This window comes from Niveispirillum sp., assembly GCF_052437035.1.
Taxonomy (GTDB): domain Bacteria; phylum Pseudomonadota; class Alphaproteobacteria; order Azospirillales; family Azospirillaceae; genus Niveispirillum.
Genome location: NZ_JBQVOH010000004.1, coordinates 166229 through 222167, shown reverse-complemented (window position 1 = coordinate 222167; position 55939 = coordinate 166229). Strand labels below are relative to the sequence as shown.

The following is a 55939-nucleotide window of genomic DNA, read 5'->3' as shown; positions in this document are numbered from 1 at the left end:
GAATCGCAGTACGCATTTCCTGTTCGAGCACAAGGTGTTCACGGTTGATGGCTGCCGCTTCGTCTGGTCCAAATCCGCCGAAGAGCCGGTGATGCGCTTTATGCTAGGGAAGGTCCAGGCAGAGGTGGCGCTGGACAAGATCTGCAACGAATTCAAGATCGACCCGAAAAGCTTCGACGGGCAACTGATCGACATGGTCGCCAAGGGGCTGAAATATGTCCGTGAAATCCGTCCCGGCGACACGATCCCCAATGAACTGATCGATGGTTCCGCCTCCTGGCGTGTCGATGACCGTCATTTCCTGATCGCCAAGGGCCGCCTGACGGTGCAGATGGTCACCTGGCTGACGGGCGGCGAGACGGTGGTGTCCAGCCCTGAACAGCTTGAACAGGTGGTGGAGGACCCCAGCACCAAGGCCCGCGTACGCGAGGCGTTCAAGATGATCGCCAACAAGCTCTCGCTGACCGGCAATGCCGAGGAACAGGTGGAGAACCGTATCGACGCCCTGGCCAAGGAACTGTCCTATATCGAGGCGCTGCGGGAGCGGGCGGCCAAGCTGGGTAAGGTGCGTGTCGGGCTGGAGGATGCGCACCGCATCTATAAGAACGAGCGCAATCTGAAGGAAGAGATTGTGCGGATGCAGACCCTGTCGCTGCCGCCGATCACCGATCTGGAGCAGCGATTCGCCCAGGTGGATGCCCAGACCGGCGAAATCCTGTCGATGCTGGCCAAGTTCGACAAGAACATCACCTATATCCGTGAAATGCGCGACGACCTGCACCAGACGCTGCTGCCCTGGGATGAGGTGCTGGAGGATTGGGAAGGCACCACCACCGAGAAAAGCCAGGCATTCGAGGCCGTGCTGAAGAAGACGTACCAGTTCCTGGCCCGCAATTATTCCCAGGCCAAGCACTGGCGTCTGGCGGCCCGCCGCGCCCCCTGATCCTGGCTGCGAGCCCGGCTTTTCCCTCCTTGGGCACGGCTGCCATGCCCTGCCCAGCCTTGCCCTGGCGCCACGCCGCCGCCACCTTGCCCACCGCAACTATCGACACGGCAAGGCAAGGTCCCATGTCCATTCCGATGATCAATGGCCTGGAGGCCGTCGCCGACCGTTATGACGGTTTTATCCTGGACCTGTGGGGCGTGGTGCATGACGGGGTCCGGCCCTATCCGGGTGTCGTGGAGTGTCTGTCCACCTTGAAACGGCTGGGCAAGCGCGTCTGCCTTCTGTCCAATGCCCCCCGCCGCATTGCCGCCGCGGAGGCCAAGCTGACGGCCATGGGGGTGACTCCCGACCTGTATGACGCGCTCTACACGTCTGGTGAGGCCAGTTTCGAGGCGTTGCGCGACCGCAGCGATGATTGGCATGCCGCCCTGGGGCCGAAGCTGTTCCATATCGGTCCGCCGCGCGACAATGACGTCTATGACAGCCTGACGGATCGTGTGCGGGTCGACAGCCCCGAACAGGCGGATTTCGTCATCAATACCGGCATCGACGCCTATGAGGAGACGCTGGCCGATTACGATCCGATCCTGCGCCGCTGTCTGGACCGGGGGCTGCCCATGCTGTGCGCCAATCCCGATCTGGTGGTGGTGATCGATCAGGAACTGGTGATCTGTGCCGGCGAGCTGGCCCGTCATTATGCGGAAATCGGCGGCGATGTCCGTTATCACGGCAAGCCGCATGCCCCCGTCTACCGCCGCTGCTTCGACCTTCTGGGCGGCATCGCGCCGGGCCGCATCCTTGCCGTAGGCGACAGTCTGCGCACCGATGTGGCGGGCGCCAATGCCGCTGGCATCGACAGCCTGTTCATCACGGGCGGTATCCATCGCGAGGAACTGGGCGCACCGCTGGGCACGCTGCCCGGCCCGGACATGCTGTCAAAGCTGATCGAGGCCAGCCCCCACCGCCCCACCTGGGCCGCCGCCGGTCTGCGCTGGGCCTGACCGATTAGCTGAAATCATCGTCATCATCATCGGGGGCCGGCATGGTGGTCCCCGTGGTGATGGTGTCGGCCAGATTGGCGCCCCGGATATTGGCTTCCAGCAGGTTGGCCCCCGACAGGTCGGACCCGCGCAGGTCGGCCCCCGACAGGTTGACCCCGCGCATGGAGGCGCGGGTCAGGCTGGCCTGGACGATCGTGGTGTTGGACAGGTTGGCGGGCCATTTGCGGCCTGTGCCACGGCCGTTCGGCCCCTTGATTTCCACCGACCCGATCTTGGCATTGTCCAGCTTGGCGCCCGAAAGGTTGCCGCCGCGCAGATTGGCGCCGTCCAGCGTCGCCCCCGTCAGGTCGGCGAAATTCAGCGCCGCCCCCGCCAGATCGGCCATCACGAACAGACAGTCGCGCAGCTTGGCGCCCGAAAAATTGACGCCCTTCAGGTTGGCCCCTCCCAGATTGGCGCCATTCAGATCGATATGCGACAGGTCCTGGCCTTCCAGGTCGGCGCGTTCCCCCTTGTCGCCATTGCTGGTGATCCAGGCCTGATGCTGGGTCAGGATGCGCTGGATGGTGCCGGAGAAGGTTTCGGCAGACCGGCTGAAATTGGCGCCCAGCATGTCGACATTGGACAGGTCGACACCTTCCAGGTTCGCCCCCTGCAAATCGGCATTGCGCAGATTGGCCCCGGACAGGACAGCGCCCGACAGGTTGACGTCACGCAGCTTGGCGCCCATCAGGTTGGCGCTGTTCAGGTTGACACCACGCATGTCGCAGCCGGCGAAGTTCGCACTTTTCATCACCGACCGGGCCATATTGCACCCGGCCATCTGCGCGCCCGAACAATCGGCCCCGACCAGCGAACATTCCGACAGGTCGGCGCCGGCCAGATTGGCGTTGGACAGCGTGGCGTCATCCATGTCGGCACCGCGCAGGTCCGACGGTTCCATCTTCACGCTGCCCGGCGCGCGCCGGTCCAGCAGTGCCCCGCCGCGCAGGTCGGCCCCGCGCAGGATGGCGCATTTCAAGCGCGCGCCGCGCAGATGGGCACCGCGCATGTCGGCATTGGTCAGGTTGGTGTTCACCAGGATGGCCCGCGTCAGGCGTGCGGCGAACAGGTCGGCTGCCGTCAGGTTGGCTGCCGTGAAGTCGCAATCCGACAGGTTGGCGCCCGACAGCTTGGAATTCTGCAAATTCGCGCCGGAGAAATTGTGACCCTGCAGGTCGGCCAGGGCCAGCATGGCGCGGGCGCCACCTGTCAGCCGCTTCAGCCAGCGTTCATGCTTATCGACAACGGCGAGCAGTTCATGGGGTGTCATGATGGGCGGTGACCATTGAGCGAAAGATGAACTTTTCTTGAACGTGCCACAGGAGCGGCCATTTGTGTTAGATGGTTTCTTGACAATTCATGCAATCGCCATTGCCGGAGCCAGTCCCGTGGACGGAAAAACCAGCATCATCCCCACCCGGCACATCGTGTCCGCCTTCGACGAACAACTCGACATCCTGCACGATCTGGTGCGGCAGATGGGTGTGCTGGCGGAGCGGCAGATAACGGATGCCGTGGCCGCCATGACCGACCGCGATACCGATCTGGCCAGCCAGGTCATGGCCAAGGATGCTGAACTGGACGAGATGGAGCGCAAGGTCGAGGCGCAGACCGTCCGTCTGCTGGCCCTGCGCCATCCCAAGGCCAATGACCTGCGTGATGTCATCGGTGCCCTGCGTGTCGCCAATAATCTGGAGCGAATCGGCGATTTCGCGGCCAATGTCGCCAAGCGCTCCTTCGTGCTGCAAGCCCAGCCGGAAGTGTCGCTGGCCCGCTCCATGCTGCCCATCGGTCGCGCCGTGGCCGACATGCTGGCCGCCGTCATGAAGGCGTATGACGAGGATGACGCCGAAACCGCGCTGGCCGTGCGCCGGCGGGATGAAGAGGTGGACCGCGCCTATACATCGCTGTTCCGCGAACTGCTGACCTACATGATGGAAAGCCCGGCCCGCATCACGGCCTGCACCCATCTGCTGTTCGCGGCCAAGAACCTGGAGCGGATCGGCGACCATGCCACCAATATCGCGGAGACCCTGTGCTTCCGCGTGCAGGGCCAGCCCCTGGATCAGGACCGGCCCAAGGGCGACGGCACCGCCGAAATGACGGTGATGCCGGGCTGATACCAGACTTCACGCCTAGACCACTTGCAGACTTGGCAAAGTGGGGGTCGCGCACCAATCTCATTCCAGGCGCTGGGGCCGCGATCGGGAAGTCGGTGGCCGAATGAGTGATGCTTTCATCCTGGAGCCGGTGGCGGATCGCGCGGCACTGCGCCATCCCTGCCTGCGCTTGCTGTTCGATGCCTGGCTGGCGGCGACGCTGCCGGGTCAGAACCTGCCCTGCATTGATGATCTGCTGCCCCCGGCACAGGCCGTGGCCGCAGATCACCTCTGGTGGCTGGAACGGGTGCCGGGTGGCGGCCCGTCGGACTTCATAGGTCGTGGTTTCGGTCGACAGACCGTTGCCAATTACGGCATTGACCCGACAGGCCGTCACATCAACGAGTATACGCGTCAGCCGGTGTTCGGTCGCATCCTGCGCGTCCTGACCACCGTGACGTCGGCACAGCAGCCTCACCGTTTCACAGCCGATCAATCGGTGATGTCCAATGGGGCCCTGCATGATGTGGAGGCGCTGGCCCTGCCAGTGGCCGGGCCAGACGGTGCCTTCTGGGGCGTGCTGGGCGCCACGCGGGCACGGGAGATTTAGCCCCTGGCACGGCGGTTGCTTCTGTTTCTGGCAACGCCACCGACGCAGCCGGACGCAACCGCTATGAACCGCACCGCCATCCCCCACCGCCGCCTTGCCGCCAAAAGCCTTGCTTCCGTGATGGCCATGGCGCTTTGCCTGGGTTTGGCAGGGTGCTCCGCACGGCCCATGGCGGTTTCCATCCCCATGAAGCCGCAGCCCGTGTTGCAATCGGCGGGGCAGTGGCAGGTGGTGGCGGATGATGTGGCCTCGGCAATTTCCGCCCATCTGGAGTTTCAGATGGGCAGGAAGGTGCCGGTACAGGTCTATATGATGCGCCGCGACGATACCTTATTTGCCGATGCCTTCCTGTCGGCGGTGACGACCCGGCTGGTCCAGCAGGGGCATCTGGTCTCTGTCGATGCCCGGCCCGATGTGGTGGCGGTGGGGATCGATGTGCTGACCGTGAAAAGCAGCGGCCCGCGCATGGCCGCCGATCCGTTCCCCGGTCCCCTGACGCTGCTGGCGGCGGGGGTGGGGCTGGCGTCGCACCTGACGGGTGGCGATCTGGCCAAGTTCCCGTGGGGCATCTCGGCGGGTGTTGCCGCCGTGGGGCTGGAGGCGCTGAAATCCAAGCCCATGGAAACCGATACCGAAATGATCCTGACCGTGTCGGTGGCGCGCGAAGGCTATTACACCTTCCGCACCAGCGCCGTTTACTATGTGAACAGCGAGGATCTCTGGCATTACAATGGCGAGCCGGGCTTGGGCGGACGGCGCAGCGTGAACCTGAATTCGGTGCCGCAGGGTGCCGTGATGTATGACATCGCCGGCAAACCCTATGTGGTGAAGTAAGCGGCGGTTACCGCCGCTCCTTCACCGTCAGCAGCAGGCCCAGGCCCAGCAGGAACAGGATGATCACCGTCGCCATGCCCGCGCGCTGCGTGCCCATGGTCGTGACGGCCACGCCATAGGCCAGCGGACCCAGCACGCCCACGGCACGCCCCGTCAGGGCATAGATGCCGAAGAACTCCGTTTCCAGCCCCGGTGGGGAGATGCGGGCCATCATAGAACGGGCGGCGGCCTGGGCCGGGCCGAAGAACACGCCCAGCCCCATGCCCAGCAGCAGCAGCCATTGCTGATCCGGGGTGAAATTCAACGGCAGGGACAAGGGTGGCGCCCAGGCCCAGGCACCCGTGCCGATCAGCACCATGGAGGTGCCGGTGATTATCAGGCCGATCAGGCTGATGATCAGGGTCGGCTTGGCCCCGATCCGGTCATCGGCCCAGGCGAAACCGATGGCACCCAGGCCGGCAGCCACATTCAGGGCGATGGCGAACAGGATCAGCTGCGCCTCCACCATGCCGAAGACGATACCAGCATAGATGCCGCCAAAGGCCGTGATGGTATTGATCCCGTCGCGCCACAGGGCGCTGGCGATCAGGAAGCGCAGCGTGTTGGCATGCTGCGGCATGGCGCGGATGGTGGTCAGCAGGCTGGCCCAGCCTTCGCGAACCGCCCGCAGCGCCGTCATGCCGGCTTCCGGCACCCGGTCTGGCACCAGCAGGAACAGGGGCAGGGCGAACAGCCCGTACCAGATGGCCACCAGGACGGAGGTGGCGCGCACCGGTTCCGCCCCTTCCTTGCTGATCAGGCCGAACAGGGGCTGGTCGGCTTGCAGCAGCAGGACCAGGCACAGCACCAGGCAGACCAGTCCGCCCAGATAGCCCACGCCCCAGCCCCAGCCGGACACGCGGCCCAGATGGCTGCGCGGCGTGATGACGGGCAGCAAGGCGTTGTAGAAGACGTTCGACAGCTCAAAGGCCGTACTGGCAATGCCCACCAGCAGCAGGGCCGGCAGCGCATAGGAAGGGTCGGGCCGGATCAGCCAGAGCAGGGCGGATCCCCCCACGGCGATGGCGGTACAGACGGCCAGCCAGGGCTTGATCCGCCCGCCCCGGTCGGCAATAGCCCCCAGAACGGGAGAGAGCAGGGCGATGACCAGCCCCGACAGGCCCAGCATGAAGGCCCAGTCGGCAGAGCCCTCATCGGGGTTGGCGGACACTCCCTTGGTGAAATAGACCGAAAAGACGAAGGTGCCGATGACGGTGTTGAAGGCCGACATGGCCCAGTCATACAGGCACCAGCCCGCGATGGCAGGGGGGCGCAGGCTTCTGTCTTCCATGGTCTCAGGCGACCGTGTAGCGGGCGCGGGCCCCGCGTTCCAGGGCGGCAGCCGTCAGCCGGTCCACATCCAGCCCGTGGCGCAGCATCTCCAGCAGGCGCAGTTCCTCCTGGCTGGCGGTGCGGTCGGCGGCCACGATTTCACAGGCCAGCATGTAGGCGGTTTCCCGCAGCGATTTGGGCAGCGACCGTTTGATCATGGCGATGGCCGCGTCCAGCCCGTCCGGATCGCCCAGGATGTCGGTGCATTCCTGTGCCACCTGCGGCAGCTTGTGCGGGTCGAAATCGGCAAAGACCGGCAGGAACCGGATATTCTCCCCCATGGCATGCAGTTCCGCGTCGGTCATGTCGCCATCCGATGCCGATGTCAGCACCATGGCAAAGATCAGGGCGCGGTGATGGTCGATCATCCTGTTCTCCTGTCGGATAAAGCACGCGTGCCGTCAGTAGGGTCAAAGCGGATCAGCGCGTCAAGCGGCACGGGGTGGTACGCCATCGGTCAGTACGGACCCGGCCTTAAGCATGGATTGCCGGCAGCCAATCGCCCTTCACCGCATCGGCAGGGGGAAGGGCAGGCCGGCACTTTCGGTCCAGACGATACGCGACGGCGGCAGAGTGAGGGTCACCACCGTCCCCTCCCCGAACACGCTTTCGATGGACAGCCGCCCGCCATGCAGTTCGGCCAGCCCCTTGGAAAGGGTCAGGCCCAGGCCCGTGCCGGGGTTGGAGCGGGCATAGACATTGTCGACCTGATGGAAGGGTACGAAGACCTTGGACAGGTCTTCCGGTTTGATGCCGATGCCGGTATCGCTGACCGCCACGGCCACCCCGCGTGACGGATCGACGCTGGCTGTCAGCTTCACCGTGCCGCCGGGGGAGGTGAATTTCACGGCGTTCGACATCAGGTTCAGGATGATCTGCTTGAACTTCACATCGTCGACCAGGATGGGCGGCATGCCGTCCGCCACCTCCACCACCAGGTTCAGGCGGCGTTCCATGGCGCGGGCCCGCACGATGCGTTCGCACCCGCGCACCAGTTCCTCCATGCCGCAGATCCGTTCGCGCAGTTCCACCCGGCCTGCCTCCATCTTGGACACGTCCAGGATGTCGTTGATCAGGTTCAGCAGGTGGCGGCCCGACGCAATGATGTCGCCGGCATAGGCGACGGAACTGGCATTCTGGCCCTGCTTATCATTGGTCTTCATCTCGCTTTCCAACACCTCGGCAAAGCCGATGATGGCGTTCAGCGGGGTGCGAAGTTCATGGCTCATGTTGGCCAGGAATTCGGACTTGGTGCGGCTGCCCAGTTCGGCCTGCGCCTTGGCATGTTCAAGCTGTTCGGCGGCCCGCCGGCTGGTGATGGCCAATGCCGCCAGCTGCACCGCACGCCGGGCCCGCTCCATCTCCCAGTCATGGGGCTCGCGCGCGGCCTCGCCATAAATGGCGAAGGCGCCCAGCGGCTCGCCATCGCCCGACAGGATGGGCAGCGACCAGCAGGATTGCAGCCCCTCTGCCAGGACCACATCCTTGTACATGTGCCAGCGCGGATCATGGGCGACATCGGTGACGATGACTGGCGCCCGGCGATAGAGGGCGGAACCGCAGGACCCCACCTCCGGCCCGATGGCGACCCCTTCATAGACTTCTCGCATGCGCGCTGGGAAGCTGGGGGCGGCGGCCACCGTAATATGCATCCCATCTTCACGCAGCAGCAGGATGGTGCAGCGGGCCCCGTCCAGCTGTTCTTCGATCCCCCGGCAGAGCGCGTCCAGCACGTCCGCCAGCGTCGCGCCGGCGGCGGCCATTTCCAGGATGGAGCGCTCAACGGTGAGCAGCCGCTCCATGCGCCCTCGCTCCCGGTTTTCCTTGCGCAGCTGGCGGGCATTTTCCTTGAAGACGCGGACGGCGGCCATCATGGCCCCGACCTCTACGCCCACACCCTTGATCTCTGGCAGGGCCACGGCATGGTCGCCGCCGGCCAGGGCGCGCATGGCCTCCGTCATCTGCTGGATAGGCCGCAGCACGCGGTTGCGCACCATCCAGGCGGCAAAGATCAGTGCCACCATGGAAATCAGCAACTCGAACGCATCCACCCATAGTTTCTGGCGGGCCAGAAGCCGGTTTTGTTCCGTCGCCATGGCGGCCACGCCGACAGCGGCCCCCACCAGATCGCTGGCGGCGTTCAGCAGGCTGGTGCCGTTGCGCAGCAGTTCCGGCATGCGGCCCCGCGCTTCCCCCCGGCTGGCGGCGTCCAGGATGGCAGCGCGCAGCGGAAGGTAGCGCTGGAAGAACGCCGCCTCCATCTGCCGCAGGGCTGCCTGCGTCGCCTCCGGGAACAAGGCGGGGTCGCCAACATCCCGTACCAGCTGCCAGACCTGCTCCACCTGTGCCAGGGAAATGCTGGCCGCTTGCAGATCAGGCGGGTTGTTGCCGCCGGCGATGCGGTACATCTGCCCCATATCATTGCCGAGCTGGGAGCGCAGGCGGATCGTTTCCCGCGTCAGCATTTCTGCCGCTGCTGCTTCCCCACCCAACGACAGGGCGGGCTTATTGATCTCCCGCAGCAGGGTCAGCAGGGCCGTCAGATAGGATCGCGAGGCATCGCGCCATTCCGCGATCATCAGGGTATTGTCAGTGGGGCTGGGGCCTGCCGCCTCCAGCGAGCGGCCATCCTGAAGGCGCGTCAGCAACGCCTCCATCCCCTCCCGCAACTCCCGGACCCGGGACAGGGCCACGCGCAGCGACCCCACATCCTCCGACAGCGAGCTTTCCGTGCCCATCCGGTCCAGCCGATCAAGGGCGGCCAGGGCGGCGCGGTCGGTTTCGTTGCGGTGGCGGTCGATCTGTGGGCGCAGGGCGGCTTCGGGCGCGTTCTGCGTCCGGGCTGCCTCCAGCACCAGATTGATCATCCCGGCTTCGATGCCATGGTCGCGGGCCGCCACCAGCAGGTCGCGGCTGACCTGTTTCATATTGGCGATGTCAGCCGCCTGCCGGTATGCCCGCCAGCCCGCCTGCATGTCGATGGCCGTTCCGGCAAGCTGGACGCCGGCCACAAGGGCCAGGCCGCCCATCAATACTCTGCGCATGGAGCCCCCCGCCACCCCGGCGCGCAGGCGCCGGCTGGGCTTCGAGATGATGGGGGCAGTCTACGTTCGCGCGGGCGGCGTCGCAATATTCGCGATGACCTGCCTAGAAGATTGAAAATGACAGTGAATTCAATCCGCGTCGCGCAGGCGGATAATCACGTCCACGCGCGCCACCTGTGTGCCGTCGGGCAGGCAGGGAAGGTCGGGCAGCACCAGCTTGGTGCAGCAGATATCCTGCAAGCGGCGGCTATTCTCATGAAAGAAATGGTGATGGTCGTCGATATTGGTATCGAACCAGGTGCTGCCCGCCTCCACCACCACCTCGCGCAGCAGGCCCGCATCGCGGAACTGGTTCAAGGTGTTGTAGACGGTGGCCAGCGACACCTTCACCCCCGTCGCCACGGCTTCGGCATGCAATTGCTCGGCGGTGACATGGCGATTGCCGCACCGGAACAGCAGGCTGGCCAGATCCACCCGCTGCCGCGTTGGGCGCAGGCCGGCACCGCACAGGCGGCTCATGATCCGGCAGGGTTCATCCGGGATGGCGTTGTGGTTGGACAGGCTGTCAGGCATTGCGGGGGGCGGCGCAGTCGGTTGGGGGAAACGACAGCCGACATGTGGGGTAGGATCACCCGGTTTGACAAGGGGCTATGACGAAGATCACAGCTGCGCGGATTTTCTACGCCCGACCGATGGGCCCGCCTTCGTCCCCGCCATCCTCGTCCTCATCATCCTCGTCGATGTCGTCGTCGTCATCATCGAGACTGTCGAGAAGATCGTCATCATCCAGCAGGTCGGCCAGGCTGAACCCGTCCGACAGCTCGTCCTCCTCGTCATGGATTTCCGTGCTGTCGGTGATGCCGACCACGGCACGGCGGATTTCCTGCTCCAGCATGGCCAGGGTTGTGCGTTCCAGGTCACCCCCGCGGGAGGATTGCGGGAAGGCGAAGCTGAACAGGGCGACGGTGGTCTTGCCCTCCAGCGCGGCCCCGCGCATCCACAGGAAGAAGCGCAGTTCCTCGCCATCCTCCTCCCCGTCGGTGACGAACCTTGCCATCACCTCGCCGTCAGGCAGCCATTCCACCGACCCTTCGCCCACGCGCCCGTCGGGGCCATCGGCGAATTGTTCGGCGGTCTGGCGCAGGACGGCGCGGGCCAGGATTTCCCCGTCATCGCCCGTATGGTCGAACTGATGCATGGCGACGCGCAGCGTGCCACCCCCGTCCATCTCGCGGTGGAACAGGGTCAGGTCGCCCTCCTGCAAGGTCTGCCAATCCCAGGGCAGGCGGAAGCGCACACTGTCCCCGTGCCAGACATTGCGCATGGTGACGCGCTGTACCGGACCCTGGACGGGACCGGGATGGAACTTGATGCGCGCCGCCTCTTCCCCCAGGCGATCGATCAGGTCGGACAGTTCGGGGTCGGCGGCGCTGTCGCCGGGCACCAGCAATTGCAGGGTGACGACGCGGACATGGTCGGGCGGCTGGAAATCCGCCACCTTCCAGACGAAAATCTGCCGGTCGGGCGGCTGCGCCACGGCATAGGCGATCCAATGCCGTTCATCGGCATCGTCAGGGCCGTCGCCCGCCTCCATCGAGGGCAGGATGCCGCGCGGCAGAACATTTTCCCGGTCCAGATACTGGATCGCCTCTTCCGCCCGCACACCATAGGGGTTGCGGTAGGTGACGATGGAGATCAGGAGATCGACAGGGTGAAGGCCCGGTGACTGAAACGCCAGCCCGCCATCGTCACGCGACAGACGCTGCCAGCTTGACGGAACCCGCAAGCTGACCAGACCGCCGCGCAGGGCGACGGGATTCCAGTCGGCACTATGCTCGCTATCGAAGGTTTCGTCTCTCATAAGGGGGAATCTAGGCGCGTTGGGCCGCTGAGTCTATGATTGGCGCGTGACACTGTCATGTCCGTACGCATTTTTGAAGCCGCGCGACCCGCGCGACACGCAGGGCAAGGGGGATAATGGGCATGGCGACCATGGCGGAAGGTTTCCGGATCCTGCCTGGATATTTGGATCGCGATGGGCAGAAGTCCATTCTGTCCCTGGTCGATACCATCGCGCAGCAGGCCCCCTTCACCCGCTATGTCATGCCGCGCACGGGCCGGCCCTTCTCCATCGACATGACCAATGCCGGCAGCCAGGGTTGGATCGCGGACCGGCAGAGCTACCGCTATTCCCCTGTCCATCCGGTCACGGGCCGGCCCTGGCCCGCCATCCCCGACGCGCTGCTGGCCCTGTGGCGTAATCTGACTTTCTATGGTCATGACCCGGAATGCTGCCTGATCAACCATTACCTGGGGGAAGGCGCGAAGCTGTCGCTGCATCGGGACGAGGATGAGGAGGCGATGGACGCCCCGATCCTGAACATCTCCCTGGGCGATACCGGGATTTTCCGTCTGGGTGGCCCGGCACGCAGCGACCCGACCCGGTCATTTCCGGTGGAAAGCGGGACGGTGATGATCTTCGCCGGCCCGTCGCGCCTCTATTACCACGGGGTGGACGGGCTGCGCGTCGGGTCCTCCCGCCTGCTGCCGCAGGGCGGGCGCCTGAACCTGACCCTGCGGCGGGTGACGCGGCCCTGACTGCCGATCTCCATTAACGCGACAGTTCCACCTTGCCGGGGCCGACATGATAGATTTTCGGCGTGCCGCTGTGCCCGGCCAGGCTGACGCGGCCGGGGCCGGTCATCAGGACGCGGGGGTCCTTGGCCTTGCCATTGAAATCAACGGTGCCGGGACCGGTGACGCCGATGGCCATGCTGTCCACCTGTCCACCACCGATGGTCAGGGTGCCGGGGCCGGGTATGGCGGCCCCCAGACTGCCGGCCAGCATGCCGACCTTGATGTCGCCGGGGCCGGGCATGGAGACGGACAGCCCCTCCGATACGGTGCCCAGCTTCACGGCGCCATTGCCGTTCACTTCCAGGGCGGCGGTGCCGACATTGCCCATCCGCACTTCGCCATCGCCGGACAGTTGCACACCGACCAGCCCCTTCACGTCGCCCACCGACACGGTTCCTGACTGAGTAATGCGGACCCGCGCCGACTCCAGCGCCCCCAGCTTCATCTCGCCATTGGCCAGTTCCAGCCGGGCCGGTGCCCCCAGGTCCCCATCCACCGTCAGGTCACCAGTGAAATTATTGACGAGCAGCGGCGTGCCGCGGGGGACCGACAGTTCCAGGGTAACGTCAGGCTGGCTCTGGGGTCCCGGCCCGGTGATCCACAGCACCCCGTCATCGATGGAAAGGTTGTAACGCTTGCGGCTGTTCTCCAGCGTGAACAGCACGCCATCGGCAGCGTCACCCACCACCTTGATCCGCACCGACCCCATCACGCCTGCCAGCCGCACGCCGGACGGCGCCTCGGCCATGGCCGTGATGCGGTTGGTGCCGTCATCGGCGGTGGTGCGGTCCAGATAGCGGATATCACCATCGCGGCGCCCCTTGTTGCGGTCGGCCTTGGCGGTCGCAGCCTTGGCGGCGGCGTCGATCTGTTCGGAAACAGACCGGGTGATGGCGCCCATATCGACGGCCCGCCCATCGCCCATCTCCATCCGGCGGGCCTTTTCGGCCATCCGTTCGGCCACCCGGTCCTGCGTCCGCTCTATCAGGCGGTCATCGACATGCACGCGGACGCCGTTATCGCCAAACGACATCTCGATCTTATGGCCCAGCTTGGCCAACTTGTCGCCCGACCCTACCGGATCGCCCGCCACCAGCGCCCAGCCCACCGTACCTGCCAGCACCACGATGGCGGCAACACCGCCCAGCGGTACGCCGGGCTTCAGGCGGGGGCGGGAGGAAAGGGGCTGGTAGGCGGGCATGGGCGGACCTCAAGAACACAGAAGGGCGGCGATCTGATGTGCCCATCATAGCGTCTGTGCCGTCCCTGTCTTCCGCCGTTTCCCACCTGCAACAAATTTGGTGCCGCCTGTTACAAACAGCGTGGGTGCAGAAAAGTGCGTGGGTGCAGGACTGCGTTGTCATAATACCTTCTACAACCCATTGTGTCCTACAAGTGGGTTCAATATGTTCCTTGCAACTGATGACCTAATTGAACAATAGGACAGACGGTTCCCATGGCCGCCAAGCGTCGTCCCCCCATCAATCCCGAAGATACAGCGCCCGAATCCATGCGGGCGGTATGCCGCAATGTCGTTGTGGCGGGGAAACGCACGAGTATCCGAATGGAACCGCTGCTGTGGGACAGTCTGGCCGATATCAGCCGGCGCGAGGGGCAGTCGCTGAACGACATCGTGACGATGATCGACGGGCGCCGGGGCGACAGCGCCCTGACGGCGGCGCTGCGCATTTTCATCCTGTCCTATTTCCGTACCGCGTCCGACGCGCCGTCAAACACGCCCGGCCTGGCGGAGGAACAGACCCCGTTCGGCACCACCGCCGACTATTCCCGCGTCTTCCGCAAGGCGCTGGAAATCTTTGACGAGGCTTAACGACAGACGCGGTCGCGGATCAGCAGGGCCAGCATCTCTGTCCCGGCCATCGGGCTGGCATGCAGCAGCCGGTCGGGCGCCACGTAAAGCCGACACAGCCCCTCCACCACCGTCTGGAAATGCAGCTGCATCCAGGGGTTGGTGGACCGCACGCCGTCCGCCGCAACGGGCCGCCCGCCCCAGGGCAGCAGCACCACCAGATCATAATCGGCCATGGCGCAGACGGCGCGGGCCAGCAACGCCTCTGTTGCCGCCGGATCATCCACGGCAAAGCCATTGACCAGCCAGAAGGACGCCATGTCCAGCGGCGTGCGGTCGGTGACCAGACCGTCCTGTGCCCGCGCCAGATCAAGGGCCAGATCGTCGGCATCACCCGCGATCATGCGGCGATGGCCGTCACGCGACAGGGCATGGGGATCAAACCCGGCCATAAGCCGGTCGCGCATCGTCTCCCGCCGCACTGGCAGATGCATCAGGTCGGATACAGCGTCGGCCAGGCTGGTTTTGCCTGTGCCTGCACTTCCGGTGATCCCGATGCGTGGCCGCCGTTCCATCATCGACGCCTCCCCCCGCCTTGCCCGTTCCGTCGCAACTGCACTATGCACTATAAAGTCGCGCCCGCCGGTTCATCGGCGGTCCGGGTCCAAGGATAGCATCGTGCCAACCATGCCCGCCGCCAATCCCCGCGAAAGGCGGGGGTCCACCGGCCTTATCCTCTTCGGTCTGCTATATGTCGCCATAATGGCGGCCTTGTCGCCGATTGCGGCGAAAGCGGGGCCGGCGCGGGTGGTGTCGCTGAACCTCTGCACCGATCAGCTTGTGCTGGCGCTTTTGCCACCCGAACGGATCGCTGCCCTATCCTTCCTGGCCGCTGATCCCGGCCTGTCGGCCATGGCGGATCAGGTGGGCTCCATCCCGCTGGTCCAGGGCATGGCAGAGGAGGTGCTGCCCCTGAAACCCGATCTGGTGCTGGTCGGCACCTATACGACGCGCCCCACCGTGGCCCTGCTGCGCGCGCGCGGCGTGGCGGTGATGGAGGTCGGGCTGGTCAATGATTTCGACGGTATCCGGGCGCAGATCCGTACCATCGCCGCCGCCCTGGACGTGGCCGCGAGGGGGGAGGAACTGATCGCCCGCATGGATGCCACCCTGGCGGCGGCGGCGCCTTCGGCTGATGATGCGCGCCGTCTTCGCGTGCTGTCGCTGGCGCCTGGCGCCTTCACGGCGGGGGCGGGCACCCTGTCCGATGCGGTCATGCGCGCTGCCGGACTGACAAACTACGCCGCCGATAAGGGCCTGGATGGCTATGGCTATCTGCCGGTCGAAACGGTGGCCGCTGATCCGCCCGACCTTCTGATCGCCAATAGTGATGAAAAGGGCCATCCCTCCCTGAATGGGCAGATGCTAACCCATCCCGCCCTATCGCGTGCCGTCCCTGCCACGGCCCGCCCGACGGTTCCGGGCAAGCTCTGGACCTGCGGCGGGCCCTTTACCGCCGATGCCGTGGCCCTGCTGGCCGCCGCCCGTAACCGGCTGCTTTCAACCCGGGTGTCACCATGATCCGCGTCGTGCCCTTTCTGCTGTTTGTCGCTCTCCTCCTATTCTTTGCGGCCTCGCTTGCTGTGGGGCCGACGGCGGTATCGCTACCGCTGGCTATCCGTGACTGGTGGGCAGGCGGGGACGGGACCGCGGTGGTGATCTTCGCCGATATCCGGCTTCCGCGCGCCCTGCTGGGGGCCGGGATCGGTGCTGTCCTGGGCCTGTCGGGGGCGGCGCTGCAGGGCCTGCTGCGCAACCCGCTGGCCGAACCCGGTGTCATCGGCGTGTCGGCAAGTGCGGGGCTGGGTGCTGTCATCGCCTTCTATTCAGGCGCCAGTCTGGTCTACCCGCTGGCCCTGCCCATGGGTGGCATGGCGGGCGCTTTGATCGCCGTCACCCTGCTCTATCTGCTGGCCGGTCGGCAGGCCTCGGTCCTGACCCTGATCCTGGCCGGGGTGGCCATATCCAGCTTGGCCGGCGCGCTCACCTCTCTCGCCCTGTCGCTGTCGCCCAACCCGTTTGCCCTGACGGAGATCGTGTTCTGGATGCTGGGGTCGCTGGCCGACCGTTCCATGAACCATGTGGCCGTGGCGGCACCCTTCATGGGGCTGGGTGCCATCCTGCTGCTGCTGTCGGGCCGGGGGCTGGATGCCCTGTCGCTGGGGGAGGGGACGGCGCAATCCATGGGCTTCAGTCCGCGCCGTACCGGCATCCTGGTCATTCTGGGCACGGCCCTGGCGGTTGGTGCGGCGGTCGCCGTTGCCGGCGCCATCGGCTTCATCGGCCTGATCGTACCCCACCTGTTGCGCCCGCTGGCGGGGGCGCAGCCGTCGCGCCTGTTGCCCTTGTCGGCGCTGGGCGGGGCGGCACTGCTGCTGGCGGCGGATACGGCCCTGCGTCTGGGCGGGCCGGGGCCGGAACTGAAACTGGGGGTCGTCACGGCCCTGCTGGGGGCGCCCTTCTTCCTGGCGCTGGTGCTGAAGACGCGTACAAGGGTCATGTGACCGGCGGGTGAAACTTGGCTATGCTGGGACCAACCGCACCGGAAGGATGGACAAGATGCGCAAAGTAAGTGTCGCCGCCACGCAGTTTGCATGCAGCTGGGACCGCGACGCCAACATCGTCAAGGCAGAAGACCTGATCCGCAAGGCCCATGGACAGGGAGCACAGATCATCCTGATCCAGGAGCTGTTCGAGGCCCCCTATTTTTGCCAGGACCAGAAGCCGGAATATTTCGAACTGGCGGCCCCGGCGGACAATAACCGCCTGATCCAGCATTTCCAGGCCCTGGCGAAGGAATTGTCGGTGGTCCTGCCCCTGTCCTTCTTTGAGAAGGCCAACACCGCCCACTATAATTCCCTGGTCACCATCGATGCCGATGGCTCCATCCTGGGGCTTTATCGGAAAAGCCATATCCCCGATGGTCCGGGCTATCAGGAAAAGTTCTATTTCAGCCCCGGTGACACGGGCTTCCAGACCTATCAGACGCGTTATGCCCGCATCGGCACGGCCATCTGCTGGGACCAATGGTTCCCCGAAGCGGCCCGCGTCATGGCCCTCCAGGGGGCGGAGTTGCTGTTCTATCCCACGGCCATCGGGTCGGAACCGCAGGATGACAGTCTGGACAGCCGCGACCATTGGCAGCGTGTGATGCAGGGGCATTCGGGTGCCAACCTTATGCCCGTCATCGCCAGCAACCGCATCGGGAAAGAGACGTTCGAGACGGGCAGCATCACCTTCTACGGCTCCTCCTTCATCACCGATTGCAAGGGTGCGAAGCTGGTGGAGGCGGACCGGACATCGGAAACGGTGCTGGTGCAGGATTTCGACCTGGACGCCATTGCCCGCATCCGCGCCGGCTGGGGCGTGTTCCGCGACCGCCGCCCGGCGCTTTACTCCCCCATCCTGTCTCTGGATGGCAGCCTGCGCCACGGTTGAGCTATTTCCAAGGCCTGAATATATGTGTAAACAGTGAGTCCTGCAGCCTTTAGGACTCATGATCGCCATCCGCTTTATCATTGCGCTGTTTCTGACCCTGGTTTTCACCATCAGGGCGGTATATGCGGCCCCGGTCGAAACGCCGCCGGGGCGCATAGAGGCGCTTTACTCCCAACGCGCCGGTCAGGAACTCCGCCTGTTCGGGCGGGACCTGTTCGCCGGTCCCATGCCCGATGACGGCCCCGCCCTGGGGTCGGTGGGCGATGATTACCGGCTGGGCCCCGGCGATGAACTCTCCGTCCTGCTGCGTGGGCAGGTATCGCGCAGCAGCCGTCACCGCATCGGCGCCGACGGAATGCTGCTGATCCAGGATCTGCGCCCCATCGCGGCGGCGGGGCAGACGCTTGGTGCCGTGAAGGCTGAGCTGGACGCGGCGGTGGCGGCCACCCATGTGCAGACCCAGGCCTTCCTGTCGGTCCTGTCGCTGCGCCGTGTCGGGGTGCTGGTCCTGGGACAGGTCGCGCGACCGGGTCGGCAGTCGCTTCCCGCCTATGCCACGGCACTTGATGCGCTGATGGCGGCGGGCGGGGTGCTGCCCGATGGGTCACTGCGCGCCATCCGCCTGCTGCGGCCAGGGGCTGAGCCTGTGATCGTCGATCTTTATGATCTGCTGGTCAGCGGGGAAGGGGCGGCGGCGGACCTGCTGGTCGATGGGGCCCGGCTGGTGGTGCCGCCCCTGGGGCCGACGGTGGCCATTGCCGGATCGGTGAAACGCCCCGGTATCTATGAGCTGCCGCCCGGTAGCGGTGCCGTCACGGGGCCGGATGACACGTCCGACCTTCTGACGCTGGCTGGCGGCGCGCTCCGTCCGGGCCGTGACCGTTCCACCCTGTTGCGCCAGGGTCCGGACGGGGCAGAACGCCCGCAACTGGTTAGCAGCGCTGACCCGCTGCGCCTGCGTGATGGCGACCTGTTGCTGCACATGCCCGACGGTGGGGCACGGGCCGGCAGCGTCACCCTGTCGGGGGCTGTGGCGGAACCGGGGGAACGGACGCTGACCGATGGCATGCGTCTGGCCGATCTGGTGGACCGCGCCATGCTGCCGCCCGACGCCTATCTGCCGCTGACGGTTCTGCTGCGCCGGACCCAGGCCGGCGGTTCCTCGCAGATGCGGGCGCTGGACCTGTCCGCCCTGCTGTCGGGGCGGGAGGGCGAGATGGCGCGTGACGGCGACCGATTGGTGGTGCTGTCGGCTGCGGATGTCGCTTTCCTGCGCGGGCGATCCGTCCTGTCGCTGCTGTCGGGGCAGGTGCCGGACCCGGCCGATCTGTCGGTCTGTGCCGGTCTGGCCGCTCTTGCCGCCGCCCTGTCGGCTGATCCGGAAGGGGCGCTGGCGGCCGGCCCCTTGGCCCATGCCGCCAGGGGGGTGGAAGGTCCACCTCTGCCGTGCCCGCCTTTGTTTCAGGCCGATGGCGACCTTTTACCCTTCCTGCTGCGCCAATCGGTCTTCATGCGGCGCGGCAGCCTGCGCCCCGGCCCATATCCGGTTGCCGGCCCTACGTCGCTGGCCAGCCTTGCCCCATTGTCCGGCGGCAGCCATGACGGCAAGACCACAGCCAGTCCGGGACAGGTGGCCGATCCTGATGGCGACGGCGTGCTGCTATCTGGTCCGGTGCGCCAGCCTGGCTTGCGCTCCGTCGGTGGGGAGGGGTTGAGCCTGCGCGCCCTGCTGTCCGGCCCCGGTGCGCCGCTGCCCGATGCCTATGGCCTGGTCGCGCTGCTTGAGCGCACCGACCCCGCCGGTGCCGGGCGCCGACCCAGCCTTTTCGCCCCGGCGGAGGTGGTGGAGGGACGGTTTGACCTGCGTCTGCGCGATGGCGACCGCGTCACCCTGTTCCTGCGGGAGGAGGTGATGCGTCCGGCATCTGCCCTTAGTGAACCGGATGTGCCCGACCCGTTGCCTCCAGACATCCGTGCCCTGTTGTCGGAGCGGGCGGTGGCCCTGCGCGGCGGGGTGATGATGCCGGGGGAATATCCCGTGCCGGGACCGGTGCCCCTGTCGCTGCTGCTGCGGACCGGCGGCGGTCTGAAGCCGGAAGGCGATGCGGAGCGGCTGGAACTGCTGCCGCCACCCGTCCCGCCGCGCGGACGCGATGATGGGGACACGCTGGGCGCCATGCCCCGCACCCTGACCGGCGGGGCCACGGCAAGCACCCTGATCCCGCCAGGGGCCGCCATCCGTGTCGGCCTGAAACAGCGGCCACAGGAAAGGCGCGGCATCCTGCTGGCGGGGGAGGTGGCGGAACCCGGCACCTATGATCTGGCGCCGGGAGAGACGCTGTCCATGCTGCTGGACCGGGCCGGTGGCCTGACGGAGGACGCGTACCCCGCCGGCATCATCTTCACCCGTGAAAGTGCGCGACTGGCCGAAGAGGAAGGATTGCGTCGCACCGCGCGGGAATTGGACCGACAGTTGGGTCAGATGCTGGGCGGCAAGAACCCGCCCGACCCGGCCCGTGTCGAACTGGCCCGCCAACTGGCCGCCGACCTGCGCAATACCAATGCTCTTGGCCGCATCACGGTGGAGGCTAATCCCGCCGTGCTGGGCGACCGCCCCGAACTGGACATGCCGTTGCAGCCGGGCGACCGCATTCACATCCCGCGCCGCCCCCTGACGGTGACGGTGTCGGGAGAGGTGCTGGCCCCCGCCTCCCTGCTGTTCGATCCGGACAAAAAGCCGGAAGATTATCTGCGCGAAGCCGGCGGCCTGACCCGGTTTGCCGATGATGACCGCATCTTCATCATCCATCCCAACGGGGCTGCCGAACCGTTGGAAAGTGGCTGGTTGACCCATCAGGTGCCGACACTAACACCCGGTTCCATGATCGTGGTCCCGCGCGATGCCGAACCGTTCGAATGGCTGCCGCTGACCCAGAGCATCACGACGATCCTGAGCCAGATTGCCTTCAGCGCCGCCGCCATCGCGGCCATCAGCAACTGATGGGCGCCCCGCTGCTGTCCATCATCACGGTGGTCCGCGACGATCCGGCGGGCCTTGCGGCTACCCGTGACAGTCTTGCCACCCAGGTCTGGCAGGGGTTTGAATGGCTGGTCGCCGATGGCGGCTCCGCCCCTGCCACGCTGGCGGTTTTGAACACGCCCGGGCCCGTGCCGCAATGGCTGGACAGCCGGCCTGATGGCGGGCCGTTTGCCGGCATGGATCGGGCCATGGCGGTGGCGCGGGGGGATTATCTGCTGTTCTTGAATGCGGGTGACAGTTTGGTGGACGGCCATATCCTTGCCGATCTTCTTTCCCACCTGACCGCCTGTCCCGACTTGCTTTACGGCGACAGTCTGGAGGATCCGGGCGATGGGGTGATGCGGGTGAAGCCGTCGCGGCACTGGCGCTGGGCCTTCTACGGCATGCCCGCCCACCATTGCGCCATCCTTTACCGCCGGACCCTGGTGGCGGATCTGCGGATGGACCAGGGCTATCGCATCGCGGGCGATTATGCATTTACCCTGGCCGCCCTGCGGCGCGCCGGTTCCGTCATCCGCTTGCCCCGTGTCGTCGCCCACTTCGCCCCCGGCGGCCTGTCGCGTCGCCATGCGGCGCTGGGCCGGGCGGAGCAATTCCGCATTCGCCACAGCGTTCTTGGTGTTTGCGCTACCGTCGCCGGCGCCATATGGCTGCTACAAATTGTCGCATCCGTCATCCGTGGTATATCCCCAAGTGGGTATGCCTTCTGGCGATTCCGGGGGCCTGCCGGCTGAGAGTTAATGGGATTGAATTCATTAACATCGCATTTACATAGCAAAATCAATAGTTAAGCGTTTCCTGATTGAATACCGCCATTAACCATTCAGCCCTCCAATGGTCACAACCCACTACAACCGTCCGTATTGGAGCGGGGGCTCTAGACCTCTATATGTAGCGAAAGACCACTATCCGGTGCGAAGGAGTCCCGAAATGCTTGAAAAGAGAAACCCGTCAAAGTTGGGCCTGGCACAGGCCTATTCCCTGTCCAAGCGCGGTGAAGGCCCCAATCCCATTGATATCCATGTCGGTCAGCGGCTGCGTCTGCGCCGCACCTTGCTGGGTCTCAGCCAGGAAACGCTGGGCGAGGCCGTGGGCATCACCTTCCAGCAGCTTCAGAAGTATGAGCGCGGGGCCAACCGCATCAGCGCCAGCCGGCTGTTCAACCTGTCTCAGGTTCTGGGCGTGCCCGTGACCTTCTTCTTCGACGATCTGCCGGCCTCGGAATCCGCCCTGGTTCCTGATGAGCCCAGCGAGACGCAGGAGTTCGAAAGCATGGCCCGGCGTGAGACGCTGGAACTGGTCCGTGCCTATTACCGTATTCCGGAAGATGCCGTCCGCCGCCGCACGTTCGAACTGGTGAAGACGCTGGCCGGTGACGGCGAGGACAGCGCCAAGGCCGGCTGATCCACCGGTTCCGATCTTAATGCCCCGGATAGTTCGGGCTGGCTGGCTGCATCCCGTGCGGCCAGCCAGTCGCGTTTCAGGTCAATGGACCAGTAATAGCACAGGCGCGACATGGCATGGTGCAGACCGGCCTTGCCGTCCAGAAACCCCAGATGCCAGACATAGGCATGCAGGAAGGCCAGCCAGGGCCGCCCCGGCACCCGCGCCAGCAGGCGTTTGGCCAGACGCCGCCATCCCCGTTCGCCAGCCAGAAGGGCGGGTACCGCCCCGCCGCCATGCGCCAGTTCCGCCTCCCAGTCCGAATAGCGGTTATGCCGATCGAACCAGTCTGCGGGCGGCTTCTGATCGGCATGGATCATGAAGTTATACAGGCGGCCAACCGGTCCATCCACCATGGGCTGGTAATGTCCCTCCACCTCCCACATGCGGGTCACATGCAGGTCGGGACAGACCGGAAAACGCGCACGCCGCCGGTCCATCAAGGCGATCTTGCGATAGGGTGTCCCATGTCGCAGAACCCGACCCAGCCATAGGGGCCGGCTGTCGACGAAATAGGCCGCCGCCTGCGGCCCCCGCCGCATCAGGTCCCCGATCTCTGCAACCAGTTGGGGAGTAACCCGTTCATCCGCATCGATGAACAGAACCCAGTCATGGCGTATGCCTGCATGACTCAGTGACCATTGTTTCTTTTTCGGATACACGCCGTTCCAGCGAAACTGGACCAGATCCGCCCCGTTGGCGGCGGCGATCACGGCGGTCGAATCGGTGCTGTGGCTATCCACGACAAGCACCTGCGCGAATCGAGACAGAGGCGAGAGGCACAAGCCGATATTGGCCGCCTCGTTTCGGGTCATGATGATGACGGTCACGGGGATCGCGGGCATATCCACTGTTTCCATCAAAGCCCCCGCCGGTAACCATGCCGTGCCGCCACCGCGAACAGCCCCAGCCCCAGCCCGGCCAGCGCACCCGCTGGGATCAACGGTACCGGGTTGGGCCAGTCGGCCAGGGCGGCGGCGGCGGGTGGTTCCAGAAGGTCCGCGGCATAGGGCAGGCCGACATCCAGCATCATCAGCATCTCTTCCTGTTCCGTCACCATCCCCGACAGAAGGCGGGAGCGGTCCAGATTGGCGATACCGGACAGGCGTCCGTTCACATGCGTCATCTCGGCCCGCAGCCGTCGTTCCGCCTCCGCCCGCAGATGCGCTTCCGTGGCGGCGTGCAGGCGGGTCAGCAGCAGCAAGGCGAAATCCCGCTCCTCATGCCGGTAGACCAGCCGCCGCAACGGCCCGCCGCTGACCGATTCGATAGCGAGATACTTTTTCAGATGGCGCGAGAGGTCCACCGCATCGGGCGGGGACCAGACCGCATGCCCGGCCAGCCAGCGCAACCCGCGCACCAGCATGGAACCCGGCCCCGTTGGCGGACGCCAGCGCCCTGCCTCCGCGTCCCAGGCATCCTCGAACAGGCGGTGCATCAGTTCCTGATCCCGGACCAGACGTTCGGCGACAGGCACGGAGGTCAGCAGCGCCAGATAGCGGGAGAAGTCACTGACCAGTTCCTCCGCCGATCCCTGCTCGGCGATGCCGCGCCCGGCGGCGGGCGACAGGGCTGGCGCGCGGGGCCCCATGGCCGCCGGACCGCTGCGTCCCGTGGGTCCCACGATCAGGCTGGCCGTATAGCGGGGGGTGACCAGATGCAGGGCCAGGATGGTCAGCGTCAGCCCCGCACAGGCGCACAGAAGCAGGTTCCGCCACTGTCCCGCCAGTGCGCGCAGCATGTCCCCCATGGCGGAGGATGGCATGTTCAGCCGGCTGGCGACGCTGTCGGGCATCGGTCAACGCCTGCACTTGTGTTCATCTATCGCGAGAATGTCAGATGTCGCTTCTCCCGTAAAGGCTGGCATGCGATCGACCGGCAACCAGAGAGAGGAGAATGGAGAAGCAAAGATACTTGAAACTGGTGTGCAGGAATGCGCCCAGCAGCAGCGATGGCGCCACGGCCAGAAGCAGCATGGGCATGTCGCGCGCCGCGCGCACGGCCCTCCCCGCCAACAGTCCCGCCAGTACCACGACCAGCGCCAGCCCCGTCGCCCCCAGCTTCAAGAGGAAGTAGCTGGCGGCGCTGTGAGTATAGGATACGCGCCACCAGCCCACCGCCGGGTTGGCGACCAGGGCGCCCCAGCCATCACCGATCAGGAAGGCCAGCGGATCGCGCCCCACCTGATCCAGCACGGCCACGAATTCGTCGACGCGGTTGTTCAGACCCACGCTTTCTGTCTTGTCGGCCAGAAGTTCCGCCACGCCGGCCACCCGCGTGCCGACAAAGGCCAGCAGCAGCAAGGCCAGCAGGGAAGTGGCAACGAACCAGAACGGATGCCGCCACAGGCGGATACCCATCCCGGCGCCCAGCGCCAGCAAGGACAGGCCAAGCCCCGCCCGGTGCAGGGTCGCCGCTAGGGCCAGCAGGCAACACAGGCTGCCCGATGCGGCGAGTGCCGCCTGCACCTGCTCCACCCACCGCCGGGGCCGGGCCAGGAACCAGCCCGTGGCGCGCAAGCCCAGCCAGACGGCAGCGAACGGCACCAGTGCGCTGTTCAGCAGGTAATAGCGCCCCTCCCCCAATGGGGAGGTACCCAGGGAGGACAGGGCCATGCCCGCATCCCACCACCAGCGCAGAGTGAAGATCACCCCGGCCAGGGCGACGATATCGGCCAGCCTGTCGGCCCGATCCACCGGAAGTTGCCCCAGGCGTGGGGCTAGCAGCAGCGGCAGGGCCAGGAACAGCATGGGCACGATGTCGCGCATCATGTCCGTCAGGCCCCAGCCGTTCCACAGGCCGCGAATCAGCCCCTGCCATAACAGCCAGACCAGAATGGCCGATCCCGCGGCCATCACCGCTGGTCCGCGTGCCAGCATCTGTCCTGAGAAAAACCGCCAAGGGGTACCGATCCCCACCATGCAGGCGATGCCTGCGAAGACCAGCAGTTCCTGTGGACGGATGCCCGGTGGGGCCGGGGCGGAGGCAGCACCATAGGCCAGGATGGACAGGGCGAAGGCCCATAGCCGCCAATCCACCTCGCCTTCTACCCGCATCACGCGACCCTGCATCCGGTTTTGCACCAAACCTATCATGACATGGCAATGGCGCTGGACAAGGGGGGGCTGGCGGGATCAAAAATCACGCCCATGACACACCAGACCGACATCATCACCCTGCCCCATGGCCGCCCCGGCACCGCGCGGCGCCTGACCATCCACCGGTTCGGGTCCGGCAGCGGCCCCAAGGCCTATATCCAGGCCGGTCTGCATGCCGGCGAATTGCCGGGAATGGTCGTGGCCCGCCATCTGCTGGATCATCTGATCCGTCTGGATGGGGAAGGCAGGATCAAGGGGCGGGTGGTGCTGGTGCCCATGGCCAATCCCATTGGATTGGATCAGGTGCTGCTGGGCGGCCATGTCGGTCGCTTTGATCTGGCCAGCGGGGTGAATTTCAACCGCGCCTTCGCCGATCTGGGCGATACGGTCGCCGACGCGGTGCTGCCCGGCGATCTGGGCCCCGATGCCGATACAAACCGCCATGTGCTTCAGCGGGCACTGGCCAGGGCCGCCGCCGCGTTGCAGCCCCGGACGGAGGCGGACGCCCTGCGCAAGCTGCTGCTGTCCCACGCCGTCGATGCCGATTACGTGCTCGACCTGCATTGCGACAGCGAGGCGGTGATGCATCTCTACACCACGCCCGCCTGCTGGCCCTTGGGTGTGGCCGATCTGGCGGCGCGGCTGCATGCCAGGGCGGTGTTTCTGGCCGACCGGTCGGGTGGGGAGCCGTTTGACGAGGTCTGTTCCACCCCCTGGGACCGGCTGCGTGCCCGCCATGGCGGGCCGGACACGCCCATCCCCGTGGGCTGTTCCGCCGTGACCGTGGAATTGCGGGGCGAGGCGGATGTGGATGACGGGCTGGCCGCCGCCGATGCCGCCGCCCTGATCGACCATCTCTGCTGGCGCGGGATCATTGATGCCCCGGCCCCCGCCATGCCCGACCGCTCTGACCTTGCCACGCCACTGGCCGGTGTGGACCGGGTCCGTGCGCCGGTGGGCGGCGTCGCCCTTTACCATGTCAGCCTGGGTGACCGGGTGCGGGCCGGCGATCATGTCGCCACCATCCTGGACCCGGCCAGCGGCGAACGCCATCCCTGCCACGCCACCTCCGACGGGCTGGTCTGGTCGCGAACCCAGTGCCGCTATGCCGGACCCAATGACATCCTGCTCTGCATTGCGGGACAGCAGGTGCTGGTCACCTCTGGTCCGCTGCTGACGGCGTAACTTTATTGCCTGCGAATTCGCGGCCACGCCATGACGTGGCGTGCCGCCTCGCGGGCTTGGAAAAGGCCGCGGGGCGGTCTAGTTTCCCCCGACACCTTTTCGTCATCCAGGCAGCGTCATGAACAAGCCCCTGAACAGCTATCGTAACGGTCCCGACGAACATGGCCATTTCGGCATTTTCGGGGGACGTTTCGTCGCCGAAACGCTGATGCCGCTGATCCTGGAAGTGGAAAAGGCCTATGAGGAGGCCAAGGCCGACCCGGAATTCCACGCCGAACTGGCCCATCAGTTGAAGCATTATGTGGGCCGTCCCAGCCCGCTTTACTTCGCCAAGCGCCTGACCGAGGAGCTGGGCGGGGCCAAGATTTATTTCAAGCGCGACGAGCTGAACCATACCGGCGCGCACAAGATCAACAATTGCATGGGCCAGATCCTGCTGGCCAAGCGCATGGGCAAGAAGCGCATCATCGCCGAAACCGGTGCGGGCCAGCATGGCGTGGCCACGGCCACCGTCTGTGCCCTCATGGGCCTGCCCTGTGTCGTCTATATGGGCGCCACCGACATTGCGCGCCAGGCGCCCAACGTGTTCCGTATGAAGCTGCTGGGGGCCGAAGTACGCCCCGTGACCAGCGGGGCCGGCACCCTGAAAGACGCGATGAATGACGCGCTGCGCGACTGGGTGACGAATGTGGAAGACACCTTCTACATCATCGGCACCGCCGCCGGCCCGCACCCCTATCCGGCTATGGTCCGCGATTTCCAGTCCATCATCGGGCGCGAAACCCGCGAACAGATGCTGGAGGCCGAAGGCCGCCTCCCCGACATGCTGGTTGCCTGCATCGGCGGCGGGTCCAACGCCATCGGCCTGTTCCATGATTTCCTGGACGAACCGACGGTGCGTATGGTGGCTGTGGAAGCTGGCGGCCACGGCTTGGACGTGCCCAACGGCCATGCCGCCAGCCTGAAGGGCGGTCGCCCCGGCGTGCTGCACGGTAACCGCACTTATCTTTTGCAGGATGATGACGGCCAGATCCTGGAAGGCCATTCCATCTCTGCCGGTCTGGATTATCCCGGCATCGGCCCGGAACATTCCTGGCTGCATGAGGTGGGGCGCGTCGATTATGTCAGCGCCACCGACCGCGAGGCGCTGGACGCGTTCCAGCTGCTGGCCCGAACGGAGGGCATCCTGCCCGCCCTGGAACCCAGCCACGCCCTGGCCGCCGTACAGCGCATCGCGCCGACCCTGTCCAAGGACACGCTGCTGGTCATGAATCTCTGCGGCCGTGGTGACAAGGATATCTTTACGGTCGGCAAGGAGTTGGGCGTCGCGCTGTAAGGGGTGATTGTTCCCGACTTGTTCTCATTCCGCGCGTGCGGTATGCTCCGTCCCCCACTTTGTGACGGAGGCCGCTGCCCGTGCCGCTTGACCTGATTTCGCTGCTGGCCGGTGCCCTGGCGGGTGCGGTGATCGCGTTTCTCTGGCTGCGTCAGGGGACAGCGACCTTGCGCGCCGAACGCGCGGCCCTGCTGGCTGACCGGGAGCGGGACCGTCACCATATTGGGGAATTGCGGGTCGAGCTGGCGCAGCGCGATGGGCTGCTGGCCGATCTGCGTCGGCAATTGAATGCCGAATCGGCGCGGCGGGCAGGGGCGGAGGCAGAAGCGGCGCGCCTGCCCCGGCTGGAAGAAGCCCTGGCCGTGGCCCGCGATGAGCAGGCGGACTTGCAGACCGCCCTGGCGGAAGCGCGCACCGCCCTGGACCATGAACGCCGCACCCATGCCGACAAGCTGGCCCTGCTGGATCAGGCGCAGGTGCGGTTGGCCGATGCGTTCAAGGCCCTGTCGGCGGACGCGCTGTCGGCCAATAACCGCGAATTCCTGACCCTGGCCCAGGCGCAGTTTGACCGGTTCGGGGAGGTGGCGAAGGGCGACCTGGAAAAGCGCAGTGCCGCCATCGATGCCCTGGTCACCCCCATCCGCGAGCATCTGTCGAAGTTCGGGGAAGCGGTTCATGGCATCGAACAGGCCCGCATCGGGGCCTATACGGAACTGAAGACCCAGGTGGCGCATCTGATGGAAAGTCAGGGGCAGTTGCGGGCCGAAACCGGCAATCTGGTGAAGGCGCTGCGCAGCCCGGCCACGCGGGGCCGCTGGGGCGAGATCCAGTTGAAGCGCGTGGTCGAAATGGCCGGCATGCTGGATCATTGCGATTTCCATGAGCAGGCCAGCGTCAACAATGCCGACGGCAACCGCCTGCGCCCCGACCTGATCGTGCGGCTGCCGGGGGGCAAAAGCATCGTGGTGGATGCCAAGGCGCCGCTGGAGGCATTTCTGGACGCGACCCATGCGGGGGACGATGAGGCGCGGTCAGCGCATCTGTCCCGCCATGCCCGCCATATCCGCGACCATATGAAGGCGCTGGGCGAGAAACGCTATTGGGCGCAGTTCGATCCGGCCCCGGAATTTGTGGTGCTGTTCCTGCCGGGGGAGAATTTCTTCTCCGCCGCGCTGGAGCAGGACCCCGCCCTGATCGAGGCCGGGATCGACCAATCGGTGATCCCCGCCACGCCCACCACCCTGATCGCGCTGTTGCGGGCCGTGTCCTATGGCTGGCGGCAGGAGGCACTGGCCCGCAACGCCCAGGCCATCAGCCAGTTAGGCCGCGAACTGCATGAGCGACTGTCCACCATGGCGGACCATATAGCCAAGGTGGGCAAGGGGCTGGGCGGGGCCGTCAACAGCTACAACGCCGCCGTGGCATCGATGGAAACCCGCGTCATGGTGACGGCGCGGCGGTTCAAGGAATTGAAAGCGACTGCGGGCGGCGATCTGCCCGAACTGGTGCAACTGGATCAGGTGCCGCGCCTGCCGTTGCCAGAGGGGGAAGGGTGAGGGCACTCCCTCCACCCTCTCCCCCCGCCGTGACAGTTACTTTGCGAAGGCGGTCTTCAGCGCTTCGGCACCCTGGGCGATGGCGGCCTTGGCGGCTGGCGTCCCGGCCAGACCGTTCAGCATCACGAAATCATGGATGGTGCCGTTGTAGCGCGTGGAGGTGACCGTCACCCCCGCCTGGGTCAGCTTCTTCGCATAGGCCTCGCCCTCATCCCGCAGCAGGTCATTTTCCGCCACGATGATGGTAGCCGTGGGCAGGTCCTTCAACTGTTCCAGGCTGGCCTTCAGGGGGAAGGCCGTCACCTCGCCGCGCTTATCGGCGGGGAAGGTGGCATCCAGGAAGTAATGCATGGCCTTTTCCGTCAGCCAGGGCCCATTGCCGAACGCGTGGTAGGAGCTGTTGGCCGACACATCATCGGTGACGGGGTAGAACAGCAACTGGTGGCGGATGGCCGCACCCTGCCGGGCCTTGGTCATCAAGGTGATGGCGGCAGCCATGTTGCCGCCCGCACTGTCACCGGCGACCGCGATGCGGCTGCCATCCAGCCCGTACTGTGCGCCGTTTTTGGCCACGAACTGCAGGGCGGCATAGCCCTGTTCATTCTGGGCCGGATAGACGGCTTCGGGCGCCCGGTCATAATCGACGAAGACCACGGCGGCACCGGATGCGGCGGACAGTTCGCGGATCAGATGGTCATGGGTGTTGCGGTCGCCCATCACCCAGCCGCCGCCATGATAATACATGATCACGGGCAGCAGGCCCTTGGCACCTTCCGGCTTCACGATGCGCACCGACACCTTGCCCGTGGGGCCGACGGGGAAGCTGGTATCCTGCACGCTGGTCGGGGATGATTTCAGCGTCTGGGCCTGGGCGCCGGCCAGCACGGCGCGGGCGTCGCTGTAGGACAATGTGTAGATTGGCTTGCCCCCCGATGCCACCACGGCATCGACAAAGGCCTTCGTCCCGGCCTCCAGCACGGGGGCATCGGCCAGGGCCGGGCCGGCCAGGGCGGCAACGGAAAGGGCCAGGGCGGCGACGGTGTTACGCAGGCTGTTCATGGTGATCTCCTGTCTGTCCGGTTAAGGGGGCGCCGGTTCGGTGCCCGTCATTCGATGGACGAAGAGATAGCGCGCGATTTGATCGTGCGCGATATAATTAAATGGATAGCGGCCATGCGGTAAAAGCGCCTGCGATCATATCGTGTACGATGCAATATGGTGGGTCATCAGCGCTTACCCCCCCAACCGAATGCCCCCACAGGTGCAGCCATGTCCGACGCTCCCGCCCTGAAACTGGGCGATTTCATCTGCTTCTCGCTCTATTCCGCCAGCCACGCCTTCACGCGCGTTTATAAGCCGCTGCTGGACCGGCTGGGCCTGACCTACCCGCAATATCTGGTCATGGTGCTGTTGTGGGAGACGGATGGGCAGACGGTGGGCCAGATCGGCGAACAGCTTTTCCTGGAAAGCAGCACCCTGACCCCGCTGCTGAAGCGGTTGGAGGCGGCGGGCCATGTACGGCGCGAACGCAACCCCGCCGATGAACGCCAGGTCCTGATCCGCCTTACCGATACGGGCCGGGACCTGAAGGACCAGACCATCGATTTCTTCGATCACCTGATGGAAGCCGTGGGGATGAGCGTGGAAGAACTGACGGAACTGCGCGCCAATATCCAGGCGTTGCGGGCGAACCTGAACCGGTTTGCGGGGTAACTACCCGGTTCCTCAATCGCCGGCGCCGCATCCGCGGCTTGGCTTGCGCGGCAGTCGCCGCCGGATCGGCCTCCGGTTAACCGGAGGCCGATCTACCGCCCCGCCCGCTGTGCCTCCCCCGACCGGCGCACAAGGTCGGCGATGTCGAGGAGCTGCTTCGACAGGGGGCTGGACTTGCGCCAGACCATGCCGATGGTGCGCGATGGTTCCGGGTCCTTGAAGCGGGCGATGGAAACGGCGGCGGATTTGGTCTCCACGGCCACCGCCATTTCCGGGATCAGGGTGACGCCGATGCCGGCCCCCACCATCTGTACCAGGGTCGACAAGGACGATCCGTCCAGCAGTTCGCGCGGCAATGCTGTATTCATGTTGCAGAAGGACAGGGCCTGATCACGGAAACAGTGCCCTTCCTCCAGCAGCAGCAGGCGCATTTCGCGCAGGGCCTCCGGGCTGGGCACGGGCATGGCGTCGTCTGCCGCCGGGCGAACCAGCACGAAGTTTTCCTCAAACAAGGCCACCTCGGTCAGGGATGGTTCCGATACGGGCAGGGCCACGACGGCGGTATCCAGCCGCCCTTCCAGCAACTCATGCAGCAGCTTGGGCGTCACCGTTTCGCGCACATGAATGTCCAGGTCGGCATTCATGCGGGTCAGGTCACCGATGATGGATGGCAGCAGATAGGGGGCCACTGTGGGGATCACCCCGATGCGCAGCCGCCCCGCCAGTTGATTCCGCGCGGCGCGGGCCAGATCGCCCAGCTCATCCACCGAGCGCAGGATCTCGCGCACGCGGGCGGCAAATTCCTCCCCGAACCCGGTCAGCCAGATCTGGCGCGGCCCGCGTTCGAACAGTGGTGCGCCCAGCCCTTCCTCCAGCTCCTTGATCTGCATCGACAAGGCCGGTTGCGAGATGGCGCAATCATCCGCCGCGCGCCCGAAATGGCCCAGCCGGGCCAGTGCATCGAAATAGCGAAGCTGCTTCAATGTCAGGTTGGTCATAAGCACACCTTATTAGCGCAATCAGAAAATCCGACTTAATCTTATCACATAAGTTTGCTAAGTCTTATTCCGCGAGGATGAGAAGCCCCCATGTCCCAACCGCGTCGCGTCACATCACCCCGATGGATCGCGGGTTCCGGTTTACCGGAACGGCAGGGGGCCATGTGTGCCGGGCCGGCGGGAAATGCCGGGGCCGGTCGATATGTTCACCGATACCGAAGTCTGACGTCCTGATGGGCGCGACGCTGCTTGACCGCGGCGAACCCTTTCGTGCCCGCACCGCCACAATCGATCCATGACAGGAGATAAGAATGGACGGGAATAATTCGGGGAGCGCTGCCAAGTGCCCTGTGCTGCATGGGATTCGTCCCAATGCCACCTTTGGCGGCCGTTCCAACCGTGACTGGTGGCCCAACCAGCTGAACCTGAAAATCCTGCACCAGAACACGGCCCTGTCCGACCCGTTCGGCGGCCGCTTCAACTATGCCGAGGCGTTCAAGGGCCTGGATTATGCTGCGCTCAAGGCCGATCTGACGGCGCTGATGACCGACAGCCAGGATTGGTGGCCCGCCGATTACGGCCATTATGGTGGCCTGTTCATCCGCATGGCCTGGCACAGCGCCGGCACCTATCGTACCTCCGACGGGCGCGGTGGCGCAGGCTCGGGTACGCAGCGTTTCGCGCCGCTGAATTCCTGGCCCGACAATGGCAACCTGGACAAGGCGCGCCGCCTGCTCTGGCCCATCAAGCAGAAATACGGCAAGTCCATTTCCTGGGCCGACCTGATGATCCTGGCCGGCAATGTCGCGCTGGAGTCGATGGGCTTCAAGACCTTCGGTTTTGGCGGCGGCCGCCCCGATGTCTGGGAGCCGGAAGAGGATATTTATTGGGGCAAGGAAGACACCTGGCTGGGCGACAAGCGCTATAGCGGGGATCGCGACCTGGAAAACCCCCTGGCGGCGGTCCAGATGGGCCTGATCTATGTGAACCCGGAGGGGCCGAACGGCAACCCGGACCCGATGGCGTCGGGCCGCGACATCCGCGAGACCTTTGCCCGCATGGCCATGAATGACGAGGAAACCGTGGCCCTGGTGGCCGGCGGCCACACGTTCGGCAAGGCGCATGGTGCCGGCGACCCCGCCCATGTTGGGCCGGAGCCGGAAGGCGCGCCGTTGGAGGCCATGGGCCTGGGCTGGCTGAACAGCCTGGGCACCGGCAAGGGCGTTCACACCATCACCAGCGGCATTGAGGGGGCCTGGACCCCCACGCCGACGCAGTGGGACAATTCCTATTTCGACACGCTGCTGGGCTATGACGAATGGGAACTGACCAAGAGCCCGGCTGGCGCCCACCAGTGGAAGCCCAAGGACCCGGCGGCGGCCACGACCGTGCCCGACGCGCATGACCCGACAAAGCGTCACGCCCCCATGATGACGACGGCGGACATGGCGCTGCGCACCGATCCGGCCTATCTGGAAATCTCCAAGCGCTTCCGCGCCAATCCGGAAGAGTTTGCGGATGCCTTCGCACGGGCTTGGTTCAAGCTGACCCACCGCGACTCGGGTCCCAAGAGCCTGTATCTGGGGCCGGAAGTGCCGGCGGAAGACCTGATCTGGCAGGACCCGATCCCCGCCGTGGATCACCCGCTGATCGATGCCGCCGACATCGCGGCGCTGAAGGGTAGCATCCTGGCATCGGGCCTGTCGGTGCCGGAACTGGTGGGGGCCGCCTGGGCCTCTGCCTCCACCTTCCGGGGATCGGACAAGCGCGGCGGGGCCAATGGTGCCCGCGTGCGTCTGGCTCCGCAAAAGGACTGGGTCGTGAACCAGCCGGCACAGCTGGCCAAGGTTCTGGGCGTGCTGGAAGGCATCCAGGCCGGGTTCAACGGCAGTGCGTCGGGCGCTAAGAAAGTGTCGCTGGCCGACCTGATCGTTCTGGCCGGCGTTGCGGCGGTGGAAAAGGCGGCGGCGGATGCCGGCCACGCTGTGACGGTGCCCTTCACGCCGGGCCGCATGGATGCCAGCCAGGATCAGACGGATGTGGACAGCTTCGCGGTGCTGGAGCCGGTCGCCGATGGTTTCCGCAACTATCTGAAAACCGAGTATTCGGTGCCGGCGGAAGAAATGCTGGTCGACAAGGCCCAGCTTCTGACCCTGACGGCCCCGGAAATGACGGTGCTGGTGGGTGGCATGCGGGCGCTAAACGCCAATACCGGCGGGGCGCAGCATGGGGTGTTCACCAAGCGTCCGGGCGTTCTGTCCAACGATTTCTTCGTCAACCTGCTGGATGCCAGCACGGTCTGGAACGCTACGGACGGCACTCAAGGCGTATTCGAAGGCCGTGACCGGACCAACGGTGCGATCAAATGGACCGCCACCCGCGTCGATCTGGTCTTCGGCTCCAACTCCCAACTGCGCGCGCTGGCCGAAGTTTATGGCAGCAGCGATGGCGAGGCCAAGTTCGTGAACGACTTCGTCGCCGCCTGGACCAAGGTGATGAATGCCGACCGGTTTGATGTGAAGTAAGCGCGGTCGGGTTAGGTTAGAAGGATGGCGGCTCCGGGATGACTGGGGCCGCCATTTGTTTTTAAAGATGTCACTCCCTCACGCCGCCAGCAGCCGTTCCACCGTGTCGCTGGTCTGGTCGTTCAGGCGGAATTGCAGGCGCAGGCGGTTACCTTCCTGCTGAATCACGCGGCCGGGCAGGGCCTGGCCGGACAGGCGCAGTTCAACCTCTGTCCCCGCCGGCACCGAGGCGCCGGTCAGCGCGCAGCCGCCCAGGCCGATATCGGCCAGGGTCACCTCGAACCGTTCGACCTTGCCGCGCGGGCCGTGGGCCGTCAGCTCGCCGCGCAGGGTGCAGGGGCGGCGTTCGAACTGGCGGCGTTCGCCGGCCTTCTGCATGGCGCAGAGGAATTCCTCTACATCGGCCCGCAGCCGCTCGGACTGTTGCGACAGGTCGCCGGCGGCGGCCAGAAGCTGGGTGGAGGCGACCTTGGTGAATTCCGCACTTTCGCGGACGGTGCCCAGGCTTTCCGTCACCTCGCGGGTGCGGTCGGCGGCCTCTGTCACGTTGCGGGCAATCTCATCGGTGGCGGCACCCTGTTCGGTGACGGCGGACGCGATGGCGCCGGAATTGCCATCGACCTCCCCGATGATGCGGGCGATGGTGGAGATGATGCCCACCGCGTGGCCGGCGGCGCCCTTCACGGCATTGACCTTTTGCTGGATCTCGTCGGTGGCCTTGGCCGTCTGGCTGGCCAGGTTCTTCACCTCTGACGCGACCACGGCGAAGCCCTTGCCGGCCTCTCCGGCGCGTGCCGCCTCGATAGTGGCATTCAGCGCCAGAAGGTTAGTCTGGGCCGCGATGGCATGGATGAAATCGACAACGGCACCGACACCATCCACAACGTTGGCCAGTTCATCCACCACGCCGCGCGCCTTGTCGGCCTCGGCCACGGCTTCCTTGGTGGTCAGGGAGGTGCGTTCGATCTGCGAGCCGATTTCGGCACTGGACGCGGCCAGTTCCTCCGTCGCGGCGGCCACGGTCTGGGCATTCTGGGTAGCGCGGTCGGCGCTCTGCCCCGCGATGCCTGTGCGGTTGGTGGTCTCGTCCGCCTGATGCGACAGGTTGCGGGCCGTCGCCTCCAACTCGGTCGAGGCGCTGGCGAAGGTGCGCAGCTGGCCGCTGACCGCCATCTGGAAGTCGCGCACCAGTTCCTCCAGCGAGGCCTGACGCCGGGCGCGGGCCTCCTGCTCGCGCTGCTGCGCCTCCTCCAGTTCGCGGTTGCGGAGCGCATTGGCCTTGAACACGCCCATGGCGCGGGCCAGTGCCCCCACCTCATCCTTCTGCTCGGCGAAGGCCACCTGCACTGTCAGGTCGCCATCGGCCAGTTGCCCCATGGACCGCGTCAGGTGGCCCAAGGGGGCGATGACATAGCGCAGGACCACGAACAGCACCGCCCCCGCCGCAATGGCGAACAGCAGGGCCGTGATGGCCAGCGTCATGATCTGTTCCTGATGGAACCTGCCGATGCGGGCCTCCAGCAAGCGCGACAGGTCGGCAGAGCCGGCGGCATAGAGCGCATCAATACGGGCCAGGGCGGCGTTAGTTGCGGCGGGGTCCAGGGCCTGTGCCTCCGCCTGGGTCACCAGGGTCTTGAACGCGGCCTGCAGGTCAGCATCCGGCTTGCTCAGGGCCTTGGCCACGCTGCCGTCGGCGCTGGCATCGATGGCAGCCTTCACCGAATTGCCCGACCCATCGGCCACGGCCTTCAGCCCGCCCAGCGAGACATAGAGATCAACCTTCTCCTCCGCACTGACGCTGCCGTCGGCGTAGAGCCTGTGCGTCAGGCTGTACATAGCGCTGGTTTGGTCCAGCAGGTCCGGCAGCTTGATCAGCGCCAGATCCATGACGTAGTAGCTGTCCAGATCGGGGTCCAGGATCAGGTTCGACTTGTCACCCACCCGCGTGATCAGGGCGCGCAGGGCCGTGCGGCCCGGACCCGTTGCCTGTCCGGCCCCAAGCGCCGTTATGGTGTCCTTCACCTGGGTAGCGGCTTCCATCCCGTCACCATACTGGCCGTCCAGCTTCTTCACCTGATCGGCCAGCGCCTTGCCATCCACGGTGCCGCCAGAGATCTCTGCCTTGGCAAGCGTCATCTGCACCTGTGCCAGCCCACGCAGGTAAAGCGTGCCTTGCTGTTCCTTCTCGGCAAAGCCGATGGCCTCACCTTGTTTTGCGACCAACGCCCAGAGCAGGAATGCCACAGGCACCAGGAACAGCAAGGACGCAAGACCCAGCTTCGGGGTTATGGGCAGATCACGCAGCATCGTCAGAACTCTCCGGATTGGCACTACTGAGGAAAGTGAACGTGGCGGTGGCGTGCCCGTTAGGTTCGGGCGGTATTTTCACAGAGTCTAACTGGGATTTGCGTGGCCCGGAATACGCGAAATGGCGAAGGGCTCTGGTGGCGCGGTGTGTTGATGCCACAGGGGAATGACATACGCCACCGTCGGCGACTCAATACATACCGTGTCTGACGCGCGCAGACGGTCGACGGTAGAAGTGAATGCTTATAAACTTGACAGTTCTTGTTCTGACGCTTCCCATACAAGCCGTGAAGACTGCTGGAATAGGAAGGATTGCAATCCACAATCTGGCCTGCCCGAGTCAGCATGATCTACAAACTCCGTCATTGTGAAAAATGGACCAGTCATAATATGTCTAGCGACCTCCTTCAGAATATCCGCATCGCCACAATACCTTTAAAGCTTAAAATTTCTGGGTTTCTGGCTGCTATAATTATTTTAGCGTTAAATATGTATGTCATTCAGAAGGGGTTGGGTGACAATAAGGAATTCTGGGTTGTTGCAGGATCGCAGTTGCTTGCCGTCCTGCTGCCCATCATTCTTATTTTGGTATTTTTGCAATTTGCCCATTCAGGTGGCGACGCGCTCATCGACCGGACACAGTCGGTGCTCGTCGACAAAATTCCGCGGGAATTCTCGAAGATCGTTGAGCACAAAGACAAAATATTTAAGCCCTATCGGTTTGAAACGGGATTTCCGCAGTCACTACTGCGGTCGTTTTCTTTCTTAGGTCGTGGCGCTTCGATAGATATGCCTCCAAGGGACCGGCCGGAGACCTGTATCGAGATATCCCACGTTAAGGGAGATTGCTTTGCGGATTATCGGCTATTGTCCGAAGGGAAAGAAATTTATTTGCGTGTGGAGTTGATCGTGAAGCGCGCAAATGTGAATATCTGCATTCCGGAGGAGCATTTTTGTAAGGTCAAGAAGCTGGTATCCTCGCTGGCTGAAGTCGGTAAGATAAATACCGACGATGAAACTGTATCTGATTTTGCCGTTCCGCTGAAAAACACGCTGGTCGGCGCAAAATCTGCCGGATACAGCATAAATCCAGCGCCAATTGAAAGGGTTTTTAACGGCAAAAGGTACTGCGCGATTGTGCTTGCCAGACAGCTTGCGCCCGACTTTCTCTGGGATCCTGCGGAGCAACTTTATTTCTGCCAGGACTTGATGTTCATGCTGCGGGCCATATTGTCAGAATGGAACTTTGAGGCCGAAACCGGCGCTGCCGTCCCTTTTGCCTGAAGCAGGCCCGGCACGATCACCGATGCCATGAGCTTTTCATGTCATAATGAATCTCTGTACAGTAAAATTGGAGAGAAAATTGAACGGAACTGTATCGTCTGGCGACGTCATGTGTAATTTGGATAACGCGCAGAACTATCTGCGTGTCCGTCTTGTAAACGTTACTGTTGACTGTAGTGTCGGTATTCACCCTTGGGAGCAGTTTCCGGAACGGCCCAACAGGCTTGTTGTCAATGTGGACATGTATTGCAAGGGCTATGCGGATGCTGGTGGCTTTGCGGGTGGTGGCATTGTCGACTATGACCCTATTCGGTCCTTCATCGTGAGCTGGAGCCAGCGTCCCCACACGCCGTACCTGGAGGCGCTGGCAGAGGCGCTTATCGTAGAATGTTTCCGTGATGCCCGCGTTGACGCCGTGTGCGTCTCTATCCTCAAGCCGGGCATCTTCAATGAGACGGCTGGCGCTGGAATCGAGATTTTCCGCAAACGCTCCTAGAGCGCGATCAGCTTAAACGGCATCATTTAGGCCGTGAATCACACGGCAAAACAAAATCCTATGGGCTGGCAGATGTTTCTAAGAACACCTGCCAGACGCTATATAGGTGCCATTGCTGACCAGGGCTGGACGAACCTGAACTTTGGTTGCCCACTGATGCGGGGAGCATTGAGCCCCTTATAGCGGTCCAAGGACCCGATGGTCCTTGCTGCTATATGAAGTTCGTCGCTCAATGAATGGACGTGCAGACCATGTTTCTCCATAAGCATCTTCAAGCTTTGGGTGGAATGGAAGCAGCAATGCCCGTTGCGGGGCGACGCATACCACCAGTCTTGATCGTCTATCTCTGTTCGTAGAAGGCTAGAGAAAATCAGTACGCCGGCATCCGAACAAGAGGCAAGGAGAGAACCGATCAACCAGTCCTGGTCGGGAATGTGCTCCATGACTTCAAACGCGGTGACGATGTCGTATGTGCCGGCCGGCAGGGTGGTGTTGCCATAATAGGGGTCGTAAACAGTGGCCAGCTTGCCCTGGCTTCGTAGCATGGTTGCAAGCGTGCCCTCCCCACCGCCGAAATCCAGCAATGTGCGGTCACCGAGAAATGAGTTCAGCCACATTGCCAGGCTGGCCGGCCTCTCATACTCAAACGGCGGGTCGCATAGGTGATAATCATCATTATATATGCGTGCAAGGAAATCGCTGTCGCTCCATGCATCAAATTCCGGATACCACGCAAAATCGCACAAACCACAGGCGTGCAGGGAAAAGGGGCCAATATTATCTGTGTATAGGCGATAACCTTCGAAATAGTCTCCGCAGGATACATTGAACTCCTTGTCGAAGATTTTTTTGGCGGGGCTCCCGCATATCGGGCACGTCCTCATACTTCCTGCTCCGCACGGGCTTCGAACATCACGTCTCGATTGCGTGGCTGTAGATGTTGTCCGCCGTCTACCGTGATTGTTCGGCCAGACATTAAAGGTGCCTCAAGGCAGTATGCGACGAGTGCCGAAATATCAGCGGGCGTGGAGCCGCGACCGAGTGGTGCAGTCGCGTGGGCTGTCTGGAAATCTTCCTCCGTCTGATCGCCGCTGGGCAGGCAAAGTCCGGGTGCAATCGCCAGAACCCTTACACGTCCTTGCCACGCCATTGCACTAAGGCGGGTGACCCCTTCAAGGGCGAGTTTGGTTGCCGTGTAACTGAAGAAATCGGGGTTAAGATTTGTTATTTTCTGATCCAGAATATTAATTATGCACCTGTCTTCCAGGCTTTCGCCCTGGTTGGCGAATGCCTGGGACAAAAGCGTGGGGGCGCGCAGGTTGACGGCAAAGGCATGATCCCAGTTTTCAGCCTTGAAGCTGTCCGCCTCATCGAATTCAAATACCGACGCGCTGTTCACCAACGCACGAATTGGCCCCAGGGCGGCCTGCGCCGTACTCACAACCTGGATGCCGACATCGGGTGATGCCAGATCGGCTTGAATCAGGACCGCCCGGCGGCCAAGTTGCTCCACTTCTTGGGCGACAGATTCTGCCTCTGAGCGGGATGTCCCGTAATGAATGGCCACATCCCATCCCGCGCGCGCCAAATACATCGTTATGGCCCGCCCAAGACGCTTGGCAGCGCCAGTAACGATCACCGTTTTTGATCTCATGGAGAGCAGCCTAAAGTCAGTGGGCGAATGGGTCGCCGTTAGCAGCGGGCCTATTGGAAGTAGCATGGCGGGCTGCTACCTCAAGTGGGGGCTTTTCTACCTGCGTTGAACTTTTCGCACCAGCCGTATGAAGGCCGCTTCTGTTGGCGCGCCTCAGAAGGAACCGGAAGCCCCAAAGCGGTCATGCGATCAGCGTGCAATGCCTTGTGGCGCCAGCAGGTTTCGCAGAACGCCCAAAAGGGCCGGCGCCGTGCGTATTATCCGCGCCCTGCGTTTTGTACCAACGTTGGTGCAAAAATGCCAAAAGCCCCTTGGAGCTTTTCCAAGAGACTTATTTTTCATCGCCTTAGCGAGAAAATGGCGGAGGGGATGAGATTCGAACTCACGATACGCTTTTGACGTATACCCGCTTTCCAGGCGAGCGCCTTCAACCACTCGGCCACCCCTCCGCACTGGATGGGCGCGGAACATAATGAGGTCGATCCGATCCCGCAAGCTTTTTAATCACCCCTGTTTCGGCATGGCGGACCGGCGTTGGGACAGCAGCTTGATCAAGGCCGTATCGTTGTGCGCTTCCAGGGTCAGCAGCGCCTGATAGGGATCGCCCGGCAGATCCAGCAGGCGGGCGAAGGCTGGTTCGGTTTTAACGCCGGCCTGTTTCAGCGCCCGGATCGCCGGGCGCAGGCTGGGGTCCAGTAGCAGGAGGCGTGCCTCTACCAGCATGTGCCGCCAGCCCATCTGCCGCCCCACCGGCACATCCTGCACGAAAATCTCGACGGGCAGACCATCCAGCGTGAAGGCCGCCACCAGGGCAGGACCGTCGCTGACGGTGATCAGGTGGCGCCTGTACCCCTGCTCCTGGCCGAATCCAGCGTCCAGCACGGGGGCGAAGCTGGTGGGGTCCGCGGCGACCAGGATGTCGAGGTCGGAGCCATCAATGGCGATGTCGATGGGGAAGGTTCCGGCAAGCGCACTGTCGGCGCCTTCCAGCCGGTTGAACGGCTGGTGCCGTGACAGGGTGGCGAAGGCCCGGCGTTGATCCTCACTGCCGTGCGCCAGGAAGGACCAGTCGCGGAAATCGGGCAGCCCGTCAGTCATGGCGAGCCGGCTTGATCCGTTCGCCGAAAATGGCCGTGCCGACGCGCACGAAACTGGCGCCCAGGCGCACCGCCAACTCGTAATCCCCGCTCATGCCCATCGACACTTCGCGAAGCCCGTGGCGTTGGGCCAGATCGGAGAGCAGGGTGAAGAAGGGGGCGGGTTCCTGATCGGCGGGCGGGATGCACATCAGGCCGTCGATGGTCAGGGCATAGGTATCGCGGCATTCATCCAGGAAGGCGGCCAGGTCAGCAGGCACGATTCCGGCTTTCTGTGGCTCCGCCCCCACATTCACCTCCACGAACAGACGAGGCAGTCGGCCCTGTTTGCGCCCTTCCTCGGCCAGGGCGGCGGCCAGTTTGGGGCGGTCCAGCGTTTGGATCACATCGAACAGAGCCACGGCTTCCTTAACCTTGTTGGTCTGTAACGGGCCGATCAGGTGCAATTCTATATCGGGGTAGCGTTCGCGGGCGGATGGAAACTTGGCCTTCGCCTCCTGCACCCGGTTCTCCCCGAACAGGCGGTGGCCGGCGGCCAGTGCTGCTTCCAGCTTTTCCACGGGCTGCACCTTGGACACCGCAATCAGGCGGGCCGCACCGGCGGGGCGCCCGGCCTCAATGGCGGCTTTGTCGATGCGGGCCTTGATCTCGGCCAGGTTGGCGGCCACATCGTTGGCGGGATCGGTCATGGTTGGCTTCTCGTGCAATTACCGGGGCAGGTGGGCCATCGGCCTTGTTTTCGCCCCATCACGCACGTAAAGCCCTTCCTGTCCGCCCCGTCAATCCTGCCCGTCAATCCTGTGGCCGCGCGCCATCGCCGATATGGATGTGATCTTGCCCCGCCTGTCCCGCGCCATTCGCACCGCCGCCGTCAGCTTGCTGGCCGCGTTTCCCGCTGCCGGTGAAACGGTGGAGTTCACGGGGCGCGGCGTGGGGCAGGGGGCCGTCGTTCGCACGGGCGAGGGGCATGACATTTTCGGCGCCTATGCCGCGACCGGGGAGGGGACGGTCACCACCGATAGCGGGCTTGGCCTGTCGCTGACCGCCACGGTGGGGTCGGGCGATTATCAGAAAAGCCTGGACCGGCCCGGACGCAACGACCAGCTGACGGTGAGTGAGGTCTTTCTGACCGTCAATTCTGCCTGGGGCCGGCTGCGCGTGGGGGATGAGGATGGGGCGGCCAAGCGGGCCGTCGATCTGCTGCCGCTGCTGGCGGGCGGTCAGATGGATGGGCTGTGGACCGGGATCGCCGGCACGGCCCCGCCCATCGACCATCTGGGCCGCGACAGTGATGATGCCACCAAGCTGCTGTATGAGACGCCGCGCGTCATGGGCCTGCGCCTGGGCCTGTCCTATGCGCCCAAGCGTGACAGTCTGGTGGAAGATATCGCCAAACAAACGCCGGGCCGGCTGGATCGTGATCTCTGGGAGATCGGCCTGAATTACCAGGGCGATATCGACGCGGTTTCCTATGAACTGGCTGCCGGCTATGTGACCGCCGACAGCCGCAACCCCCTGCTGGGCGATACGCAGAGCCTGAAATTGGCCGCATTGGCGCTCTATGGCGGGTTTTCGGGCAGCGTCATCTATGTGGATGACGGCGATAGTGGCCGGTTGAAGGGTGATGACGCCACCAGCACCACCCTGATGGCGTCTTATGAGAACGGCCCCTATGGCGCGGCGCTGTGGTGGCAGGGCGTCAGTCAGGATATCAGCCAGGATTATGATGCCTATGGCGCCGGCCTGTCCTGGCGCATCCTGGATGAAACCAGCCTCAGCCTCGATACGGTCCGTTATGAGGGCGGACGCCGGGGTTGGGTGGGGACGCTAGGGGTTGAGGCGCGGTTTTAACTCACCTCCCTACCGAAACCCCTTCCCTTCCATGTGAAATTCGCCCATCTACCGCGCTTGACCGGCAGGTGCCCGCCGGTCAAAAGTCGCGCTCCACCTATTTCCAACTCCTATCAGGGGAAAAGCCATGTCGTCGGCTGAAGTGCCCGTTTCCAGCGCCCAGGTTGCCATTACGCTGCCCGATGGCAGCGTGCGGACCTATGCGCAGGGCACTACCGGGGCCGACGTGGCCGCCTCCATCGCTAAGTCGCTCGCCAAGGCCGCCCTGGCCGTGAAGATCGACGGCGTTGTCCGTGACCTGGCCCTGCCGCTGCAGGCCGATTGCAATCTGGCGATCATCACGGACAAGAACGAGGCCGACGCGCTGGACCTGATCCGGCACGATGCCGCGCACATCATGGCCGAGGCGGTGCAGGAGCTGTATCCCGGCACGCAGGTGACGATCGGCCCCGCCATCGCCACGGGCTTCTATTACGACTTCGCGCGCGACACGCCGTTCACGCCCGACGATCTGGTGAAGATCGAAAAGCGCATGCACGAGATCGTGGACGAGAACCGCCCCTTCACGCGTGAGGAATGGGACCGGACCGAAGCCATCGAGCATTTCAAGTCCATCGGTGAGAAGTACAAGGCCCAGATCATCGAGGATCTGCCGGCGTCCGAAACCATCACCATCTATCGTCAGGGCAAGTGGTACGATCTGTGCCGCGGGCCCCACCTGCCCAGCACGTCCCGTGTCGGCCATGCCTTCAAGCTGATGAAGGTGGCCGGTGCCTATTGGCGCGGCGATGCCAAGAACGCCATGTTGCAGCGTATCTATGGCACCGCCTGGCGTACCGAAAAGGAACTGGCCGATCACCTGCACCAGATCGAAGAAGCAGAGAAGCGCGACCATCGCAAGCTGGGCCGCGAAATGGACCTGTTCCATGTGCAGGAAGAGGCGACGGGGTCGGTGTTCTGGCACCCCAAGGGCTGGGCGCTCTACCGGAGCCTTGAAAACTACATCCGCGCCAAGCTGGTCACCGCCAACTATGTCGAGGTGCGCACGCCGCAGCTTTATGATTCGAGCCTGTTCAAGGCGTCGGGTCACTGGGACCTGTATGGCGACAACATGTTCAAGGTCCGGGAATCGGTGTCCGAGGACGGGGTGGAGAAATATCTGGGCGTTAAGCCCATGAACTGCCCCGCCCATGTGCAGATTTTCCGCCAGGGCCTGAAGAGTTATCGCGACCTGCCGCTGCGCATGGCCGAGTTTGGCAATTGCCACCGCAATGAGCCGTCGGGCGCCCTGCACGGTATCTTGCGCGTGCGCAATTTCACCCAGGATGACGCGCATATCTTCTGTACCGAGGATCAGGTCGGCAGCGAGGCGAAGGAATATTTCGCGTTGCAGCTGGGCGTCTATAAGGACCTGGGCTTCGACAAGATCGCGGTCAAGCTGGCCCTGCGCCCCGACAATCGTCTGGGGGACGATGCCACCTGGGACAAGGCCGAGGAAAGCCTGCGTGTGGCCCTGCGCGCCAACGGTTTGGAGTTCGAGGAGTTGCCCGGTGAGGGCGCGTTCTATGGCCCCAAGGTAGAGTTCCACCTAACCGACGCCATCGGCCGTTCCTGGCAGTGTGGTACCCTGCAGCTGGATTTCCAGCTGCCAGAGCGTCTGGATGCCTCTTATATCGGGCAGGATGGGGCCAAGCATCGCCCCGTCATGCTGCACCGGGCCATCCTGGGCAGCCTTGAACGTTTCATCGGCATGATGATCGAACATTATGCCGGCAAGTTCCCGCTGTGGCTGGCCCCCACCCAGGTGACCGTGGCCACCATCGTGTCGGACGCGGACGCCTATGCCGAACAGGTGGCGGCCAAGCTACGCCGGGCCGGCCTGCGGGTAGAACTGGACATCCGAAACGAGAAGATCAACCTGAAGGTCCGCGAACATTCGCTCCAGAAGGTGCCGGTCATGCTGGTGGTTGGTGCGCGTGAGGCGGAGCAGGGGACGGTCGCCGTGCGCCGTCTTGGCTCCAATGCGCAGGAAATCCTTGCCCTTGACGCTGCCATTGCTAATCTGTCGGAAGAGGCGCGTCCGCCCGCGGATACCGCCTCGACCGATTCTGCGTTCTAAAACTACCTCGAACCCCGTATAATAACGGATCGCCGCTCGCCCGCGCGCCAAAGCTGCCGCCGGGCGGCGGTCCCAGGAAAACAGGAGAAGTTTCCATAGCCAGGCCTACCTCCCAAGACCGCGAACCCCAACGCGACGGTCCCCGCATCAATCGCGAAATCAATGTCCGCTCCGTGCGTCTGGTTGACGCCGAGGGCGAGATGGTTGGTGTCGTCAGCCTGCGCGATGCCTTGATTGCTGCCGAGGACGCTGGCCTCGACCTTGTCGAGGTCAGCCCCAACGCCGATCCGCCTGTCTGCAAGATCCTCGACTATGGCAAGTACAAGTACGAGGCGCAGAAGAAGGCCAACGAGGCCCGCAAGAAGCAGAAGATCATCGAGGTTAAGGAAATCAAGCTGCGTCCGAATATCGACGAGCATGATTACGAGATCAAGATGAAGGCCATGCGCCGCTTCCTGGAAGAAGGCGACAAGGTCAAGGTAACCATGCGCTTCCGTGGCCGTGAAATGGCTCACCAGGATATCGGTATGGCCGTTCTGGTGAAGGTGCGCGAGGCACTGGACGATCTGGGAAAGGTCGAACAGATGCCGAAGCTGGAAGGCAAGCAGATGATCATGGTTCTGGCGCCGCGCTGACCGGCTGCCCCCGATGATCAAAAGAAAAGGCCGCATCCCAGGGGATGCGGCCTTTTCTTTTGGGTGCTCCCCCTGAGAACCGGTTATCTGACGATGTCAGTGCGGACTTCTTTTGATTGCGAGCGCGTTTTCTTCGTCATCCCGGCGAAAGCTGTGACCCAGCATGAGACGTGGTTAGCGCTGATATGGCTCATATCGCGGCGGACGCCGCTCTACGCGGGGTCCCCGCCGGCTTTGGTGGTGCTTCCAGTCAACGTAAACCGGATCTAGTGCGCTGCTGGCTTCTCCGGCGCGACATAGCGGAAGCTGATGCTCTTGGCCTGGGTGCCTTGGTTCTCGGGCCGGCGCGACTCGAATTTCGTGGACTGGTTGGGGAACAGGCGGCGCACGGGTGGCACGATGCGCCAAGCGTACAGTTCCTTACCGTCCTCCCCGACGGCGACGGCCTGGATATCGGGCACATCGCGCTGACTGTCGGACTTGTTGGCGATCTCTCCCGATACGAACAGCATGTTGATGCCTTCGATGTCGCGGATTTCAACCTTGGTGGTCTTGGGATCGCCCGGTTCCGACAGGCCCGTGCCCGGCAGTTCGGCCAGCCCCGCCATTTCATAGAGCGGGAAGGCGGCGGGCCAGGCCTGGATGACCATGTCCTTGCCATAGAACAGCCCGGCCCCGATGCCGCCCACGGCCAGTACCAGCCCGGCCCAGGCCGCCATCGCGGCCCGCCGGGCCTTGGATTGGCCGGGCAGGGCCGGCAGGTTGCTACCCTTCGGGATGGGGCGTGGCCTGAAGGGCCGGGCCAGCCCCATATCATCGGCGTCGGCGTCGAATCGCTTGGAATCGAATCCATCGCTGTCGCCATCCCCGCCCAGATTCCCGAATCCAGCCAGATCATCGCCCGGCGGATCATCGAACAGGTTGCCGCGTGGCTCCTCCATGGGAGGCGGCGGAGGTGGCGGAGGTGGGGGGGGAGAGACGGCGTTGCGGGCCGCAGGGCGGCTTGCTGGCGCACTGCCGCCGCCGCCGGCACCGGGCCGTTCCACGACGGCCAGAGGGGCTTTTGTCGACGCTGCCGGGCGTTGTGCGGCGGGCGCGCGCTGTGCAGGTGCCGGGGCTGCTGCGGACCGGGAAGGCGGCGGCGGCGCCACCGCCATGTTCGGCTCAGCGAACCAGACGTTCCCGCACTGGCCGCATTTCACCTTGCGGCCCGCACCCAGAAGACGCCCGTCGAGCATGAAACGTTTTGCGCAGGACGGACAGGACAGGATCATCGGGTCGGGGCGCCGGGGTACGGGGTGGATCGGAAATTGGAAGGCGAACGGCGATGCCGTCCGCGCCAATCCCTTATAGGCGGGCGCGGGCATCCTGTGCAAGGACGGGGCGGAAAGAAGCGCTACCTCCGTCGGACGGGGTCTGCCGGCTTTACCTTGCCGTCCGCCCATGCCATTCCTGTCGCTGACCGACGGGCCGGGATGAACGGCCCCCCACAGCCGGAACAGGGACCGATGCGCCGCCGCGCCCATTTCGACATACCGCTGAGTCAGGACGCGACGGGGCGTTTCCTGCCCTGGATCATCGCCCTGATGGTCTATCTGGCGGCGCTGGCCCTGGCCGTGTCGCTGATTCTGTCGGGTCTGGCGCGGCGCTGGGACAGCGAACTGACGGCGGGCATGACGGTACAGGTGGCACCCACCGGCACCGCCAATGCTCGCGAACTGGATGAACGCGTGCGCAAGGTGATGGACGCCCTGTCGGCCAGCGCCTTTGTCGCGACGGCCAGCCGCCTGTCGGACGCCGATGCCCGCGCCCTGATCGAACCTTGGCTGGGCGAAGGGGCGCTGGTTTCGGAACTGCCGCTGCCGGTGCTGATCGATGTGCGTCTGGCCGACGGGGCCAATGTCGCCGACCTTTCCGAACAGCTGAACCGCGCCGCGCCTTTTGTGACGGTGGAGGACCCGGCCCGCTGGCTGGGTGACCTGCGCCGACTGGCGCGGACCGTTCAGGCCGTGTCTGTCGGCATCATCGCGCTCATCGGCGGGGCGGGCGTCATCTCCATTATCTTTGCCGCATCCTCCGGATTCGCGGTGCATCGGCAGGAGGTGGAGCTGCTGCATGTCATGGGCGCCACCGACGGCTATGTCGCGGGCCAGTTCCAGACGCATATGCTGCGTCAGGCCTTGCTGGGCGGCGGTGTCGGCTTCCTGCTGGCGCTGGCCACGCTCTGGGGCCTTGAACAGGCGGGGCAGGGGCTGGGCGCGTCGCTGCTGCCCGACATGGCCCTGTCGCTGCGGGATTGGGCGTGGCTGCCTGTTGTGCCGGTGGTGGCGGCGCTGTTGGCGGCCCTGACGGCACGGCTGACTGTCATGCGGGCGCTGGGGCGTCTGCCGTGAGCGGACATCCGGCTTCCCGGCAGTTGCGCAGGCTTGTGCTGCTGGTCACCCTTCTGGCGGGGACCTGGGCCGGTGGCCTGTTCCTGTTTGCGGCATCGCTGCCGCGTCAGGCGCCCGAGGACGATGTCCGCACCGATGGCATCGTGGTGCTGACCGGTGGCAGCGAGCGGCTGTCGGTCGGGTTTGACCTTCTGCGCGCTGGCCGTGCCCGCAAACTCTTCATCTCCGGCGTCTATCGCGGCGTGGATGTGCGCGAATTGCTGGCCATCTCCTCCAAGTCGGGAAACGACCTGGAATGCTGCGTGCAGCTTGGCTATGACGCCGACGATACCGAAGGCAATGCGGTGGAAACCGCGCGCTGGATGGAAGAGGAAGGTTTCACCAGCCTGCGGGTGGTGACGGCCAATTACCATATGCCGCGCAGCCTGGTGGAATTCCGCCGCGCCCTGCCCGGTGTCACCCTGGTCCCCCATCCCGTGACACCGCAGAAGGTGCGCCTGGACGGGTGGTGGAGCTGGCCCGGCACGGCAGAGCTGATTATCGGGGAATATAACAAATATCTGCTGGCCGTGGTCCGCGCGGCCCTGACGGCCCCGCGCCCGGCGGTCTGACCCTACGGCACCGGCTATGGACAGGGCGGGGTCCTTCCGGTTAAGTGCAGGCGCCCGCCGATCTTCCGGACCAGATGCGCATGATTTTCCTCCGCTCTCTGCTGTTCAACATCCTGTTCTTTGCCTGGACGGCGGTTTACTGCACCTCGATCTTCTGGACGCTGCTGTTCCCCCGGCCGGTCCTGATCGCGGCCATCCGCTTCTACATGCGCAGCCTTTCCTTCCTGGAACGCCATGTCATCGGCCTTCACTATGACGTGAAGGGGGTCGAGCACCTGCCCAGGGATGGCGCCTATCTGGTGGGTGCCAAACATCAGTCGATGTGGGAGACCATGAAGCTCCACCTGCTTTTCCGCGATCCCGCGATCGTGCTGAAGCATGAGCTGATCCATATCCCGCTTTGGGGCTGGTACGCGTGGCGGGCCCGCATGATCCCCGTGAAGCGCGGCAAGCGCGGGGCGGCCATCGCCTCCCTGGTGCGTGGCGCCAAAGAGATGAAGGAGATGGGGCGGGAGATTGTGATCTTCCCGCAAGGCACCCGTGTGGCCGTGGGCGAGTACCGCCCCTATAAGGTTGGCATTTCGGTCCTGTACGACGAACTCAAGGTGCCGCTGGTGCCCATGGCTGTGAATTCCGGCGTCTTTTGGGGTCGCAAGACCTTCCTGAAACGGCCGGGTCGTATCACCATCGAATTCCTACCCCCGATCCCGCCGGGCCTGCCCCGGGATGTGGCCCTGTTCGAACTGGAGGCGCGGCTGGAAAGCGCCAGCAACCGGCTGGCCGTTGCTGTCGGGGGCGCTGCCACGCTGAACCCGCGCACCGCCGATCCTGGCAATGCCGGGGCGGTCCCGGTTGATGTCGAAGGCTGAAACGACAACGCCCCGCAGATGCGGGGCGTTTTGCATTTCAGATGGCGTTTGCCTGTGATCAGCCGCGGCTCTTGAAACTGCGCAGCTGGCTGTTCAACTGCATGGCCAGCGTGCTCATCCGGCTGGTCGCTTCGTTATAGCGGGCGGTGATTTCCGGGGTGAAATTGCCCTTCGCCTCCGCCTCCAGGCAGGACAGAAATTCCTGCGTCTCCACGATATAGGCCTTCACGGCATCCTGGGCCTGGTTCATCTCGGTCGGCGCAGCGGTGGCACCATCGGGCACGGTGGGGGCGTTGTTGATGGCGCAGGCGGCAAAGGCGGGTGCCGGCAGCAGTGCCAGGGAGGCCAGCAGCAGGGCGGAACGGGTCTTGGTCAGCATAAGGCGGCCTCCTCTTTCATGTGGCGTCGCAACATGTCTTCCGGTCTGTCGTGTAAAGACGATGCCATATTGAGGAGGAAACGCAACAGTTTGAGCTTTTACTTTTGTGCATTGCAACCAACATAAGCTATGCACGAACAACTGTCACAATTATGTATATTTTGTACTCGGAAGGCATCGATATCATTAGATAATTACCCCGCATTCGAGATAATTCCCGGCTGCCCATTTTCTGAACATTTATGAGCCTTTCGGCGACGCAGACCGCACAAATTCGCGGCCCACATCTGTCGATACCACCCCTTCCGCAGTGCGGTATGAGCGCTTATGTCTGCGGCCAGGGGCGAGACATCAGAAATTACAGGAATACCCATCGTGAAGACCAAACTGTTGATGGCGGTTGCCGCCATGCTGCTCGCCGCCACTGGTGCCGCCCGTGCCGAAGATGGTCCCTATGTCGCTGCTTCCGTCGGTGCCTTTGTCGGCAATGACTATACGCATGCGAAGACCTGGAAGACCGCCAAGGGCAACGCTGACAAGAAATACGCCAGCACCATCGCCGCCGGTTACCGGCTGGACGATTTCCGCTTCGAACTGGAAGGCGGCTTTGGTCGTCTGGCCGATATCACGGGGACCAAGTCCGCAACCGTGACCCAGCCCAATGGCGATCTGTCCATGTGGACGGCGCTGGCCGGCGCCTATTACGACATTCCCGTCACCAAGAAGTACCAGCCCTATGTCGGTCTGGGCGGTGGTGTTGCCGACCTGAAGAATGACAGCAGCCTGCTGGTCGTCAAGGAAGGCACCCACGGCGCGCTGTTCGCCGAGGCTGGCCTGAACATGGTGGTCTGGGATGGTCTGACCGTTGCTCCCGGCTATCGCTACCTGTGGGTGGATGCCAAGGGTGGTGGGTCCGATTATGTCACCAGCCACATCGTGAAGCTGACGGCCCGCGCCAGCTTCTGATGAAGTAAAGCCTGCCCCCCAGGGTGGTGAAAGCCACCCCGGGGGGCAGGGATGCAAGCCCCTGTGGTGATTCCCCTTTTCACGCGGGCCGTTCGGGTCTATATACCCATCATCTTTATCCCATACGGACCGGCCAGCGACCTTCGTTGGCAGGCTGGTCTGCTTTGCGGGTGGGCCTTTGGCCCGCCTTTTTGTTTATCTGGGCTCCGCTTATCCGGCATCGCGCCGGGCGGCGGGTGGAGTTGGAACGCGAATGGACGTGCTGGAACGCATCGGTGGCATCATCACCCCCTCGGTCGAGGCCATGGGGTATGAGATCGTGCGCCTGCAGATTTCCGGTGGTGAGCGCCCGACCTTGCAGATCATGGCTGATCGCACCGATGGCGGGGCCATGACGGTGGAGGATTGCGCCGACATCAGCCACGCCGTTTCCGCCCTGCTGGACGTGGAAGACCCGATCACATCGGCCTATACGCTGGAAGTATCCAGCCCTGGCATCGACCGACCGTTGACCCGCCTGAAGGATTTCGAGCGGTTCAAGGGTCTGGAGGCTCGTATTGAGACCCAGATGCCGATGGATGGGCGCAAGCGCTTCCGCGGCACGCTTTACGGTGTCGAAGGCGAGAATGTGCTGATCGCCCTGGACGCGAAGACCTCTCAGCCGCCCAAGCGCAAGCCGGGCGCGAAGGTTTCGGCCAAGGCGAAGCCGGTGGAAATTGATCCGGGTCTGGTGGAAGTGGCGGAGATCCCCTTCGCCGAGATCGCCAAGGCCCGGCTGGAACTGACCGATGAGTTGCTGAGCATGGCGGCTTCCGAACAGGGGCTGGCTGCTGGCACCGAGGGCGGGCAGATGGATGTGGACGACACGGCCAAGCCGGTGAAGCGTCCCAAGGCCGAGAAGGCGTCCAAGAAGAAGGGTCCGGGGCGTTTCGCCCGTCCGGACCAGGATGAACAGGATATTGTGACCACCGATGGCCCTTCCGACGCCGATGCCGGCGCCGGGACGGTCTGACGATCAGGATAGAAGGCAGGGTTCGCCAGGATGGAACTGCTTCAAGTAGCCGACGCGGTCGCCCGCGAGAAGAATATCGACAAGGAGCATGTGCTCGAAGCCATGGAGGAGGCCATCAAGAAGGCTGGCCGCTCCAAATATGGGCACGAGCACGACATCCGCGCCCGGATCGACCGCAAGACGGGCGATATCCAGCTCACCCGCCACATGGAAGTGGTGGAAGAGGTGGAGAATGAGGCCGTGCAGGTGACGCTGGCCAAGGCGCGCCGCAAGAGCCCGAAGGCGCAGCTTGGCGATTTCATTGTCGACCCGCTGCCGCCCATCGATTTCGGCCGCATCGCCGCCCAGACCGCCAAGCAGGTCATCGTGCAGAAGGTGCGCGAGGCCGAGCGCGAGCGTCAGTATAATGAATATATCGACCGCAAGGGCGAGATCGTGAACGGTCTGGTCAAGCGCGTCGAATATGGCAATGTCACCGTCGATCTGGGCCGCGCGGAAGCCGTGCTGCGCCGCGATGAGTGCCTGCCGCGCGAGCATTTCAAGACCGGCGACCGCGTCCGCGCCTACATCTATGATGTGCGCAAGGAACCGCGCGGCCCGCAGATCTTCCTGTCGCGTACCCATCCGATGTTCATGGCCGGCCTGTTCAAGGCTGAAGTGCCCGAGATTTATGACGGCATCATCGAGATCAAGTCGGTGGCCCGTGATCCGGGCAGCCGCGCCAAGATCGCCGTCATCTCCAAGGACAGCTCCATCGACCCCGTCGGTGCCTGCGTCGGTATGCGCGGTTCCCGCGTTCAGGCCGTGGTGGGCGAGCTGCAGGGCGAGAAGATCGACATCATCCCCTGGAAGCCCGATCCGGCCACCTTCGTCGTGAACGCACTGGCCCCGGCCGAAGTGGCCAAGGTCGTGCTGGATGATGAAGGCAACAAGATCGAGGTCGTGGTGCCCGATGACCAGCTGTCGCTGGCCATTGGTCGCCGTGGTCAGAATGTCCGTCTGGCGTCGCAGCTGACGGGCTGGACCATCGACATCATGACCGAGGCCGAAGAGCGCGAGCGCCGCCAGACGGAGTTCTCGTCGCGGTCGGCCCTGTTCATGGAGGCCCTGGACGTCGACGACATGATCGCCCATCTGCTGGTGAACGAAGGCTTCACCTCGGTTGAGGAAATCGCCTTTGTCGACCTGGACGAACTGACCCGGATCGAGGCGTTTGACGAGGATGTGGCCGCCGAGCTGCAGAATCGCGCCGTCACCTTCCTGGAACAGCAGAACGAGATCCTGGAAACCAAGCGCCGCGAACTGGGCGTGGAAGATGATGTCGCCAATATCGAGGCGCTGTCGCCGGCCATGCTGGTCAAGCTGGGTGAAAAGGGTGTCAAGACGCTGGACGATCTGGCCGATCTGGCCGGTGACGAGCTTTTGGACATCATCGGCAAGGATGCGATGACGCTGGACGAAGCCAATGAGGTGATCATGGCCGCCCGTGCGCATTGGTTCGCCGACGAGGAAGGGGCGGAAGGCTGAGGCCTTCCGATCCGTTTGAGTTTTGAGTGATTTGGGAATGCAAGGCATGAGCAGCGGCACAGATACGACGCCCGGCTATCCGCCGGAACTCGACGCCGAGGCCCAAGCCGATGAACCCGAAGCCGTGGCGGGCCGCAAAAGCCCGCTGCGCCGCTGCATCGCCAGCGGAAAGGTCCAGGACAAGGCGGGCATGATCCGCTTCGTTGTGGGGCCGTCGCTTCAGGTGGTTCCCGATGTGGACGAAACCCTGCCCGGCCGTGGGCTTTGGTTGACGGCTGAGGTGGGATTGGTTGAAAAGGCCCTGAATAAGAGTCTTTTTGCCAAGGCTGCGCGCCAGGGCGTGAAGCCCGTGCCGGACCTGTTGGTGCTGACGCGCCGGCTGATCCGCCGTCGGGCCCTCGGTCTGATTGGTCTTGCCCGTAAGGGCGGGGGTGCCATCGCGGGTTTCGAGAAGGTACAGGCTGCATTGCGTTCCGGTTTCATAGGCCGGGCGGGCGGTGCGGGCCAAAAGAGTGTAGGGTTGTGGTTAGAGGCATGTGACGGGTCCGACGATGGTCGGACCAAGCTGCATGCCTTGGCACAGGCGCTGGGTGTGCCGCTGGTCGATGCCTTCGACCGGTCGGAACTGGGGGCTGCTCTGGGCCGGGAAGAGGCGGTGCATGCGGTGATGGCGGCGGGTCCGTTGGCACAGCAGGTCCGCCGCGAGGTTGCACGGCTTTCCGCCCTTGGCGGAACGGCCGCCTGAGTCATTGGGCGGATGTGTTAGGTTTCAACGGCTTACTGTCGGATTAGGGATGAGCGATACCAACGACCAAAACCGCGACAAAAAGGTGCTGACCCTGGGTGGTCGCCCGACGCTTGGACTGGGCGGGGCCAATAAGCCGAAGCAGGCGGCCCCTGCACAGCCCGCAGCGGCAGGCGGCGGCGCAGGCGCGTCCGGCACCGTGCGCCAGAGCTTCTCGCATGGACGCGGCAAGGAAGTGGCGGTCGAGGTCAAGCGCAAGAAGACCTTCGAGAAGGGTGCCATTCCCGGCGTCGCCGATGGTGGTGCCGCTGCCCGGCGCGCTGCTGAGGGTGCGGCCGGTGGCCGCGGGCCCCAGCCGCGCGGCAATGCTCCCCGGCAGTTGAGCGACGCCGAACGTGAGGCGCGCATCCGCGCCCTGCGTTCCGCCGCCGAGGCCGAGGGCGAGCGCGTCATTCAGGAAGCTGCCGAGGCCGAGGCCCGCGCCATCGCCGAAGCGGAAGCGGCTGTCGCCGCCGAAGCTGCGGCACGGGCCCGCGCCGAAGCCATTGCCCGTGCAGAGGCCGACGCCGCTGCCCGCGCGTCGGAGCCGATGGACGAGGACACGGTTCGCCGTCGCGAACTGGAAGAGCTGCGCGCCATCCAGGAGGCCGAGAAGGCCGCCGCCGCCGAGGCCGAGCGCCGCCGCAAGGATGCGGAGGACGCTCGCAAGGCCGAAGCCGCCAGCCGTACGGAAACCAGCCGGTCGCGTCACGCTGCCCCGGCTGCATCGGATGATGACCGTTCGGCACGCCCGGCCGGCAATCGTCCCGCCAACACCACGCAGGAACAGCCTGCCGCTCGTCCGCCTTTGGGTGTGACGCCGCGTCCCGGCGATTTCGAGGACGAAGATGGTCCTCGCCGTGCCAAGGTGGCCGGCGGTCCCGGCAAGGCGCCTGCCAAGGTGCCCGCGGCCCCCGTCAAGGCCAAGGTCGACGACAAGCGTCGCGGCGGCAAGATGACCATCTCGCAGGCCCTGTCGGACGAGGAAGGCCGTCGTGGTCGTTCCATGGCCGCTGCCAAGCGTGCCCGTGAGCGTGAGCGTCTGCGCCAGTTTGGCCGTCAGGAGACCCAGAAGGTCACCCGCGACGTCATCATCCCCGAAGTCATCACCGTCGGCGATCTCGCCAACCGTATGGCCGAGCGCGGTGCCGATGTTGTGAAGTCGCTGA

General features: G+C 64.4%; 51 protein-coding genes and 1 tRNA gene (2 of these 52 cut by a window edge). 31 read left to right on the top strand and 21 right to left on the bottom strand.

Annotated features, from left to right (window positions below; translation table 11 throughout):
- Together ACT6Q8_RS12815 and ACT6Q8_RS12810 are read left to right on the top strand one after the other, a co-directional pair.
- A protein-coding gene (locus ACT6Q8_RS12815) for a hypothetical protein (protein ID WP_054170508.1) crosses the window boundary here: on the top strand, positions 1-943 show its 3' portion. 26 nt of this gene lie to the left of the window's left edge; the window shows 943 of its 969 coding nt (coding positions 27-969); its start codon lies off the left edge, out of view; its stop codon occupies positions 941-943.
- 125 nt (positions 944-1068) lie between these two features.
- Positions 1069-1947, top strand: coding sequence for a TIGR01459 family HAD-type hydrolase (locus ACT6Q8_RS12810; protein WP_444732776.1), 879 nt, complete (start codon positions 1069-1071; stop codon positions 1945-1947).
- Between the two features lie 4 nt (positions 1948-1951).
- Here ACT6Q8_RS12810 and ACT6Q8_RS12805 read toward each other — a convergent pair whose 3' ends face one another.
- Positions 1952-3259, bottom strand: coding sequence for a pentapeptide repeat-containing protein (locus ACT6Q8_RS12805; RefSeq protein WP_054170506.1), 1308 nt, complete (start codon positions 3257-3259; stop codon positions 1952-1954).
- Between the two features lie 118 nt (positions 3260-3377).
- Between ACT6Q8_RS12805 and phoU the strand changes: the two genes are divergently transcribed.
- The 3 genes from phoU (at position 3378) to ACT6Q8_RS12790 (ending at position 5532) form a co-directional block, all read left to right on the top strand.
- Positions 3378-4109: a phosphate signaling complex protein PhoU gene (gene phoU, locus ACT6Q8_RS12800; protein WP_444732777.1), complete on the top strand. Its 732-nt coding sequence runs from the start codon at positions 3378-3380 to the stop codon at positions 4107-4109.
- 103 nt (positions 4110-4212) lie between these two features.
- Entirely contained in the window at positions 4213-4698 is a 486-nt protein-coding gene (locus ACT6Q8_RS12795) for a hypothetical protein (RefSeq protein WP_054170505.1), read from the top strand.
- A gap of 63 nt (positions 4699-4761) precedes the next feature.
- Positions 4762-5532, top strand: a complete 771-nt coding sequence (locus tag ACT6Q8_RS12790) for a hypothetical protein (protein ID WP_444732778.1) — start codon at positions 4762-4764, stop codon at positions 5530-5532.
- A 7-nt stretch (positions 5533-5539) separates the two neighbouring features.
- Here ACT6Q8_RS12790 and ACT6Q8_RS12785 read toward each other — a convergent pair whose 3' ends face one another.
- The 5 genes from ACT6Q8_RS12785 to ACT6Q8_RS12765 form a co-directional block, all read right to left on the bottom strand.
- Positions 5540-6862: an MFS transporter gene (locus ACT6Q8_RS12785; protein ID WP_444732779.1), complete on the bottom strand. Its 1323-nt coding sequence runs from the start codon at positions 6860-6862 to the stop codon at positions 5540-5542.
- A gap of 4 nt (positions 6863-6866) precedes the next feature.
- Positions 6867-7271: a tellurite resistance TerB family protein gene (locus tag ACT6Q8_RS12780; RefSeq protein WP_054166967.1), complete on the bottom strand. Its 405-nt coding sequence runs from the start codon at positions 7269-7271 to the stop codon at positions 6867-6869.
- 138 nt (positions 7272-7409) lie between these two features.
- Entirely contained in the window at positions 7410-9947 is a 2538-nt protein-coding gene (locus ACT6Q8_RS12775; protein WP_444732780.1) for an ATP-binding protein, read from the bottom strand.
- A gap of 129 nt (positions 9948-10076) precedes the next feature.
- Complete coding sequence (irrA, locus tag ACT6Q8_RS12770; protein WP_054166992.1) at positions 10077-10466, bottom strand: iron response transcriptional regulator IrrA; 390 nt, start codon at positions 10464-10466, stop codon at positions 10077-10079.
- A 160-nt stretch (positions 10467-10626) separates the two neighbouring features.
- Positions 10627-11808, bottom strand: a complete 1182-nt coding sequence (locus tag ACT6Q8_RS12765; RefSeq protein ID WP_444732781.1) for a hypothetical protein — start codon at positions 11806-11808, stop codon at positions 10627-10629.
- Between the two features lie 122 nt (positions 11809-11930).
- On the opposite strand from ACT6Q8_RS12765, the gene ACT6Q8_RS12760 reads away from it, so the two are divergent.
- Complete coding sequence (locus ACT6Q8_RS12760) at positions 11931-12545, top strand: alpha-ketoglutarate-dependent dioxygenase AlkB (protein WP_444732782.1); 615 nt, start codon at positions 11931-11933, stop codon at positions 12543-12545.
- A 13-nt stretch (positions 12546-12558) separates the two neighbouring features.
- Here ACT6Q8_RS12760 and ACT6Q8_RS12755 read toward each other — a convergent pair whose 3' ends face one another.
- Positions 12559-13785 (bottom strand): DUF2807 domain-containing protein, encoded by a 1227-nt coding sequence (locus tag ACT6Q8_RS12755; protein WP_054166963.1) that lies wholly within the window; start codon positions 13783-13785, stop codon positions 12559-12561.
- Positions 13786-14040: 255 nt separating this feature from the next.
- Between ACT6Q8_RS12755 and ACT6Q8_RS12750 the strand changes: the two genes are divergently transcribed.
- Complete coding sequence (locus ACT6Q8_RS12750; RefSeq protein ID WP_444739388.1) at positions 14041-14415, top strand: ribbon-helix-helix domain-containing protein; 375 nt, start codon at positions 14041-14043, stop codon at positions 14413-14415.
- On the opposite strand, the gene ACT6Q8_RS12745 is transcribed toward ACT6Q8_RS12750, so the two are convergent.
- The gene (locus tag ACT6Q8_RS12745; protein WP_444732783.1) at positions 14412-14972 is read right to left on the bottom strand and encodes an AAA family ATPase; all 561 of its coding nucleotides are present in this window, start codon (positions 14970-14972) and stop codon (positions 14412-14414) included. The genes ACT6Q8_RS12750 and ACT6Q8_RS12745 overlap by 4 nt on opposite strands.
- Positions 14973-15081: 109 nt before the next feature.
- Between ACT6Q8_RS12745 and ACT6Q8_RS12740 the strand changes: the two genes are divergently transcribed.
- The 6 genes from ACT6Q8_RS12740 to ACT6Q8_RS12715 all read left to right on the top strand — a co-directional run bounded on the left by ACT6Q8_RS12740 (position 15082) and on the right by ACT6Q8_RS12715 (position 22336).
- Entirely contained in the window at positions 15082-15975 is an 894-nt protein-coding gene (locus ACT6Q8_RS12740) for an ABC transporter substrate-binding protein (protein WP_444732911.1), read from the top strand.
- Complete coding sequence (locus ACT6Q8_RS12735; protein ID WP_054166959.1) at positions 15972-16958, top strand: FecCD family ABC transporter permease; 987 nt, start codon at positions 15972-15974, stop codon at positions 16956-16958. Before ACT6Q8_RS12740 ends, ACT6Q8_RS12735 begins: the two co-directional genes overlap by 4 nt.
- 55 nt (positions 16959-17013) lie before the next feature.
- On the top strand, positions 17014-17892 hold the full coding sequence (gene aguB / locus ACT6Q8_RS12730; protein WP_054166991.1) for an N-carbamoylputrescine amidase: 879 nt from the start codon (positions 17014-17016) through the stop codon (positions 17890-17892).
- A 58-nt stretch (positions 17893-17950) separates the two neighbouring features.
- Positions 17951-20893 carry an SLBB domain-containing protein gene (locus ACT6Q8_RS12725; RefSeq protein ID WP_444732784.1) on the top strand — a complete coding sequence of 981 codons (2943 nt, stop codon included), beginning with the start codon at positions 17951-17953 and terminating at the stop codon, positions 20891-20893.
- Positions 20893-21666 carry a glycosyltransferase gene (locus tag ACT6Q8_RS12720; RefSeq protein WP_444732785.1) on the top strand — a complete coding sequence of 258 codons (774 nt, stop codon included), beginning with the start codon at positions 20893-20895 and terminating at the stop codon, positions 21664-21666. Before ACT6Q8_RS12725 ends, ACT6Q8_RS12720 begins: the two co-directional genes overlap by 1 nt.
- Before the next feature lie 196 nt (positions 21667-21862).
- Positions 21863-22336, top strand: coding sequence for a helix-turn-helix domain-containing protein (locus tag ACT6Q8_RS12715; protein WP_054166956.1), 474 nt, complete (start codon positions 21863-21865; stop codon positions 22334-22336).
- Here the strand turns inward: ACT6Q8_RS12715 and ACT6Q8_RS12710 are convergent.
- The 3 genes from ACT6Q8_RS12710 to ACT6Q8_RS12700 are packed head-to-tail and all read right to left on the bottom strand — an operon-like array spanning position 22243 to position 25431.
- Positions 22243-23220 (bottom strand): glycosyltransferase family 2 protein, encoded by a 978-nt coding sequence (locus tag ACT6Q8_RS12710; RefSeq protein ID WP_444732786.1) that lies wholly within the window; start codon positions 23218-23220, stop codon positions 22243-22245. The genes ACT6Q8_RS12715 and ACT6Q8_RS12710 overlap by 94 nt on opposite strands.
- A 14-nt stretch (positions 23221-23234) precedes the next feature.
- A complete protein-coding gene (locus tag ACT6Q8_RS12705) occupies positions 23235-24170 on the bottom strand; it encodes a hypothetical protein (protein WP_054166955.1) in 936 nt (311 codons plus the stop codon).
- Between the two features lie 40 nt (positions 24171-24210).
- Entirely contained in the window at positions 24211-25431 is a 1221-nt protein-coding gene (locus ACT6Q8_RS12700) for a hypothetical protein (protein WP_156344485.1), read from the bottom strand.
- A gap of 93 nt (positions 25432-25524) precedes the next feature.
- Between ACT6Q8_RS12700 and ACT6Q8_RS12695 the strand changes: the two genes are divergently transcribed.
- From ACT6Q8_RS12695 to rmuC, 3 genes are all read left to right on the top strand, one after another.
- Positions 25525-26658, top strand: a complete 1134-nt coding sequence (locus ACT6Q8_RS12695) for a succinylglutamate desuccinylase/aspartoacylase family protein (protein ID WP_444732787.1) — start codon at positions 25525-25527, stop codon at positions 26656-26658.
- A 118-nt stretch (positions 26659-26776) separates the two neighbouring features.
- Positions 26777-27994 (top strand): tryptophan synthase subunit beta, encoded by a 1218-nt coding sequence (gene trpB / locus ACT6Q8_RS12690; protein WP_054166952.1) that lies wholly within the window; start codon positions 26777-26779, stop codon positions 27992-27994.
- 80 nt (positions 27995-28074) lie between these two features.
- Positions 28075-29550, top strand: a complete 1476-nt coding sequence (gene rmuC / locus ACT6Q8_RS12685; protein WP_444732788.1) for a DNA recombination protein RmuC — start codon at positions 28075-28077, stop codon at positions 29548-29550.
- Between the two features lie 36 nt (positions 29551-29586).
- Here rmuC and ACT6Q8_RS12680 read toward each other — a convergent pair whose 3' ends face one another.
- Positions 29587-30609, bottom strand: a complete 1023-nt coding sequence (locus ACT6Q8_RS12680) for an alpha/beta hydrolase (RefSeq protein ID WP_444732789.1) — start codon at positions 30607-30609, stop codon at positions 29587-29589.
- 210 nt (positions 30610-30819) lie between these two features.
- Between ACT6Q8_RS12680 and ACT6Q8_RS12675 the strand changes: the two genes are divergently transcribed.
- Positions 30820-31263 (top strand): MarR family winged helix-turn-helix transcriptional regulator, encoded by a 444-nt coding sequence (locus tag ACT6Q8_RS12675; protein ID WP_444732790.1) that lies wholly within the window; start codon positions 30820-30822, stop codon positions 31261-31263.
- Positions 31264-31355: 92 nt separating this feature from the next.
- Here ACT6Q8_RS12675 and ACT6Q8_RS12670 read toward each other — a convergent pair whose 3' ends face one another.
- Positions 31356-32261 carry a hydrogen peroxide-inducible genes activator gene (locus ACT6Q8_RS12670; RefSeq protein WP_054166948.1) on the bottom strand — a complete coding sequence of 302 codons (906 nt, stop codon included), beginning with the start codon at positions 32259-32261 and terminating at the stop codon, positions 31356-31358.
- Positions 32262-32572: 311 nt separating this feature from the next.
- Between ACT6Q8_RS12670 and katG the strand changes: the two genes are divergently transcribed.
- Positions 32573-34786, top strand: coding sequence for a catalase/peroxidase HPI (gene katG, locus ACT6Q8_RS12665; protein ID WP_444732791.1), 2214 nt, complete (start codon positions 32573-32575; stop codon positions 34784-34786).
- Between the two features lie 78 nt (positions 34787-34864).
- Here the strand turns inward: katG and ACT6Q8_RS12660 are convergent, their stop codons facing one another.
- Positions 34865-37093, bottom strand: coding sequence for a methyl-accepting chemotaxis protein (locus tag ACT6Q8_RS12660; RefSeq protein WP_054166946.1), 2229 nt, complete (start codon positions 37091-37093; stop codon positions 34865-34867).
- Positions 37094-37438: 345 nt separating this feature from the next.
- Here ACT6Q8_RS12660 and ACT6Q8_RS12655 point away from each other — a divergent pair, with 345 nt between their 5' ends.
- Positions 37439-38377 carry a hypothetical protein gene (locus ACT6Q8_RS12655; protein ID WP_444739387.1) on the top strand — a complete coding sequence of 313 codons (939 nt, stop codon included), beginning with the start codon at positions 37439-37441 and terminating at the stop codon, positions 38375-38377.
- Between the two features lie 79 nt (positions 38378-38456).
- Positions 38457-38873 (top strand): dihydroneopterin aldolase, encoded by a 417-nt coding sequence (locus ACT6Q8_RS12650; protein WP_444732793.1) that lies wholly within the window; start codon positions 38457-38459, stop codon positions 38871-38873.
- Positions 38874-38971: 98 nt separating this feature from the next.
- Here ACT6Q8_RS12650 and ACT6Q8_RS12645 read toward each other — a convergent pair whose 3' ends face one another.
- The 5 genes from ACT6Q8_RS12645 to ACT6Q8_RS12625 all read right to left on the bottom strand — a co-directional run bounded on the left by ACT6Q8_RS12645 (position 38972) and on the right by ACT6Q8_RS12625 (position 42313).
- Positions 38972-39757, bottom strand: a complete 786-nt coding sequence (locus tag ACT6Q8_RS12645) for a class I SAM-dependent methyltransferase (protein WP_444732794.1) — start codon at positions 39755-39757, stop codon at positions 38972-38974.
- The gene (locus tag ACT6Q8_RS12640; RefSeq protein ID WP_444732795.1) at positions 39754-40527 is read right to left on the bottom strand and encodes an SDR family oxidoreductase; all 774 of its coding nucleotides are present in this window, start codon (positions 40525-40527) and stop codon (positions 39754-39756) included. The genes ACT6Q8_RS12645 and ACT6Q8_RS12640 overlap by 4 nt, the downstream gene beginning before the upstream one ends.
- A 358-nt stretch (positions 40528-40885) precedes the next feature.
- Positions 40886-40976: transfer RNA gene (locus ACT6Q8_RS12635), tRNA-Ser, on the bottom strand.
- A 55-nt stretch (positions 40977-41031) separates the two neighbouring features.
- The gene (locus ACT6Q8_RS12630) at positions 41032-41625 is read right to left on the bottom strand and encodes a DUF4269 domain-containing protein (protein WP_444732796.1); all 594 of its coding nucleotides are present in this window, start codon (positions 41623-41625) and stop codon (positions 41032-41034) included.
- Positions 41618-42313, bottom strand: coding sequence for a YggS family pyridoxal phosphate-dependent enzyme (locus tag ACT6Q8_RS12625; protein ID WP_444732797.1), 696 nt, complete (start codon positions 42311-42313; stop codon positions 41618-41620). Before ACT6Q8_RS12625 ends, ACT6Q8_RS12630 begins: the two co-directional genes overlap by 8 nt.
- A 145-nt stretch (positions 42314-42458) precedes the next feature.
- Between ACT6Q8_RS12625 and ACT6Q8_RS12620 the strand changes: the two genes are divergently transcribed.
- The 3 genes from ACT6Q8_RS12620 (at position 42459) to infC (ending at position 46229) form a co-directional block, all read left to right on the top strand.
- Positions 42459-43475, top strand: coding sequence for a porin (locus ACT6Q8_RS12620; RefSeq protein WP_444732798.1), 1017 nt, complete (start codon positions 42459-42461; stop codon positions 43473-43475).
- A gap of 127 nt (positions 43476-43602) precedes the next feature.
- Positions 43603-45594, top strand: coding sequence for a threonine--tRNA ligase (gene thrS / locus ACT6Q8_RS12615; protein ID WP_054166938.1), 1992 nt, complete (start codon positions 43603-43605; stop codon positions 45592-45594).
- Positions 45595-45689: 95 nt separating this feature from the next.
- On the top strand, positions 45690-46229 hold the full coding sequence (gene infC / locus ACT6Q8_RS12610; protein ID WP_054166937.1) for a translation initiation factor IF-3: 540 nt from the start codon (positions 45690-45692) through the stop codon (positions 46227-46229).
- 266 nt (positions 46230-46495) lie between these two features.
- Here the strand turns inward: infC and ACT6Q8_RS12605 are convergent, their stop codons facing one another.
- Positions 46496-47503, bottom strand: a complete 1008-nt coding sequence (locus ACT6Q8_RS12605; RefSeq protein WP_444739386.1) for a zinc-ribbon domain-containing protein — start codon at positions 47501-47503, stop codon at positions 46496-46498.
- A gap of 234 nt (positions 47504-47737) precedes the next feature.
- On the opposite strand from ACT6Q8_RS12605, the gene ACT6Q8_RS12600 reads away from it, so the two are divergent.
- The 3 genes from ACT6Q8_RS12600 to ACT6Q8_RS12590 all read left to right on the top strand — a co-directional run bounded on the left by ACT6Q8_RS12600 (position 47738) and on the right by ACT6Q8_RS12590 (position 50102).
- Positions 47738-48622, top strand: a complete 885-nt coding sequence (locus ACT6Q8_RS12600) for a cell division protein FtsX (protein ID WP_444732799.1) — start codon at positions 47738-47740, stop codon at positions 48620-48622.
- Positions 48619-49233 carry a YdcF family protein gene (locus tag ACT6Q8_RS12595; protein WP_054166934.1) on the top strand — a complete coding sequence of 205 codons (615 nt, stop codon included), beginning with the start codon at positions 48619-48621 and terminating at the stop codon, positions 49231-49233. Before ACT6Q8_RS12600 ends, ACT6Q8_RS12595 begins: the two co-directional genes overlap by 4 nt.
- An 80-nt stretch (positions 49234-49313) precedes the next feature.
- Positions 49314-50102: a lysophospholipid acyltransferase family protein gene (locus ACT6Q8_RS12590; RefSeq protein WP_054166989.1), complete on the top strand. Its 789-nt coding sequence runs from the start codon at positions 49314-49316 to the stop codon at positions 50100-50102.
- A gap of 58 nt (positions 50103-50160) precedes the next feature.
- Here the strand turns inward: ACT6Q8_RS12590 and ACT6Q8_RS12585 are convergent, their stop codons facing one another.
- The gene (locus tag ACT6Q8_RS12585) at positions 50161-50481 is read right to left on the bottom strand and encodes a hypothetical protein (protein WP_444732800.1); all 321 of its coding nucleotides are present in this window, start codon (positions 50479-50481) and stop codon (positions 50161-50163) included.
- A gap of 375 nt (positions 50482-50856) precedes the next feature.
- On the opposite strand from ACT6Q8_RS12585, the gene ACT6Q8_RS12580 reads away from it, so the two are divergent.
- The 5 genes from ACT6Q8_RS12580 to infB form a co-directional block, all read left to right on the top strand.
- A complete protein-coding gene (locus ACT6Q8_RS12580) occupies positions 50857-51447 on the top strand; it encodes an outer membrane beta-barrel protein (RefSeq protein ID WP_054166932.1) in 591 nt (196 codons plus the stop codon).
- A 253-nt stretch (positions 51448-51700) separates the two neighbouring features.
- On the top strand, positions 51701-52459 hold the full coding sequence (gene rimP, locus ACT6Q8_RS12575; protein WP_082372104.1) for a ribosome maturation factor RimP: 759 nt from the start codon (positions 51701-51703) through the stop codon (positions 52457-52459).
- 30 nt (positions 52460-52489) lie between these two features.
- Positions 52490-53986 carry a transcription termination factor NusA gene (nusA, locus tag ACT6Q8_RS12570; protein ID WP_054166931.1) on the top strand — a complete coding sequence of 499 codons (1497 nt, stop codon included), beginning with the start codon at positions 52490-52492 and terminating at the stop codon, positions 53984-53986.
- A gap of 46 nt (positions 53987-54032) precedes the next feature.
- Entirely contained in the window at positions 54033-54731 is a 699-nt protein-coding gene (locus tag ACT6Q8_RS12565) for an RNA-binding protein (protein WP_054166930.1), read from the top strand.
- Between the two features lie 49 nt (positions 54732-54780).
- Positions 54781-55939: the start of a translation initiation factor IF-2 gene (gene infB, locus ACT6Q8_RS12560; RefSeq protein ID WP_444732801.1), read on the top strand. The gene runs 1670 nt beyond the window's last position; only the first 1159 of its 2829 coding nucleotides appear in the window; the start codon lies at positions 54781-54783; its stop codon lies beyond the right edge, outside the window.

Coding starts and splice junctions, on each gene's coding strand:
- rimP (WP_082372104.1), top strand. CDS start 51,701: ATGGACGTGCTGGAACGCATCGGTGGCATCATCACCCCCTCGGTCGAG.
- ACT6Q8_RS12780 (WP_054166967.1), bottom strand. CDS start 7,271: ATGATCGACCATCACCGCGCCCTGATCTTTGCCATGGTGCTGACATCG.
- ACT6Q8_RS12735 (WP_054166959.1), top strand. CDS start 15,972: ATGATCCGCGTCGTGCCCTTTCTGCTGTTTGTCGCTCTCCTCCTATTC.
- ACT6Q8_RS12765 (WP_444732781.1), bottom strand. CDS start 11,808: ATGAGAGACGAAACCTTCGATAGCGAGCATAGTGCCGACTGGAATCCC.
- nusA (WP_054166931.1), top strand. CDS start 52,490: ATGGAACTGCTTCAAGTAGCCGACGCGGTCGCCCGCGAGAAGAATATC.
- ACT6Q8_RS12600 (WP_444732799.1), top strand. CDS start 47,738: ATGCGCCGCCGCGCCCATTTCGACATACCGCTGAGTCAGGACGCGACG.
- irrA (WP_054166992.1), bottom strand. CDS start 10,466: ATGAGCCGCCTGTGCGGTGCCGGCCTGCGCCCAACGCGGCAGCGGGTG.
- ACT6Q8_RS12590 (WP_054166989.1), top strand. CDS start 49,314: ATGATTTTCCTCCGCTCTCTGCTGTTCAACATCCTGTTCTTTGCCTGG.
- ACT6Q8_RS12565 (WP_054166930.1), top strand. CDS start 54,033: ATGAGCAGCGGCACAGATACGACGCCCGGCTATCCGCCGGAACTCGAC.
- ACT6Q8_RS12625 (WP_444732797.1), bottom strand. CDS start 42,313: ATGACCGATCCCGCCAACGATGTGGCCGCCAACCTGGCCGAGATCAAG.
- ACT6Q8_RS12645 (WP_444732794.1), bottom strand. CDS start 39,757: ATGAGGACGTGCCCGATATGCGGGAGCCCCGCCAAAAAAATCTTCGAC.
- ACT6Q8_RS12675 (WP_444732790.1), top strand. CDS start 30,820: ATGTCCGACGCTCCCGCCCTGAAACTGGGCGATTTCATCTGCTTCTCG.
- ACT6Q8_RS12775 (WP_444732780.1), bottom strand. CDS start 9,947: ATGCGCAGAGTATTGATGGGCGGCCTGGCCCTTGTGGCCGGCGTCCAG.
- ACT6Q8_RS12655 (WP_444739387.1), top strand. CDS start 37,439: ATGATCTACAAACTCCGTCATTGTGAAAAATGGACCAGTCATAATATG.
- ACT6Q8_RS12790 (WP_444732778.1), top strand. CDS start 4,762: ATGAACCGCACCGCCATCCCCCACCGCCGCCTTGCCGCCAAAAGCCTT.
- trpB (WP_054166952.1), top strand. CDS start 26,777: ATGAACAAGCCCCTGAACAGCTATCGTAACGGTCCCGACGAACATGGC.
- ACT6Q8_RS12755 (WP_054166963.1), bottom strand. CDS start 13,785: ATGCCCGCCTACCAGCCCCTTTCCTCCCGCCCCCGCCTGAAGCCCGGC.
- ACT6Q8_RS12695 (WP_444732787.1), top strand. CDS start 25,525: ATGACACACCAGACCGACATCATCACCCTGCCCCATGGCCGCCCCGGC.
- ACT6Q8_RS12660 (WP_054166946.1), bottom strand. CDS start 37,093: ATGCTGCGTGATCTGCCCATAACCCCGAAGCTGGGTCTTGCGTCCTTG.
- ACT6Q8_RS12605 (WP_444739386.1), bottom strand. CDS start 47,503: ATGATCCTGTCCTGTCCGTCCTGCGCAAAACGTTTCATGCTCGACGGG.
- ACT6Q8_RS12720 (WP_444732785.1), top strand. CDS start 20,893: ATGGGCGCCCCGCTGCTGTCCATCATCACGGTGGTCCGCGACGATCCG.
- ACT6Q8_RS12715 (WP_054166956.1), top strand. CDS start 21,863: ATGCTTGAAAAGAGAAACCCGTCAAAGTTGGGCCTGGCACAGGCCTAT.
- ACT6Q8_RS12640 (WP_444732795.1), bottom strand. CDS start 40,527: ATGAGATCAAAAACGGTGATCGTTACTGGCGCTGCCAAGCGTCTTGGG.
- ACT6Q8_RS12785 (WP_444732779.1), bottom strand. CDS start 6,862: ATGGAAGACAGAAGCCTGCGCCCCCCTGCCATCGCGGGCTGGTGCCTG.
- ACT6Q8_RS12705 (WP_054166955.1), bottom strand. CDS start 24,170: ATGCCCGACAGCGTCGCCAGCCGGCTGAACATGCCATCCTCCGCCATG.
- ACT6Q8_RS12710 (WP_444732786.1), bottom strand. CDS start 23,220: ATGCCCGCGATCCCCGTGACCGTCATCATCATGACCCGAAACGAGGCG.
- ACT6Q8_RS12585 (WP_444732800.1), bottom strand. CDS start 50,481: ATGCTGACCAAGACCCGTTCCGCCCTGCTGCTGGCCTCCCTGGCACTG.
- ACT6Q8_RS12680 (WP_444732789.1), bottom strand. CDS start 30,609: ATGAACAGCCTGCGTAACACCGTCGCCGCCCTGGCCCTTTCCGTTGCC.
- ACT6Q8_RS12805 (WP_054170506.1), bottom strand. CDS start 3,259: ATGACACCCCATGAACTGCTCGCCGTTGTCGATAAGCATGAACGCTGG.
- thrS (WP_054166938.1), top strand. CDS start 43,603: ATGTCGTCGGCTGAAGTGCCCGTTTCCAGCGCCCAGGTTGCCATTACG.
- ACT6Q8_RS12725 (WP_444732784.1), top strand. CDS start 17,951: ATGATCGCCATCCGCTTTATCATTGCGCTGTTTCTGACCCTGGTTTTC.
- ACT6Q8_RS12760 (WP_444732782.1), top strand. CDS start 11,931: ATGGCGACCATGGCGGAAGGTTTCCGGATCCTGCCTGGATATTTGGAT.
- katG (WP_444732791.1), top strand. CDS start 32,573: ATGGACGGGAATAATTCGGGGAGCGCTGCCAAGTGCCCTGTGCTGCAT.
- ACT6Q8_RS12630 (WP_444732796.1), bottom strand. CDS start 41,625: ATGACTGACGGGCTGCCCGATTTCCGCGACTGGTCCTTCCTGGCGCAC.
- ACT6Q8_RS12700 (WP_156344485.1), bottom strand. CDS start 25,431: ATGCGGGTAGAAGGCGAGGTGGATTGGCGGCTATGGGCCTTCGCCCTG.
- ACT6Q8_RS12750 (WP_444739388.1), top strand. CDS start 14,041: ATGGCCGCCAAGCGTCGTCCCCCCATCAATCCCGAAGATACAGCGCCC.
- ACT6Q8_RS12740 (WP_444732911.1), top strand. CDS start 15,082: ATGCCCGCCGCCAATCCCCGCGAAAGGCGGGGGTCCACCGGCCTTATC.
- aguB (WP_054166991.1), top strand. CDS start 17,014: ATGCGCAAAGTAAGTGTCGCCGCCACGCAGTTTGCATGCAGCTGGGAC.
- ACT6Q8_RS12795 (WP_054170505.1), top strand. CDS start 4,213: ATGAGTGATGCTTTCATCCTGGAGCCGGTGGCGGATCGCGCGGCACTG.
- ACT6Q8_RS12745 (WP_444732783.1), bottom strand. CDS start 14,972: ATGATGGAACGGCGGCCACGCATCGGGATCACCGGAAGTGCAGGCACA.
- ACT6Q8_RS12670 (WP_054166948.1), bottom strand. CDS start 32,261: ATGACCAACCTGACATTGAAGCAGCTTCGCTATTTCGATGCACTGGCC.
- ACT6Q8_RS12810 (WP_444732776.1), top strand. CDS start 1,069: ATGTCCATTCCGATGATCAATGGCCTGGAGGCCGTCGCCGACCGTTAT.